The organism is Nodosilinea sp. AN01ver1, assembly GCF_050565655.1.
Classification (GTDB): Bacteria; Cyanobacteriota; Cyanobacteriia; order Phormidesmidales; family Phormidesmidaceae; genus Nodosilinea.
In genome coordinates this window covers 1-57671 of sequence record NZ_JBNXVS010000026.1, presented here as the reverse complement: position 1 = coordinate 57671, position 57671 = coordinate 1, and the positions used below count along the sequence as shown (strand labels likewise).

General features: G+C 56.2%; 47 protein-coding genes and 1 tRNA gene (1 of these 48 running past the window's edge). 29 read left to right on the top strand and 19 right to left on the bottom strand.

The window, feature by feature from the left end:
- Nucleotides 1-138 carry the final stretch of a guanylate kinase gene (gene gmk / locus ACQ4N7_RS18860; protein WP_430713032.1) on the top strand. 483 nt of this gene lie to the left of the window's left edge, so only the last 138 of its 621 coding nucleotides appear in the window; its start codon lies off the left edge, out of view; the stop codon is at nucleotides 136-138.
- Nucleotides 139-181: 43 nt separating this feature from the next.
- Here gmk and ACQ4N7_RS18855 read toward each other — a convergent pair whose 3' ends face one another.
- Nucleotides 182-580 (bottom strand): DUF1499 domain-containing protein, encoded by a 399-nt coding sequence (locus ACQ4N7_RS18855; RefSeq protein WP_430713056.1) that lies wholly within the window; start codon nucleotides 578-580, stop codon nucleotides 182-184.
- 211 nt (nucleotides 581-791) lie between these two features.
- On the opposite strand from ACQ4N7_RS18855, the gene ACQ4N7_RS18850 reads away from it, so the two are divergent.
- From ACQ4N7_RS18850 to ACQ4N7_RS18840, 3 genes are all read left to right on the top strand, one after another.
- A complete protein-coding gene (locus ACQ4N7_RS18850) occupies nucleotides 792-2180 on the top strand; it encodes an aldehyde dehydrogenase (RefSeq protein ID WP_430713031.1) in 1389 nt (462 codons plus the stop codon).
- A gap of 121 nt (nucleotides 2181-2301) precedes the next feature.
- Entirely contained in the window at nucleotides 2302-3660 is a 1359-nt protein-coding gene (locus ACQ4N7_RS18845) for an 8-oxoguanine deaminase (RefSeq protein ID WP_430713030.1), read from the top strand.
- A 70-nt stretch (nucleotides 3661-3730) separates the two neighbouring features.
- Entirely contained in the window at nucleotides 3731-5017 is a 1287-nt protein-coding gene (locus tag ACQ4N7_RS18840) for a GUN4 domain-containing protein (protein WP_430713029.1), read from the top strand.
- Here the strand turns inward: ACQ4N7_RS18840 and ACQ4N7_RS18835 are convergent.
- Nucleotides 4998-5771, bottom strand: a complete 774-nt coding sequence (locus ACQ4N7_RS18835; protein ID WP_430713055.1) for a phytochelatin synthase family protein — start codon at nucleotides 5769-5771, stop codon at nucleotides 4998-5000. The two genes, ACQ4N7_RS18840 and ACQ4N7_RS18835, sit on opposite strands and share 20 nt — an antisense overlap.
- Nucleotides 5771-6457: a Uma2 family endonuclease gene (locus tag ACQ4N7_RS18830; RefSeq protein ID WP_430713028.1), complete on the bottom strand. Its 687-nt coding sequence runs from the start codon at nucleotides 6455-6457 to the stop codon at nucleotides 5771-5773. Before ACQ4N7_RS18830 ends, ACQ4N7_RS18835 begins: the two co-directional genes overlap by 1 nt.
- A 118-nt stretch (nucleotides 6458-6575) precedes the next feature.
- On the opposite strand from ACQ4N7_RS18830, the gene ACQ4N7_RS18825 reads away from it, so the two are divergent.
- Nucleotides 6576-7469, top strand: coding sequence for a pirin family protein (locus ACQ4N7_RS18825; protein WP_430713054.1), 894 nt, complete (start codon nucleotides 6576-6578; stop codon nucleotides 7467-7469).
- A 12-nt stretch (nucleotides 7470-7481) separates the two neighbouring features.
- Here ACQ4N7_RS18825 and bioA read toward each other — a convergent pair whose 3' ends face one another.
- The 5 genes from bioA to tig form a co-directional block, all read right to left on the bottom strand.
- On the bottom strand, nucleotides 7482-8774 hold the full coding sequence (gene bioA, locus ACQ4N7_RS18820; protein ID WP_430713053.1) for an adenosylmethionine--8-amino-7-oxononanoate transaminase: 1293 nt from the start codon (nucleotides 8772-8774) through the stop codon (nucleotides 7482-7484).
- A 63-nt stretch (nucleotides 8775-8837) separates the two neighbouring features.
- Nucleotides 8838-9692, bottom strand: coding sequence for an alpha/beta fold hydrolase (locus ACQ4N7_RS18815; RefSeq protein WP_430713027.1), 855 nt, complete (start codon nucleotides 9690-9692; stop codon nucleotides 8838-8840).
- A 2-nt stretch (nucleotides 9693-9694) separates the two neighbouring features.
- A complete protein-coding gene (clpX, locus tag ACQ4N7_RS18810; RefSeq protein WP_430713026.1) occupies nucleotides 9695-11035 on the bottom strand; it encodes an ATP-dependent protease ATP-binding subunit ClpX in 1341 nt (446 codons plus the stop codon).
- 11 nt (nucleotides 11036-11046) lie between these two features.
- Nucleotides 11047-11730, bottom strand: a complete 684-nt coding sequence (gene clpP / locus ACQ4N7_RS18805) for an ATP-dependent Clp endopeptidase proteolytic subunit ClpP (RefSeq protein WP_430713025.1) — start codon at nucleotides 11728-11730, stop codon at nucleotides 11047-11049.
- 227 nt (nucleotides 11731-11957) lie between these two features.
- The gene (tig, locus tag ACQ4N7_RS18800) at nucleotides 11958-13475 is read right to left on the bottom strand and encodes a trigger factor (protein ID WP_430713024.1); all 1518 of its coding nucleotides are present in this window, start codon (nucleotides 13473-13475) and stop codon (nucleotides 11958-11960) included.
- 296 nt (nucleotides 13476-13771) lie between these two features.
- Between tig and ACQ4N7_RS18795 the strand changes: the two genes are divergently transcribed.
- The 5 genes from ACQ4N7_RS18795 to ACQ4N7_RS18775 all read left to right on the top strand — a co-directional run bounded on the left by ACQ4N7_RS18795 (nucleotide 13772) and on the right by ACQ4N7_RS18775 (nucleotide 21441).
- Nucleotides 13772-14800, top strand: coding sequence for an aspartate-semialdehyde dehydrogenase (locus ACQ4N7_RS18795; RefSeq protein WP_430713023.1), 1029 nt, complete (start codon nucleotides 13772-13774; stop codon nucleotides 14798-14800).
- A 95-nt stretch (nucleotides 14801-14895) separates the two neighbouring features.
- A complete protein-coding gene (dapA, locus tag ACQ4N7_RS18790) occupies nucleotides 14896-15801 on the top strand; it encodes a 4-hydroxy-tetrahydrodipicolinate synthase (protein ID WP_430713022.1) in 906 nt (301 codons plus the stop codon).
- 428 nt (nucleotides 15802-16229) lie between these two features.
- The gene (locus tag ACQ4N7_RS18785) at nucleotides 16230-18107 is read left to right on the top strand and encodes an RNase J family beta-CASP ribonuclease (protein ID WP_430713021.1); all 1878 of its coding nucleotides are present in this window, start codon (nucleotides 16230-16232) and stop codon (nucleotides 18105-18107) included.
- A 551-nt stretch (nucleotides 18108-18658) separates the two neighbouring features.
- Nucleotides 18659-20836 (top strand): Rne/Rng family ribonuclease, encoded by a 2178-nt coding sequence (locus tag ACQ4N7_RS18780; RefSeq protein ID WP_430713020.1) that lies wholly within the window; start codon nucleotides 18659-18661, stop codon nucleotides 20834-20836.
- A gap of 17 nt (nucleotides 20837-20853) precedes the next feature.
- Entirely contained in the window at nucleotides 20854-21441 is a 588-nt protein-coding gene (locus ACQ4N7_RS18775; protein WP_430713018.1) for a ribonuclease HII, read from the top strand.
- Here the strand turns inward: ACQ4N7_RS18775 and ACQ4N7_RS18770 are convergent.
- Nucleotides 21438-22196 carry a hypothetical protein gene (locus ACQ4N7_RS18770; protein WP_430713017.1) on the bottom strand — a complete coding sequence of 253 codons (759 nt, stop codon included), beginning with the start codon at nucleotides 22194-22196 and terminating at the stop codon, nucleotides 21438-21440. The two genes, ACQ4N7_RS18775 and ACQ4N7_RS18770, sit on opposite strands and share 4 nt — an antisense overlap.
- Before the next feature lie 1082 nt (nucleotides 22197-23278).
- Here ACQ4N7_RS18770 and ACQ4N7_RS18765 point away from each other — a divergent pair.
- Nucleotides 23279-23360 (top strand) — tRNA-Leu (locus ACQ4N7_RS18765).
- A gap of 299 nt (nucleotides 23361-23659) precedes the next feature.
- Here the strand turns inward: ACQ4N7_RS18765 and ACQ4N7_RS18760 are convergent.
- From ACQ4N7_RS18760 to ACQ4N7_RS18745, 4 genes are all read right to left on the bottom strand, one after another.
- Nucleotides 23660-24376, bottom strand: a complete 717-nt coding sequence (locus ACQ4N7_RS18760; protein ID WP_430713016.1) for a hypothetical protein — start codon at nucleotides 24374-24376, stop codon at nucleotides 23660-23662.
- Between the two features lie 780 nt (nucleotides 24377-25156).
- Nucleotides 25157-25429: a DUF3143 domain-containing protein gene (locus tag ACQ4N7_RS18755; RefSeq protein ID WP_430713015.1), complete on the bottom strand. Its 273-nt coding sequence runs from the start codon at nucleotides 25427-25429 to the stop codon at nucleotides 25157-25159.
- A 52-nt stretch (nucleotides 25430-25481) separates the two neighbouring features.
- Nucleotides 25482-26111 (bottom strand): J domain-containing protein, encoded by a 630-nt coding sequence (locus ACQ4N7_RS18750; RefSeq protein ID WP_430713014.1) that lies wholly within the window; start codon nucleotides 26109-26111, stop codon nucleotides 25482-25484.
- Nucleotides 26112-26159: 48 nt separating this feature from the next.
- Complete coding sequence (locus ACQ4N7_RS18745) at nucleotides 26160-27026, bottom strand: YaaW family protein (RefSeq protein WP_430713013.1); 867 nt, start codon at nucleotides 27024-27026, stop codon at nucleotides 26160-26162.
- 99 nt (nucleotides 27027-27125) lie between these two features.
- On the opposite strand from ACQ4N7_RS18745, the gene ACQ4N7_RS18740 reads away from it, so the two are divergent.
- Entirely contained in the window at nucleotides 27126-28199 is a 1074-nt protein-coding gene (locus ACQ4N7_RS18740; RefSeq protein ID WP_430713012.1) for an NAD(P)/FAD-dependent oxidoreductase, read from the top strand.
- A gap of 16 nt (nucleotides 28200-28215) precedes the next feature.
- Here ACQ4N7_RS18740 and ACQ4N7_RS18735 read toward each other — a convergent pair whose 3' ends face one another.
- Together ACQ4N7_RS18735 and gltB are read right to left on the bottom strand one after the other, a co-directional pair.
- Nucleotides 28216-28395, bottom strand: a complete 180-nt coding sequence (locus tag ACQ4N7_RS18735; protein WP_106870486.1) for a hypothetical protein — start codon at nucleotides 28393-28395, stop codon at nucleotides 28216-28218.
- 336 nt (nucleotides 28396-28731) lie between these two features.
- Complete coding sequence (gene gltB, locus ACQ4N7_RS18730) at nucleotides 28732-33414, bottom strand: glutamate synthase large subunit (RefSeq protein ID WP_430713011.1); 4683 nt, start codon at nucleotides 33412-33414, stop codon at nucleotides 28732-28734.
- Nucleotides 33415-33930: 516 nt separating this feature from the next.
- On the opposite strand from gltB, the gene ACQ4N7_RS18725 reads away from it, so the two are divergent.
- The 9 genes from ACQ4N7_RS18725 (at nucleotide 33931) to ACQ4N7_RS18685 (ending at nucleotide 42941) form a co-directional block, all read left to right on the top strand.
- The gene (locus tag ACQ4N7_RS18725) at nucleotides 33931-35736 is read left to right on the top strand and encodes a phosphodiester glycosidase family protein (RefSeq protein WP_430713010.1); all 1806 of its coding nucleotides are present in this window, start codon (nucleotides 33931-33933) and stop codon (nucleotides 35734-35736) included.
- A 384-nt stretch (nucleotides 35737-36120) separates the two neighbouring features.
- Nucleotides 36121-36540, top strand: a complete 420-nt coding sequence (locus tag ACQ4N7_RS18720; protein ID WP_430713009.1) for a cupin domain-containing protein — start codon at nucleotides 36121-36123, stop codon at nucleotides 36538-36540.
- 109 nt (nucleotides 36541-36649) lie between these two features.
- On the top strand, nucleotides 36650-37042 hold the full coding sequence (locus ACQ4N7_RS18715) for a HesB/IscA family protein (protein ID WP_430713008.1): 393 nt from the start codon (nucleotides 36650-36652) through the stop codon (nucleotides 37040-37042).
- Nucleotides 37043-37153: 111 nt separating this feature from the next.
- The gene (gene rpsL / locus ACQ4N7_RS18710) at nucleotides 37154-37534 is read left to right on the top strand and encodes a 30S ribosomal protein S12 (protein WP_430713007.1); all 381 of its coding nucleotides are present in this window, start codon (nucleotides 37154-37156) and stop codon (nucleotides 37532-37534) included.
- A 219-nt stretch (nucleotides 37535-37753) separates the two neighbouring features.
- Nucleotides 37754-38224: a 30S ribosomal protein S7 gene (gene rpsG, locus ACQ4N7_RS18705; RefSeq protein WP_194055282.1), complete on the top strand. Its 471-nt coding sequence runs from the start codon at nucleotides 37754-37756 to the stop codon at nucleotides 38222-38224.
- 120 nt (nucleotides 38225-38344) lie between these two features.
- Nucleotides 38345-40420, top strand: coding sequence for an elongation factor G (fusA, locus tag ACQ4N7_RS18700; RefSeq protein WP_430713006.1), 2076 nt, complete (start codon nucleotides 38345-38347; stop codon nucleotides 40418-40420).
- Nucleotides 40421-40443: 23 nt separating this feature from the next.
- Nucleotides 40444-41673, top strand: a complete 1230-nt coding sequence (gene tuf / locus ACQ4N7_RS18695) for an elongation factor Tu (protein ID WP_430713005.1) — start codon at nucleotides 40444-40446, stop codon at nucleotides 41671-41673.
- 113 nt (nucleotides 41674-41786) lie between these two features.
- Nucleotides 41787-42104 (top strand): 30S ribosomal protein S10, encoded by a 318-nt coding sequence (gene rpsJ, locus ACQ4N7_RS18690; protein ID WP_017300626.1) that lies wholly within the window; start codon nucleotides 41787-41789, stop codon nucleotides 42102-42104.
- Between the two features lie 195 nt (nucleotides 42105-42299).
- Nucleotides 42300-42941, top strand: a complete 642-nt coding sequence (locus ACQ4N7_RS18685) for an LON peptidase substrate-binding domain-containing protein (RefSeq protein WP_430713004.1) — start codon at nucleotides 42300-42302, stop codon at nucleotides 42939-42941.
- On the opposite strand, the gene pheA is transcribed toward ACQ4N7_RS18685, so the two are convergent.
- Nucleotides 42922-43827: a prephenate dehydratase gene (gene pheA, locus ACQ4N7_RS18680; protein WP_430713003.1), complete on the bottom strand. Its 906-nt coding sequence runs from the start codon at nucleotides 43825-43827 to the stop codon at nucleotides 42922-42924. The two genes, ACQ4N7_RS18685 and pheA, sit on opposite strands and share 20 nt — an antisense overlap.
- Nucleotides 43828-44119: 292 nt before the next feature.
- Here pheA and ACQ4N7_RS18675 point away from each other — a divergent pair, with 292 nt between their 5' ends.
- Nucleotides 44120-45934 (top strand): polysaccharide deacetylase family protein, encoded by a 1815-nt coding sequence (locus ACQ4N7_RS18675; RefSeq protein ID WP_430713002.1) that lies wholly within the window; start codon nucleotides 44120-44122, stop codon nucleotides 45932-45934.
- A gap of 55 nt (nucleotides 45935-45989) precedes the next feature.
- Here the strand turns inward: ACQ4N7_RS18675 and psb32 are convergent, their stop codons facing one another.
- Nucleotides 45990-46730 carry a photosystem II repair protein Psb32 gene (psb32, locus tag ACQ4N7_RS18670; RefSeq protein ID WP_430713001.1) on the bottom strand — a complete coding sequence of 247 codons (741 nt, stop codon included), beginning with the start codon at nucleotides 46728-46730 and terminating at the stop codon, nucleotides 45990-45992.
- A gap of 157 nt (nucleotides 46731-46887) precedes the next feature.
- Complete coding sequence (locus ACQ4N7_RS18665) at nucleotides 46888-47160, bottom strand: Npun_R1517 family heterocyst differentiation transcriptional regulator (RefSeq protein ID WP_430713000.1); 273 nt, start codon at nucleotides 47158-47160, stop codon at nucleotides 46888-46890.
- Nucleotides 47161-47806: 646 nt separating this feature from the next.
- Here ACQ4N7_RS18665 and ACQ4N7_RS18660 point away from each other — a divergent pair.
- The 7 genes from ACQ4N7_RS18660 to ACQ4N7_RS18630 all read left to right on the top strand — a co-directional run bounded on the left by ACQ4N7_RS18660 (nucleotide 47807) and on the right by ACQ4N7_RS18630 (nucleotide 56504).
- Nucleotides 47807-48850, top strand: a complete 1044-nt coding sequence (locus tag ACQ4N7_RS18660) for an AEC family transporter (RefSeq protein ID WP_430712999.1) — start codon at nucleotides 47807-47809, stop codon at nucleotides 48848-48850.
- 224 nt (nucleotides 48851-49074) lie between these two features.
- Nucleotides 49075-50730, top strand: a complete 1656-nt coding sequence (locus tag ACQ4N7_RS18655; RefSeq protein WP_430712998.1) for an alpha-amylase — start codon at nucleotides 49075-49077, stop codon at nucleotides 50728-50730.
- Between the two features lie 293 nt (nucleotides 50731-51023).
- Nucleotides 51024-52103 (top strand): fatty acid desaturase, encoded by a 1080-nt coding sequence (locus tag ACQ4N7_RS18650; protein ID WP_430712997.1) that lies wholly within the window; start codon nucleotides 51024-51026, stop codon nucleotides 52101-52103.
- Between the two features lie 166 nt (nucleotides 52104-52269).
- On the top strand, nucleotides 52270-53202 hold the full coding sequence (locus ACQ4N7_RS18645) for a glycosyltransferase family 2 protein (protein ID WP_430712996.1): 933 nt from the start codon (nucleotides 52270-52272) through the stop codon (nucleotides 53200-53202).
- 75 nt (nucleotides 53203-53277) lie between these two features.
- Entirely contained in the window at nucleotides 53278-54240 is a 963-nt protein-coding gene (locus ACQ4N7_RS18640) for a glycosyltransferase family 2 protein (protein WP_430712995.1), read from the top strand.
- 35 nt (nucleotides 54241-54275) lie between these two features.
- Nucleotides 54276-54962 (top strand): hormogonium polysaccharide biosynthesis acetyltransferase HpsU, encoded by a 687-nt coding sequence (gene hpsU, locus ACQ4N7_RS18635; protein WP_430712994.1) that lies wholly within the window; start codon nucleotides 54276-54278, stop codon nucleotides 54960-54962.
- Nucleotides 54963-55385: 423 nt separating this feature from the next.
- Nucleotides 55386-56504, top strand: a complete 1119-nt coding sequence (locus ACQ4N7_RS18630; RefSeq protein ID WP_430712993.1) for a DUF7482 domain-containing protein — start codon at nucleotides 55386-55388, stop codon at nucleotides 56502-56504.
- 171 nt (nucleotides 56505-56675) lie between these two features.
- Here the strand turns inward: ACQ4N7_RS18630 and surE are convergent, their stop codons facing one another.
- Entirely contained in the window at nucleotides 56676-57410 is a 735-nt protein-coding gene (gene surE / locus ACQ4N7_RS18625) for a 5'/3'-nucleotidase SurE (RefSeq protein ID WP_430712992.1), read from the bottom strand.
- Nucleotides 57411-57671 lie beyond the last annotated feature (261 nt).

Below are 57671 nucleotides of genomic sequence, written 5' to 3'. Positions count from 1 at the left end.
GCTGACGATGCCATTGAGCGCCGCCTGCAGCGGGCCCGAGTAGAGATTGACGCCGCCTCAGAATTTGACGAGCAAATCGTCAACGACGACCTCGAAGTGGCCCTTGAGCACCTCGAGAACGCCATCTTCAAAGACTGATAACTTCAAGGACTGATACAGTAGATTTCGCTTTTGTCGGCTGTTATGAACTCTGCATCGCCTGGCGAATAGCCTCGACCCGCTGGCGGTTGACACCCAGGTCAGACTGGCCCAGGCGCGAGGCCGATCGCACCTGAATTACCGACTCCGTTGGGTCGAGGTAAAACTCGACATCGTCCACAAAGCCCATCAGCTTGCTGGCAAACTCGGCGTAGAGGTAGTTGTCGCTAGAATCGACAATTGTCGTGCGGGGCATGGCCTGTACAATCGCCGTCAGCTGAGCCATCGCCTGGGCCGGGTCACCGCTGTAGGTGAGGGGCGCGATCGCATGTTCGGCATCGGTGTCGCCCTGGCTGACCACGCAGTTAGGGGAACTGGGGCAGGGGGCGAGCTTGCCTGCTTTAACGCCTAAGTTAGTGGGGCGATCGCCAGCCAGATTAATAAACGGAAGTGCGCCCATAGGACTAAAACCCAAAGAAACAGCAGCGCTGGGGCTAGCATTGCCCAGCAGCGTGAGCATAACCAGAGCAACCCCAAACAAATGTCGAAAAACTGATTTCAGCATAATGACAACGATCCAACCATCAGGTAGCTCTCCTGTAGGATAGAGCAAATGGATTAGATCCAAACCCTCCCCCTCGCCAGAGGTTACCATGTCTACCCTTGCCGCCGCCGCCCCCGTTGCCGATTTATTGCGCCGCCAGCGGACCTACTGGGCCACTGGGGCGACCCGTAGCCTCGATTTTCGCCTCGACCAGCTCAGGGCCCTGCGAGCGGCGATCGTCAAGTATCAGGCTGAGATTATTGACGCGGCAAAGCACGATCTGGGCCGTCCTGAGTTTGAGGGCTATATCGAAGTCGCGGTCATCGGCGAGCTTGACTATGCAATTAAGCACCTACGCCGCTGGGCCAAACCGCGCCGCGCCGCTCTAGCCCTCAGCCAAAGGCCTGGCTCAGCCTGGGTGCAGCCCGAGCCCCTGGGGGTGGCCTTAATTATTGGCCCGTGGAACTACCCGTTTCAGCTGATTATTTCGCCGCTGATGGGGGCGATCGCGGCGGGTAACTGCGCTATTCTCAAACCTTCTGAGCTGGCTCCAGCCACCTCTGCGGTGCTGGCCCGGCTGATCGCAGAAACTTTTGACCCCGCCTATATAGCCCTGGTCGAAGGCGGGGTAGACACCGCCCAGGCCCTGCTGGCCGAAAAATTTGACCACATTCTGTTTACCGGCGGCGAGCGGGTCGGCAAAATCGTCATGCAGGCGGCGGCCCAGCATCTCACCCCGGTCACGCTGGAGCTGGGCGGTAAAAGTCCCTGCATTGTCGATGTCGATGTGAATGTGGAAATCGCGGCCCGGCGCATTGTGTGGGGCAAATTTCTCAATGCGGGGCAAACCTGCATTGCGCCTGACTACCTGCTGGTCGACGAGCGCGTCAAAGCCGACCTGGTGACGGCGCTGAAGCAGAGAATGGCCGATTGCTACGGCGAGAACCCCGCTAACAGCCCCGACTTCTCTCGTGTGGTCAACGAGCGCCAGTTTGACCGCCTGGTGGGTCTGCTCAGCCAGGGCAACATTGTAGTGGGCGGCGACCACAACCGCAGCGATCGCTACATTGCTCCTACACTCATCGACGGCGTCAGCTGGGACGCCCCGGTTATGCAGGAGGAGATTTTTGGCCCTATTTTGCCGATTCTCACCTACCGCAGCCTGGATGAGGCGATCGCCAGCCTCAGCCAGCGGCCCAAACCCCTGGCGCTGTACGTGTTTTCGCGCGATCGCCAGGTGCAGACCCAGGTGCTCGATCGCACAACCGCCGGGTCGGTTTGCATTAACGACGTCATCCTGCAGGTCGCTGTTTGGGATCTGCCCTTCGGCGGCGTGGGCAGCAGCGGCATGGGTCGCTACCACGGCCAGTACAGCTTTGACACCTTCTCGAATCTCAAAAGCGTGTTCAAAAAACCCTTCTGGCTCGATATGGACTGGCGCTACCCTCCCTACGAGAGCAAGATCAAGCTATTTCAGAAAATGATGGGGCTGTCTTAAAGAACCGGCTGACCATCGCTCTGCAAACTCACTCTGCTAATTTTGCGTAGGCGAAAACATCAGCCCTGGCGAGCAACCTGGTATAGTCCCAGGAAAATGTTCGCTGCGGGGATGCCCCACTGTGACAACTCTTCTAGTCAAAAATATTCACACCCTGGTCACGATGGATGACGAGCGGCGTGAAATTCGATCTGGGGCGCTCTTCATTCGCGATCACGTGATTGAGCAGGTTGGGACCACCGCCGACCTGCCCACCGAGGCCGACCGGGTGCTGGACTTGAGCGATCGCCATCTGGTGCTCCCCGGCCTGGTCAACACCCACCACCACTTCTATCAAACCCTCACCCGCGTGGTGCCGGGGGCGCAGAACTCGGCCCTGTTCAACTGGCTCAGCTCGCTCTATCCGCTGTGGCAGCGGTTCACCCCCGACGCCATTCGCCTCAGCGCCCAGGTCGCCGCTGCTGAGCTAATTTTCTCGGGCTGCACCACCGCCAGCGACCACCTCTACCTGTTCCCCAACGGCTGCACCCTGGACGACGAAATCGAGGCCGTGGCCCAAACCGGGCTGCGCTTCCACGCCAGCCGGGGCAGCATGAGCGTGGGCGAAAGCAAGGGCGGCCTGCCCCCCGACTCCATCGTTGAGGCCGAGACCGACATTCTCAAAGACTCCCAGCGGCTGATCGAGCAGTACCACGACAATGACCCCTACGCCCTGGTGCGCATTACCCTGGCCCCCTGTTCGCCCTTCAGCGTCTCCACCGACCTGATGCGCGAGTCGGCGGCACTGGCCCGCAGCTACCCCGGCGTGCGGCTGCACACCCACCTGGCCGAGAACAACTCCGACGTCACCTACAGTCTCGATACCTTTGGCCTCACCCCTGGCGACTATGCCGCCTCCGTCGGCTGGCTGGGCGACGACGTGTGGCATGCCCACTGCGTCAAACTCGACGACAGAGCCATTTGCAGCTTTGGGCAAACGGGCACCGGGGTAGCCCACTGCCCCTGTAGCAATATGCGCCTGGCCAGCGGTATGGCCCCGATCCGCAAAATGCTGGACCATAACGTACCCGTGGGTCTGGGGGTAGATGGGTCGGCCTCCAACGACGGCAGCCACCTGTTGGCCGAGGCCCGCCAGGCCTTTTTGATGGCCCGCGTGCGCGAAGAAGACCCCGCCGCCCTCACCGCCCGCGAAGCTCTGGAGATTGCCACTCGTGGCGGGGCAAAGGTGCTAGGCCGCACTGATATTGGCCACCTAGCTCCTGGTATGGCCGCAGATTTTATCACGGTGAATCTCGATCGCCTCGCCCTCTCCGGCACCGCCTACGATCCGGTAGCCGCCCTGATCTTTTGCATGGTCGATCGCGTGGACTACAGCTTTATCCACGGCAGAGAGGTGCTGAACCCCGAGGGTCTGCTAACGCTGGATTTGCCGGTGGTGCTGGAGCAGCACGGGGCGGTGGCGCGATCGCTTGCTGCCTAGTCTCGCTGAAAGGCTCAATCTGGCTTTTAATTAAGAAAACGTCCAAGAGCACCGCCGATCCGGCCCAGGGATGCCTTCTATATTTATTTCCTACCGCCGCAGCGATAGTCACGCCGATGTTGGCCGCATTTACGATCGCCTAGCCGCCCACTTCGGCAAAGCCGCCGTATTTAAGGATGTGGATGACATTCCGCCTGGTGTCGACTTCCGCGACTACCTCAACCGCACCCTCAATCAGTGCGCCGTGTTGCTGGTAGTCATTGGGCCTAGCTGGCTCACCGCTACCGACGCCCAAGGGCGTCGCCGCCTCGATAATCCTGCCGACTGGGTACGGGTTGAAATTGAAGAATCTCTGCGCCGGGACGATGTCCTGGTAGTACCGCTGCTAGTCAGCCATGCGACCCTGCCCCAACCCGACGACCTGCCCACAAGTTTGCAAGACTTGGCCTACCGTAACTACCGCGAAGCCCGACCCGACCCAGACTTTCACAAAGACATGGGGCGGCTGATCGACGGATTGGAGCCATATTTTGGCAGGTCGCCACGATCGTTCAGATCAGCGCTGCGCTCCCCTGCGGAACCACGATCGAAAACTAGCTCACAACGTTCTGCCTCTGCGCCAATGACCCGCCATCAGTTTTTGCGCTGGGCTGTACCCGGTAGTGTTGGGCTGTTGGGAGTCTTCGGTTTGCGTCAGCTTCTGAATCAGTCGTTCTCTTTTCAACCATCAGCAGGATCAGCAGGGGACACCAGGGCATCCGGCTGGGGAACTAACGCTGCCGAAAACGGCACGAGCGGATGGGGCACCTCCCAAACTGCACCCCATAGCCCCTCAGGAACCAGCCCCTGGGGAACAAAGGATTTACCGGCATGGGCAGGAGATTTTAGCGACCTGGAGGCGATGTTGGCCGCTGAACGTTGGCAAGAGGCCGACCAGGAAACTGCACGAATCATGTTTGAATCTGTAGGCCTAGACCCTAGAAATGATTTCTTTAGCGTTGACAATATTCAAACGTTTCCTTGCGATACGCTACAGGCTCTTGACGAGTTGTGGGTGAGCGCCAGCGACAACAGGTTTGGTTTTAGCGTGCAGCGGAAAATTTATGTCGAAGCCTGCCGTGGTTCTACTAATGAGGGCTCGAACGAAGCTGCCTTTGGGTGTTTCGTTGAGCAAGTCGGATGGCCCAGCGTCTGGGAAAGAGAACCCCAGCCCTCTCAGGTGACCTACAGCACAGCGTCACCGCCGGGCCATCTGCCGTGGCATTTCATGTGTGGCTTGAGTTATTGCGATGGCTCTAGAAATGAGTTGGAACTATTTGCCGGGTTGGTCGCTAAACTCACGAGCTGCGATCGCTAGGTAGCGCCTCAATCAGCAAAAAGCCCCGCGTCTTACCTGACACCGAATCTGTTGTATTGATCGCCTCCCACAGGGTTTCGGTCTGCACCCACACGGGCGGATACTTGTAGCGCGACACATCCAAAATTAAAAACTGGTCGGTGTCGGCATCGTAGGCCGCCAGGGGCGAAATGTGGCCGCCCCGCTCCTGACCGATCGCGCGGCGCAGGTAGTTGATCAGCACGTAGTTGCCAGACGTTTCCAGATTGGTGCGAACCAGGTCGCGAAATTCTTCTAGACTCACATCGCTGCCGTAGTGGATCTCGGCGCTGACGGGATAGGTTTCGAGGATGCCTGCCAGTTCTGCCAGGGTGAGGCCCTGACGGGCGATCGCCGCCTGGCCAATAATCGCCTCCGTCTGCTCATTAAACAGATTCTCTTGGGTGAAATACCCTCGCTCCCACTGCGGGGCCAGCGGGGCCGGAACCCCCAGCGCGTTGAGCACCATCGCCATACTCGCCACCCCGCAGAAGGCCTGGTTAATCTGCGTCACAAACTGAGCCGTCAGCGGTACGTAGTCGGCCAACGCCTCACTATCGCGCAGCAGCACCTGCCCCTCTGTCGAGGTCAATGGAACCAGGTGGTCAGGCAGAGGCAGCGTTTGAGAAGCCAGCGGTCGGGCGCTGCTGGCAACTCCAAGGGTCGCCAGCAGCAAAACAATGAATTTAGACGGGCGAAAAACCGTTAGAGACCGACCCGATAGAACGAATTTCATCATGGCTGCTCCTGGCCCAGGGTTGTCATTTGCTGGCTGAGCCATGCCGCCGCGCTGGTATTGGTGCCCTGAGCCAGCTTTTGCAGGGTTTCATCCAGTAGGGCGATGGGCAAACCAGTTAGCGCCTGAGCAGTTTCGCAGGCCAAATACTCACCATTCTCCTGAAGTAAAAACGCAAATACTCGCTGCCCCCGTACATCAACTACCCAGTATTCAGGAATGCCGAGGGCGGCGTAGAGGTGCTTTTTCTCATCCAGATCGCTGGCCAAAGTGGTGTCAGAGATTTCGCCGACCAGGTCGGGCACTCGGGTTTGGTTCAAATCAATTCGGCGGGGCTCGCCTGGTTGCCACTGGGGGTAGTCAGGCCCAACGTAGAGCACCAGGTCGGGCGCACTGGCCCGCACCTCCGCCCGCTCCAGCAGGCACCGCCCCAGAGAACTAAAGCTTTGATCGGGATGCTGTGCGGCCCAAAAGCCCAAAATAATGATGAATAAATCGCTCACTGCCGCGTGGCTAATTCCTTCTGCGCCCATCGTGACCCACAGCCATCCTTCATTAAAGGCTAGTTTCAAATGTTCTCGGCTCGGGTCGTCTCGCAGTGCCGCATAGTCAGCCCAGCTAGCCCGATGCCACTGGTGCTGAAGCAGCGTAGACGTAATGGTCTTTGTAGGGGATGTGGTCGTCATGGCAGTATCCCAATCCGTAGTAAACACTGTAAGCGATCGCACTCTTCGCGGCGGCATCAACACGTTAAGAGTCGCTACAGTAGAAGAGCGATCGCACGTTTTCCCGATAGCTATTCCTATGCCGACCCTCAACCAGCCCAGCGCCACCAAAACCCTACTCAGCATCCAGCGATCCCAGGGTCGCCACTGGGTGGGCGACGGTTTCCCAGTGCGAACGCTGATGGCCTACAACAGTCTGGGGCAAACCATCAGCCCCTTTTTGCTGCTCGACTACGCCGGGCCAGCGAATTTTTCGCCGACTACGGCGCGGCGCGGTGTGGGTGAGCACCCCCACCGAGGTTTTGAGACCGTCACCATTGTCTACGACGGCGAGGTTGAGCACCGCGACTCCGCTGGCGGCGGCGGCATCATTGGCCCCGGCGATGTGCAGTGGATGACGGCGGCGGCGGGGCTGGTGCACGAAGAATTCCACGGGCCAAACTTTGCCCAAACCGGCGGCCCTTTTGAGATGGTGCAGCTGTGGGTCAATTTGCCCGCCAAAGACAAAATGGCCTCGCCCCGCTACCAGGGTATTACCGCTGCGCAAATTCCTGTCGTCGATCTGCCCAATGGCCAGGGCAGCCTGCGGGTGATCGCTGGCGACTTTGACGGTGCCCAGGGGCCAGCCCAAACCTTTACACCAATCAATATGTGGGATTTGCGTTTGCAGACGGGCCAATCAGTCGATCTAGCCGTGCCGCAGGGCCACACCACTCTGCTGGTAGTACTCCGGGGAGCCGTCAAGGCTGGCGGTTCGGAGGCGATCGCGGAAGCTGAAATCGGCATTTTTGACCCCGCTGGCACCACCCTCACGCTCTACACCCAGCAAGACACCACCGCCCTGCTGCTCTCTGGCGAACCCATCGACGAACCGATAGTTGGCCACGGCCCCTTTGTGATGAATACTACGGCAGAAATCTACCAGGCTGCAGCCGATTACCAGAGCGGCAAAATGGGGGCTCTGGTTCGATAGACGCGATCGCCGCTAATCCAGCTCAGCCACAACGCTGTAAATAGATTCAGTAATCTGCCTGAGCTGCGCTGGCTCAATAATGTATGGCGGCATAGTGTAGATCAAGCGGCCAAAGGGACGCAGCCACACCCCCTGGCTCACAAACTGGGGTTGCACCACCGCCATATCCACCGGGTCGTGTAGTTCGACCACGCCGATCGCCCCCAGCACCCGCACATCCTTTACCGCTGGCAGATTGCGGCAGGGGGCTAGCCCCTGCTTTAGCTGCGCTTCAATGGCGGCTACCCTGGCGGCCCAGTCGTAGCTTTCCAGCAAGTTCAGGTTCTCCAGCGCCACTGCGCAGGCCAGCGGGTTGCCCATAAATGTGGGGCCGTGCATAAACACCCCGGCCTCTCCCTGGGCAAAGGTTTCGCTAATGTGGCTGGTGGTCAGGGTAGCCGCCAGCGACATAAAGCCCCCAGTCAGGGCTTTGCCCACGCACGTAATGTCTGGGGCTACACCAGCGTATTCGCAGGCAAACAGCTTGCCGGTGCGGCCAAAGCCGGTGGCAATTTCGTCAAGAATGAGCAGCACGTTGTAGCGATCGCACAGTTCCCGCGCCCGCCGCACGTACTGAGGGCTGTAGAATCGCATGCCTCCCGCCCCCTGCACCACCGGCTCAAAGATGGCGGCGGCGATCTCCCCGTGGTAGCGCTCTAAGATGGCCTCAAAACTAGCGATATCGCTCTCTTCCCACACGCCCTCAAAGGGAATTTGAGGCGCATCGGCAAAGTACTGCTCCACCAGGCTGCGGCGAAACAGGTGGTGCATACCGTTGACCGGGTCGCACACCGACATCGCCGCAAAGGTGTCGCCGTGGTAGCCATTTCGCAGGGTGAGAAAATGCTGCTTTTGGGGCTCGCCCCGGTTGTGCCAGTACTGGATCGCCAGCTTCATGGCTACTTCTACCGATACCGACCCCGAATCGCAGAAAAACACGTGCTGCAAGGGTTCCGGCGTCATCTGTACCAGCTTGTAGGCGAGCTGCACCGCTGGCTGGTGGGTCAGCCCACCAAACATGACGTGGCTCATGTGCCCCATCTGTTCCTGGGCCGCCCGGTTCAGTCGAGGGTGATTGTAGCCGTGAATGCAGGTCCACCACGACGACATGCCATCGACTAGCGGCTCCCCAGTCTCTAGTTCAAGGTAGACCCCCTGGGCCGACTTGACTGAAAATACTGGCCCTGTGCCCGGCATCGCCGCATAGGGATGCCACACGTGGCGGCGATCGAGCGCCATCAGTTCATCAATCGGCAGCGGATCCATAACCGTAGGGTGCACAGCACTAGGCGCGGCTTTGCCAACGCGAAGCAGTGTACCATAAAGAATTTAGGCCAGAAATTCATCGACGTACTTTAAATACGTTGCCGGATCCTCCAGCATAGGAAAATGCCCTGTGTTTTTCACCAGGGCGTACTCAATTTTAGGATTCAGATCTGCCGCCGTTCGGCCCATGTCGGCCGGAGTAATTTTGTCAAATTCACCTGCTACCAGCAGCGTTGGCACGCTAATTTTGGCAAACTCGGCAGGCATTACTTCCGTGGCTTTTTTGCTCACCGACGTAAAAATAGTGCCCAGGGCAGTATCGTAGTCGGCATTCAAGAAATCTTCCAAAAACGCCACCTTCTCTGCATTAGGGATAGGGCGCTTGAGAAATCGGGCCATAAAAAAGCGCGGGGCCAGCGGTATATTCGCCAGCCATTTAGGGCGAAAAGCCACAACATAGCCGCCAAATTTATAAAACGCCTCAAAAGCGGCTTTGTCGTACTCAAAAATGCCGTTGCAGGTGAGAATTGCCCGATCCACCAGGTGCGGATACTGGTTCAAAAAATACACCGCTACCGATGCCCCCATCGAGTGAGCATTGATAGAAACCTTGGGCAGATTTAACGCCTTCAAAAGCTCAGCTAAATCGTCGGCGTAGGTGTCTAGCTCGTAGCCCCTCGCCGCCATCGCCGCCTGTTGGTCGGGGGCAATGGTCGATCGCCCAAACCCGCGCATGTCGTAAAGCAGGCAGTCGTAGCGATCGCTCATCGCCGCTGCCGTGCTCTGCCAGTAGCGAGCCGACCCAGCCCAGCCGTGGATAAACACCATAACGGGCCTCGAAGAGGCTGGATTGCGCGGGGTCTCGGTACCCACCCACTCGTAGTAGTGGTTGACCTGGTTAACTTCAACGTAGGGCATAGTTAAGCAGACTCGGGCTTAGGCATCGACGAGGGATGCAGCAGTAGATCGGCGGTAGAGCGCTGCTCGACCATTTCGCGGGTAATGGTGCAGCGCTTTAGATCTTTGCGAGAGGGCAACTCATACATGATGTCGAGCATCAGCTCTTCAATGATGCCGCGCAGGGCGCGAGCGCCAGTCTTGCGGCGGTAGGCCTCACGGGCGATCGCCCGCAGGGCATCCGACTTAAACTCTAGCTGCACGTTGTCCATCCGCATCAGTTTTTGGAACTGCTTCACCAGCGCGTTCTTCGGTTCGGTCAAAATCGCCATTAGCGATTCTTCATCAAGCGGATCCACTACCGATGTAGCTGGAATGCGGCCAATGAACTCGGGAATCAGGCCGAACTTGACCAAATCGTCAGGTTCTAAGTGACGCAGTACATCGGCAGTACGCTTCTCGCGCGAAAACTGACCTTCACCGGGCTGCACAAAGCCGATCGATTTTTTGCCAATCCGCTGCTCAACAATTTTCTCTAGGCCGACAAAGGCACCGCCGCAGATAAACAGAATATTGCTGGTGTCGATCTGAATGCAGTCCTGGTAGGGGTGCTTGCGGCCACCCTGAGGCGGCACGTTGGCCACGGTGCCTTCCAGCATTTTCAACAGCGCCTGCTGAACGCCCTCGCCCGATACGTCGCGGGTAATCGAGGGGTTCTCGCTCTTGCGGGCAATTTTGTCAATTTCGTCAATGTAAATGATGCCGCGCTGGGCCTCTTCGACATCTAGATCAGCTACCTGCAGCAGCCGCAGCAGAATGTTTTCGACATCTTCGCCTACGTAGCCAGCTTCGGTGAGGGTGGTGGCATCGGCGACTGCAAAGGGCACTTCGAGAATGCGGGCCAGAGTTTGAGCCAGCAGGGTTTTGCCGCAGCCTGTGGGACCAATCAGCAGAATGTTCGACTTTTGCAGCTCAATTAGGTCTTCGGGCGCTTCGCCCTCAACCCCCTGCAGGTAGCTGAGGCGCTTGTAATGGTTGTACACCGCTACAGAAAGCACTTTCTTGGCCTCGTTCTGGCCAATTACGTGCTCGTCGAGGTAGTTCTTAATTTCCCGAGGCTTAGGAATCTGGCTGAGGGATATAGCCGGAGTAGTTCGGGGGCGATCGGCGGCGGGGGTATCGCGGCGGGGCACCGGCTGGGCGATCGCGGTGCCCGAATCAAACAGCTCTTCGTCTAAAATCTCGTTGCACAGATCAACGCACTCGTCACAGATGTAGACCCCCGGCCCCGCAATTAGCTTGCGCACCTGCTCCTGAGACTTACCGCAAAACGAGCACTTTAAATGGGAGTCGTACTTAGACATAAATAATGACCCTAGTTGAGTGCAGTCATAGCGGCCGAGAGCGTTTGTCTCTCTACAACATCATCAATGATGCCGTAGTCTTTGGCCTCGGCGGCAGACATGTAGAAGTCGCGCTCGGTGTCGGCCTCAATACGATCGATGGGCTGCCCGGTGTGATGAGCGATTAGCTCATTGAGGCGAGTCTTGTGGTAAAGAATTTCCCGCGCCTGAATTTCAATGTCTACCGCCTGACCTTGGGCACCACCCAGAGGTTGGTGAATCATGATTCGAGAGCTGGGCAGCGATAGGCGCTTGCCCTTGGCCCCGGCACAGAGCAGAAACGCCCCCATGCTAGCCGCCAAACCAAAGCAAATCGTTACCACGTCAGGGCGAATTTGCTGCATGGTGTCGTAGATGGCCATACCAGCCGTCACCGACCCGCCGGGAGAATTGATGTATAACTGCACATCTTTCTCGGGCTCTTCGGCATCTAGATAAAGCAGCTGCGCCACAATTGAATCAGCGACTTCGTCGGTAACCGGGGTGCCCAGGAATACAATGCGCTCCCGCAGCAAGCGAGAGTAAATATCAAAGGCCCGCTCACCCCGCCCCGATTGCTCTACAACAACGGGCAGCATGCTGCGAACCTGGCTGGTGTTCAGGGCAGACTGGCTCAAGCTCAAGATCGGGCTACTCAAAGGGTTCGATGCAATCATAGTGGGTTTGGGCGAGATTTCAAGGGTTTAAGGATATTGCTTTACAGCAGCGCCAAGATTTGGCCTTGGGCTAGACCAACCAGGCGCGACTCGCTTAACGAACGACTGGTAGGCCTAATCGACATTATGCCCCAAATTTTTGGGTTCACGGGGGTGGGTTCTCCCCAGTCGGCCCTACAGCTAGCTTCACGAGCAACCCACCCTCAGTAATCCCAGCAACTTGATCCCTAGCTGTCTTTGCCAGACTTCTTGCCTTTAGACGCTTTTTTTGCCGGTTCTTCGGCGTCTTCGCTGGCTTCGTCTTCGGTATCTTCGCTGGCTTCGGTGGCCGCGACATCTATGGTTGCAGTTCCAGCGGCCTCGGTTTCCTCAGCGTCAGGGGCTTCGACCTGTTCAGCTTCAGCTTCCCCAGCAGTTTCGGCTTGCAGGCTGCCTTCGGGCACCAGCTCAACGGTATTGTTTTCCTCAAGCCAGAGCAGAATTTTTTCCTGCAGCAGCTCTTCGGTGAGCACCTGCTTGAGGCGATCGGGATCGATTTGGCTAGGGTCTTCTACCGTAGCCATGGCCTCTTTAATCTTTTCCTTCAGGGCCTCCTCTTCAATTTGAATGCCCTCCTGCTTGGCGACTTCACCCAGTGCCAGGGTGCGGTTCAGGCGATCGATCGCCTCAGGGCGAGTGCGCTGGCGCATGCCATCAACCAGCTCACGGGTCAGCATTTTGTTGACATCAATGCCCTGGCGGCTAAGCTGCATGATGGTTTGCGTGAGCAGAAAGTCCACCTCTTTCTGCACCAGGGTATTGGGGATTTCGGCCTCCAGGTGCTCAACTAGGGCCTCGATCAGAGCTGCGTCTTTGTTGGCTTTGGTTTTCTCCGCCGCTTCTTCCTCGTAGCGCTCGGTCAGCGATGTCCGCAGGGCTTCGATGGTTTCAAATTCGCTAATTTCCTGGGCAAAGTCGTCGTCAAGCTCGGGCAGCTCTTTTTCTTTAATTTCCTTCAAAGTGATGGAAAATACAGCAGGCTTGCCCGCCAGTTCTGTCTGCGAATAGTCGTCAGGGAAGGGAACTTCGACGTCTTTTGATTCCTCTAGGGCCATCCCGATAATGCCCTCGACGAACCCAGGAATAAAGCGCCCTTCCTCTAGCTCGACCTGGAAGTCAGTGCCTGAACCGCCCTGAAACTCCTCAAACTCACCGCTGTCGTTTTGAACCTTGCCCACAAAGTCGATAACAGCCACATCCCCAGACTGAGCGGGTCGATCTTCGATGGGTACTAGAGTGGCCAGGTTGTTTTGGTACTGGCTCAGGGTGGCATCAACTCGTTCAGGGTCAGGCAAAATCTCTTCGGCCTGCACCGATAGCCCCTTGTACTGCTTCAGAGTGACGCGGGGCGGTACATCTACCGAGGCCTGAATGGTGATCGGCTGACCCGGTTCGTAGGAGCCAACGAGTTCTTCAAAGGAGGTTTTGAGCTGGTAGTTGCCGATCGCATCGATTTCTTCCTGGGCGATCGCCTTATCGACAGCGTTTTGCACCAGTTCTTCTAGCACCGCCGCCTTAAACTGAGGCACCCCTACCCGCTGCAAAAAGACCTGCTTGGGCACCTTGCCCTTGCGAAAGCCCGGTACGTTGACCGTCCGCATCATCTTACTCAACACCTGATCGTAGGTTTTTTGAGACAGATCGGCGGGAACTTCAATTTCTAGTCCTACCTGGCTGTCGGGCAGTACTTCCTGGGTAACTTTCATGGGGCCTTTTGCTAACTAGACGGCGACTGCGCACGCTCCAAAGTGGCCTGGAGAACTTTTGACGCAATTTATAAGCATACTCTATCGCTATGACCTGAGGAACATTCCTTGGTTTTAGTCCACAATCCTAGGCTGACAGCCCCCTAGCGGTAGGGGTACGGGTACTGGACGGTACTGGCCCGAACGTTTTGTTTTTCCTTATATTTCACCTGGAGCGCGGGGCTATTGGGGGAGCCAAGCCAAAGTGCTAATATCGGCTGATGTCAATGTGTTTTGAAGATTGATGAGGTAGCGCTGTGTCGAACGGGTTAAGAGTCGCGGTTTTAGGGGCCACGGGGGCTGTAGGGGCAGAACTGCTGGCGCTGCTAGAGCAGCGATCGTTCCCGCTCAAAGACCTGACTCTGCTGGCCTCGCCGCGATCGGCGGGCACCACGCTGACCTTCAAGGGCGAGCAAATTCCCGTTCAGGCACTGGGCGAAAATGCTTTCGACGGCATCGATTTGGTGCTGGCGTCGGCGGGCGGCTCGGTTTCCCAGGAGTGGCTGCCCAAAGCGGTAGCAGCCGGGGCCATTTGCATTGACAACTCCAGCGCCCACCGAATGGATCCTACGGTTCCCCTGGTTGTGCCTGAGGTCAACCCCAAGGCGGCCCAGACCCACCAGGGCATTATCGCCAACCCCAACTGCACTACCATTCTGATGGCTCTGGCCGTGTGGCCGCTGCACCAGGTGCAGCCCGTGCGGCGGCTGGTGGTGGCTACTTATCAGTCGGCCAGTGGTGCGGGTGCCCGAGCGATGGAGGAGGTCAAGCAGCAGGCCCGCGCCATTTTGGCTGGCGAAGAGCCGGTGACAGAGGCGTTTCCCTACCCCCTGGCGTTCAACCTGTTTCCTCACAACTCGCCGCTTAACGAGCAGGGCTACTGCCAGGAAGAAATGAAGATGGTGAACGAAACCCGCAAGATTTTTGGCGCTGCCGACCTCAAGATTTCGGCCACCTGTGTGAGGGTTCCCGTACTGCGGGCTCACTCTGAAGCGGTTAACATTGAGTTTGATGCACCTTTTGCGCCCCAGGATGCCAAGGCGTTACTGACCAAAGCTCCGGGAGTGAAGGTAGTCGAAGACTGGGGTCGCAACTACTTCCCCATGCCTCTGGAAGCCAGCGGTCAAGACGACGTGCTGGTGGGCCGCATCCGCCAGGATATCTCTAACCCCAACGCGCTAGAGCTTTGGCTTAGCGGCGACCAAATTCGCAAGGGGGCAGCCCTCAACGCCGTTCAAATTGCGGAACTGCTGCTGGTCCCCCAAACCGTAGGGGCGAGCCACTAATCTTTCCCTAGTTCAGCCCTACTGGAGCGAACTTGGTATAATCTCAAGGACGTTGGGCTTAGCAACATTAGATTTTGTAGGACGTAAGGCATTCGGTGACGTATTTTGGCAAAGTGCTAACGGCAATGGTGACGCCATTTTCTGAAGATGGCTCCGTCAACTATGCCGTGGCCGAGCGCCTGGCTGACTACTTGGTAAGTAACGGCAGCGATGGGCTAGTGGTGTGTGGCACCACGGGTGAATCGCCCACTTTGAGCTGGCAAGAAGAGTACCAGCTGTATAAGGTAGTTAGAGAGGCTGTAGGGGGTCGCGCCCAGGTAATTGCGGGCACTGGCTCCAATTCTACCTCCGAAGCCATTGAGGCCACTCGCCACGCGGCTGAGCTAGGGGTAGATGGCTCGCTCCAGGTTGTGCCTTACTACAACAAGCCCTCTCAGGAGGGGCTTTACCAGCACTTCAGCCAGATTGCGGCAGCGGTTCCCGATTTGCCCATCATGCTGTACAACATTCCGGGACGCACCGGTTGTGCCCTGGCGGTGGAAACGACTGCCCGATTAGCCGAAATATCGAATATAGTGGCGATTAAGGAGGCCAGTGGAAGTTTAGATTACGCTAGTCAGGTTCGTTATCATACCCCTGCTGAGTTTGGCATCTACTCGGGGGACGACTCATTGACGCTGCCGATGCTTGCTGTTGGCGGCTGTGGAGTGGTGAGTGTGGCTAGTCATCTGGTTGGCCCTCAACTTCAAGCTATGGTGCAGGCCCACGAAGCGGGAAAAACCCGTTTGGCCACTGAAATTCACTTGCAGCTGTTGCCTTTGTTTAAGGTATTGTTTTTGACCACTAACCCGGTACCGCTTAAGGTAGCGTTGGCTCAGCAGGGATGGCCGGTAGGCGCGGTGCGATCGCCTCTGTGCATGCCCGACGAGTCTGTAAGTATTGCGATCGCAGAGGTGCTGCAGCAGCTCTCTGCCCAGGGTATTCTCGTTAAAAACCTCTAGGTTGGGCGACGACTGACTCGCTCTAGCATGGACTGCTCGTCTCTACAGCGCTACTTCAAGCAGCCGACTCTAAAAAGCTCTTGAGCCAGGCCTGCAAGGGCGATCGCTCGATTCCTTCTAGCTTTCAACAACTGAATAATCTGTTTGTTCTCTCTACCTGTGTAACCTTAATCTATGGATTCATCCGTACTGTCTATGGCCCTCGCTGCTCTATCTGTCGATGTTGCGACATCGACTTGGGCCTCAACGGTTTCTATCGCTGCTACTACCAATACCTAGTGCCTTAATCGCGCGGTCTATCGACGAAATAGCGGTCACACCCAGCAGGGTGTTGCGCCCTCGCCGAATGCCGTGCGCGAATTAGCTTTAGCTCCATTTGTTACTTTTTCCAAATCTTTCACAACGATTGTTTACTGACGAGATTGTTTATGACTTCAAATTCTGCCAATAACGCCCTGAAAATCATTCCCCTGGGGGGGCTGCACGAGATCGGCAAAAACACCTGCGTCTTCGAGATCAACGACGAAATTATGCTGCTCGATGCAGGGCTAGCCTTCCCCACCGACGGAATGCACGGGGTCAATATTGTGCTGCCCGACGTGACCTACCTGCGGGAAAATCGTCACAAGATCAAGGGCATGATTGTCACCCACGGTCACGAAGATCACATCGGTGGCATTGCCTTTCACCTCAAGCAGTTTGATATTCCAGTGATCTACGGCCCCCGTCTGGCGATGGCGCTGCTGGAGGGCAAGCTTGAGGAAGCAGGCATGAGCGATCGCACCGAGCTGCGGCAGGTGCGCCCCCGCGAAACCGTGCGGGTAGGCAACTCCTTCCTGGTTGAGTACATTCGCAACACCCACTCCATTGCCGACAGCTGCTCGGTGATCATTCACACCCCCGTGGGCATCGTGATTCACACGGGCGATTTCAAGTTTGACCACACCCCGGTTGACGGAGAAACCTTTGACATTCAAAAGCTGGCAGAGGCTGGCGAAAAGGGCGTGCTGTGTCTGGTCAGCGACTCCACCAACTCCGAGGTGCCCGGCCATACGCCTTCCGAGCGATCGGTGTTTCCCAACCTCGATCGCGAGTTTGGCAAGGCCGACGGACGGCTAATTGTCACCACCTTTTCGTCGTCGGTGCATCGGGTCAATATGATTTTGGAGCTGGCCCAAAAGCACAACCGCAAGGTGTTTGTGGTGGGCCGCTCGATGCTCAACGTGATCGCCCATGCCCGCGACCTGGGCTATATCAAATGCCCCGAGAGCCTGTTTTTGCCGCTCAAATCGCTGGGTCATACCGCCGACGAGAACGTGCTGATTTTGACCACCGGCTCCCAGGGCGAGCCAATGGCGGCCCTCACTCGCATCGCCGATGACTCCCACCGCCAGATCAAGGTCAAGAAAGGTGACACTGTCGTGTTCTCCGCCAACCCCATTCCCGGCAATACCATCTCGGTGGTTAACACCATCGACAAGCTGATGATGCGCGGGGCCAAGGTGGTCTACGGCAAAGACAAGGGCATTCACGTCTCCGGCCACGGGGCTCAGGAAGACCAAAAGCTGATGCTGGCCCTCACCCGGCCCAAGTATTTTCTGCCGGTGCACGGGGAGCACCGCATGCTGGTCAAGCATTCTGAGACCGCTCAGAGCATGGGTGTACCCGCCGAAAACATGGTGATTATCAACAATGGCGACATTGTTGAAGTCAACCCAGCGGGCATTCGCATTGCCGGTCAGGTGCCCTCGGGCATTGAACTGGTTGATGCCTCTCGCGTTGGGGTTGTGGGCCGCGACGTGCTCAAGGAGCGGCAGCAGCTAGCGGAAGATGGCGTCGTTACCATCGCCGCCACCATAGGCAGCAACGGCAAGCTGGTGGCCGACCCCATTGTGCAGATTCGAGGGGTTGCCCAGTCGATATCCCAGGAGCGCTTCCAGGGTCAGGTGAAGCAAATTATTGCCCAGGTACTATCTAACCGTGGTGCTGAGCTGGTGGTGTCTAACGGCAACGGCAAAGCGGCCCTTGACCTGGATGCTCTCAAGGCTGCCCTCGATCAAGATCTGCGCCGCCTGGTCCGCCGTGAGCTAGACAAGCGTGACCCAATGCTGATTCTGCTGATTCAGGGCGCTGGTGTGGAAGGCTCAGTGCAGTCGCAGCCCCAGGCCGAGCCCAAGCCCAAGGCCCAGTCGAAGCCTAAGGCTGAACCAAAGCCCAAAGCGGAACCCGAGCCCAAAGCAGAGCCTGAGGTTGTGGTGCCCGAGCGCCGCACTCGCACCCGGGCCACGGCGGCTTCGGCCTCTTAAGACAATTTAGGGTTTAATCAGGGAGGGGCGATCGCAGCTGCGATCGCCCCTCCCTTTTGCTTAATGGGGCGATCGCCTGCGCCATATAGACCAACATTGCAGGTGCAGATTTTGCATACTTGTGGTAAAAAGGTACGCAACATCATGTTGCTGCTTCTGCTTGACGCTATAATGCACTCAGCAGGAGCTGATGTACCTGAGCAAAGGTGCATAGCAAGTGTCTTAAGCAGCTACACATCCTTAGCGCTCAAGGCTTCTGTCAGAATTTTTGTTCAGCTTGTGCGGTTTACCCAAGCAGATCTAGCGCAAACGAGATCCAGTACGAACAAGAATTCCCAGAGTCGCCCAGCGAGTTAGGTGATCTGTGCATGCCCTTAGGAAGCAAAAGTTCATTGCGGTGTCGCAATGGTCTTGATTGCAAAGCCTTTGCAAACGAGTTTTCCGACGACCCGGTGGCGGTGTTGACGTGGCAGGTGAATGGCCAAATCACCCACTCAGGGCAGGAAAAGCAGACTTTATTCGCCCCGGTGAGCGTTGTATGAGGAATTTGAATGCCGAAGCAGATTGTTATTGCTGAGCAAAACCGAATCGCTGCGGTTTTTTCTGAAGATCAGATCCAAGAGCTGATTGTGGCCACAGGTAGCCACCAGGTTAGCGACATTTATTTAGGCACGGTAGAAAACGTGCTGCCTGGTATTGATGCCGCCTTCGTTAATATTGGCGACAGCGAGCGCAACGGCTTCATGCACGTTACCGACCTGGGCCCCCTGAAGCTCAAGCGCAGCGCTGGCTCCATTACCGAACTCGTGGTGCCCCAGCAAAAAGTGCTGGTGCAAATCATGAAAGAGCCTACGGGCAACAAAGGGCCTCGCCTGACGGGCAACATCAGTCTGCCGGGGCGCTACCTGGTGCTCATGCCCTCGGGACGAGGGGTCAATCTGTCACGGCGCATTCGCAGCGAGAGCGAGCGCAACCGCCTGCGGGCACTGGCCATTTTAGTGAAGCCTGCCGGTATGGGGCTGCTGGTGCGCACCGAGGCCGAGGGCATTAGCGAAAACGCCATTATTGAAGATTTAGAAACGCTGCAAAAACAGTGGGAGAGCATTCAGCAGCAGGCCCTAGCCACTCGGCCGCCTGCTCTGCTCAACCGCGATGATGATTTTATTCAGCGGGTGCTGCGCGACGCCTACAATGCCGATGTCAATCGCATTGTAACTGACTCCAGCACCGGCATGAAGCGAGTCAAGCAGCATCTGGCCAACTGGAGCGATGGCCAGGTTCCGGCTGGGGTACTGATTGATCACCACCGTGAGCGCATCCCCATTCTGGAATACTTCCGGGTTAATGCGGCCATTCGCGAGGCCCTTAAGCCCAGAGTAGATCTGCCTTCTGGCGGCTACATTATTATCGAGCGCACTGAGGCGCTGACGGTTATTGACGTTAACTCTGGCTCCTTTACGCGCTCGGCCACCGCTCGCGAAACGGTGCTGTGGACCAACTGCGAAGCGGCGGCTGAAATTGCTCGACAGCTGCGTCTGCGCAACATTGCCGGGGTCATTGTGGTTGACTTCATCGACATGGACTCGCGGCGCGACAAGCTACAGGTGCTAGAGCACTTTACCAAAGCTTTGCGCTCCGACAAGGCCCGGCCTCAAATTTCGCAGCTGTCTGAACTCGGACTCGTTGAACTGACCCGTAAGCGCCAGGGCCAAAATATCTACGAATTGTTTGGTCGCCCCTGTCCTACCTGTGGTGGGCTAGGCCATTTGGTTCACCTGCCCGGCGAGGCGCTGGCCGACGGCGGTCAAGAGATGCCGCGCGCGGGGGTTTCTAGCGGTGGGGCTGCTCCTCAACTGGCACCACCCCTGGGGGACACAGATAGCTTAGATGGTCGCCCCGATCTACAGGAGCTCGATCTGGTCAACCACCCTAGCTACCAAGATCGCTCTGGGCGAGGCAACAACCGCCGCCGTCGTCGTCGTGACCCTCTACCCACCACTCGCACTAACGGTAGAGATGCACCCGTGGCTAAAGAGGCAGGCCCATTAGAGCCGAGTCTCGATGTAAAGGAGCCTGCTGAGCCGGCAGCACCGGTGATTATCAGTAAGACTGAGGACGATAAAGTAGCGCCTCGGAGCCGAGGGCGAAACGGGGGACGAAGTGATGCCCAAAGCGATTTATCCCGAAATCGTAAACCCGCTACCTCACCCCAGGTAGTGACTGTAGAAATGACTCCCGACGAGCAGCGCATCTACGCCATGATGGGGATTTCGCCGATGGTGCTATCGACCCAGGAGGTGCCTGATCCCCGTAATGTAGTGGTATCAGTGGTGCTACCGGGTCAAGCCCCTCCAGAGACGGTTTTGCCTTCTAGAGAAGCGGTAGTCTCAATGGCGGCTCCAGTCACCCCAGCAGAGGTATCGACAGTGGCGATCGCAGATTCCGCCACATCGTCCAAACCATCTCCCAGCCGTACAGTGCGTACCCGGGCGGCTCGTGCTAAAGCCCAGGAAGCCGACGCCTTCGACAGTGGTACCGCACTGCCAGATGCACAGCCAGAAGCGATCGCAGGCATTCCCGAGCCAGCTACTGAGGCCCCAGCGACGGTCGAACCCAGCCCTATCGAAGCGGCACCAGAGTCAGAGGCCGAAGCGGCCAGTAACGTGCGCCGCCGCCGCCGCCGTCGGTCTTCCGCTGCCGATGGTGGCGATGACGGTGGCGACGAGTAGGCCCGGGGTAATGGTTTGTGGAACTCAACCATAATTCGACGACCACAGCAGCCGGGGTGGACGAGGTGGGTCGGGGATGCTTGTTCGGCCCCGTGGTGGCAGCCGCGGTCGTGCTGCTGCCCAGCGCCTGTGAACAACTTCAGTCGCTGGGGGTAACTGACAGCAAGCGGCTCAGTCCAGCTCGCCGCGAGAGCTTGGTGGCACCGATTCAAGCTCTGGCTACAGACTATGCCCTGGGTTTAGCCACTGTCTACGACATTGAGCGCCTGAACATTCTCCACGCCAGTCTTCTAGCGATGACTCGGGCGCTGCGTCGCCTGAGCGTGCGGCCCGACCTCTGCTTAATAGACGGTAATCAAGCCATTCCTAATCTGGGCCTGCCTCAGCAAACGGTGGTGCAGGGCGATCGTCTACATATCGAAATTGCAGCCGCCAGCATTTTGGCTAAGGTTTGGCGCGATCGCCTGATCGTTCGTCTCGACCGCCGCTACCCCGGCTATCATCTAGCCCGCAACAAAGGCTACGGTAGCGCCGCCCATCGACTAGCTCTGCAAACCCTGGGGCCAACCCCCCAGCACCGACGATCCTTTAAAGGCTGTAGTTAACGCAGCGCCGGAGTAACCAGAGCGGCCTGTTCGGTAAATGTACTGGCCCGATCAAACCCTTCAATTGCAATGCGCACGTAGGCCGAAAGCCACCGAAAGCGGTTGGCTGTTTCTAGAGGAATGGTGACCTTACTAAACAAAATCACCGCAAATAGCTCCCCAGTCGGTGTTAAACCACCAAAGCCTAGCACCGACTCCACCCCGTAGGGCTTTACAAACTGCTTCTGGGCCGGAATGTAGGGACTACCTAACGCCGTAGGCACGTAGAACACGTTAAAAGCCCTGTGAGGTGTTTCGGTAATCAGGGTTGGTACGGTTTCAATCACTTTGCTTACCTCCAAGCCAAACTGCTGGATTAGCTGCAGAATCATCGGAGCTCGATGCACAAAGTCTTGGTCGATCAGCGGAATGCCCTGATGACCGGTAGAGCCTTGGCGTTGGTTCCACTGGGGCTCGTCGCCAGCGGTGGCCAGTAGGGTCAGGCACTTGGTGGCCGAGGGTACATACTGCCCCTGCAAAACGCCCCGAGCTGATTCTTGCACCGCCGCCGGCAAAAAGCCAAAGGGGTGGGTGACAAAGAAACGGGCTAGAGCGCAGGCAGGCTTGCCAGTGCGGGAATCGACAAAGTTCTCATATAGATAGCGCACCACCCGATCAGCGGTTTCTTCCATACTCTGCGATCGCTCGTCCATGTTGCGCAGCGTCACCGCACATTGACACATATCGGCTTTAGAGAATTGCTCGAAGTTATACATTGCTCCCCCCATGATGGAACCAGTCTATGGGTTAATCATGGAATGGGCACCAGGGTATTGGTGTTCGTGAAAAACACTTTTATTGAATTAGCAATAATTTCAAGCTATCTTGGCTGAAGCTTCACAGCATAAAGATATCAAGATGATTCTTGATATCTTCCGGATTTTCTTGGAGGCCTTAGCACGACCTTAAAACCACTAAAAATAGCTTCAAAGAGACAAAAGTGTTAGGCAAATTGGCTTTAGCAAAAAATCAACGATGTAGAATATTCTTTCATTTGTCTGCGACAAGCGAGGCGCTTAACCTAGAGAGATTGTAGCTTATTAGGTTTTCTCCGTTTAAAGTGCTATTTTGCTGGAGTTGGTCAACAATGGCAATAGCTAAAAATAACCTTCAAAGCACTTGTGTTAGTCTATCTACAGGTCAAATACAGATAGATCATATTAAGAAAGCTTTAGAGGCGTTTGAAAAGTGATTTGACATAGCTTTAGGTCACCTGCTGGTTCCCCTTGCGCCCTTAAAAAGGGTAACAAGGGGGATCTTCACTTTTGCTACAAGAGGTAAGACTTTTCAAACATCCTCTCAAAAGAGCTGTAATGACTTGAGTTAATATGTCAAGGCATCACCTGCGCAGGCAAGGCGTCCGCCTATGCAGTTCCACAGTTTATGCGGGACTGCTAAATTAGGTTTGCTATTTCCAGCGATTTGTTTTCGCTTTTAGGGATTGGTAGCAATGCCCAGTGATGGCCTGTAGCCCAAATGGAGTGTTAGCAGCGGGTAGGTCCACCACATGCCGCCTAACCTAAGGGGCTGAGCCACTTACCTTTTCGTTGCGGCTCCAAAAGCTAGGGCAGGAGGTGTGCCGTACTTGAGTCCCGGCGCTAGATAAACTGCAAGTATGGAAGATGCGAACTATCCATGCCGGGCTGGCGCAATGCCGACAGTGCTTTACAGCTACCTCGCTGCCCCTGTTAGGTCAGCCAATTGTCAAAGCGGATGAATCCCGTAACTGCCCATTTAGCAAAATTTGAAAAATAGGTTCCCACGCCCCCCGGTTGTTTGCTATGCTAAAGAGCCAAACGCGGATGTGGCGGAATTGGTAGACGCGCTAGATTTAGGTTCTAGTGTCTTCGGACGTGAAGGTTCAAGTCCTTTCATCCGCATTTAATACTAATTGCCAAGAGCGCAGAGCAACGGCCTGCTCTACTTGACTGTAGCGTTTGCTTGCTTTGCGTTTACGACGCTTAGGTAGTAATTGGTAGGGGCATAGCATGCTATGCCCCTACGGGGTTCCTGATTGTGAACCGAGGTTTAGCAAACCGGAGATCGCATCACTTAGCTCCAGTTCAAAATAAAAACATGCTCTAAAGGTAAATCGTGCGATCGAGCCTCAACTTATTAGCGCTAGGTTGACATCCTAAACCGCAATGTGAGCACTAAATAGAAGGGTGTTGACTCCACCCTAGGCGTCGCACTTGATGACAGCATTTGACTTAAGCCCTATGGAGTTATAAAGCGCAAAAGGAATCCAGGCAAAGGAAAGCAGGAACTCACCGATTTCGTCAAGGACAAAGGTGTTTGGTAAGTTTATGGCTCGTGGCACTATCATGAATAGTAAAGACAGCAGTACCAACCACATTGTATTAAAGGGAAACATCGGTATTCCCCAGCGTGAGTAGAAACGTTGCAGCGACTCACTCAATCGATTTGTGACAGGAATTAGGAAACAAAAAAAGCTGATAAACGCAACACCTGCTAAACGCACGTGCTGGTGAATGCCATCAATATTGTGAATATTGAACTCGTCTTGAACATTTACAGTGCTCAGTGACTCAGGTGTCGCAATACCAAATAAACGCTGACCCCAGCTAATTTCTTCTCCCCCAACCAAAAACATCAAAACTGCAAAAAACAGACACCAAAATCGCAGTGGAGCTGGCCTACCTTTAAAACCAAAGGCAAAAATACCCGCTGCTACAAAGTAGAAAATTGCGCTTAGACTCTCTAGTACGCTATCTTCATAAAAGATAAAGCTCAAGTCAGTACTACTATGACTGACAACGTAGATGCTCACTAGGTTAGTAACCAGTAGCGTCACCAAAAAGTTGAGCCAGATCGCATATTTTCGCTGATCGTTTTTCTGACGATCTCTAGATCGAGGCGAATCAATGACAGTCACGGCTCCTCCTTTAGTAAGTCTTAAAAAGGCATTGCAGTAGAGATAGATGTTGGGTAGTCAGCCTGTAGGCATCGTGTTGCTTAAAAACAGTGCTGGTAGACAAAAGAAGACATACCTTAGCTGCGTCCTGAGATGACAGTTCGAATACTCATGTTGCAGAAGGCTGTCGGTTCTCAGATCCGAAATGGCCGACTAAGGAAAAGAGCGCTGTATTAAACCAGTGGCAACAACTTTTTATAGCTTCAACATCAACTTACCTTTACCTTTGGTTAATCTCAATTTAATCCTAAAAGAGAGGTGCTTCGCAAAGTTTTGATAAAGAAACCGTAAAGAAATGATTGGCTACCGTGAAAGTACCCAGAAATAGAGCTTTTGTCTAAGTGAAAATACTGAATTCAACGTTGCTCTGACGGTTTTCAGAAAGCAACAGCATCACGGGTGGGTAAGGCTTAGGCGTCTAGGCAAGGCCCGAGACGTCTTGTTGACGGCTAGAAGAGTCTCTTGGTTTGACTAATGACAAATCTTGGCATTTTGGCTATTTCTAGCGTGATGCATTGCTTTGTATAGGCGCAGCCAAAGCTTGAATCTGTTACCGTACTGTGGCCAAAAGCTAGCCTGACGTTCACTATCGGGGCTTAAACCACCTGGTCAGAGGAGAAGATGTATCACTCTTAGCCACCTGACATCATCCAAGGCCGCATCGTTGAACACTAAGCAATAGAGCGAAATCGCGGCGATCGCCCGCTAAAGCCTTCGTTAGAGCAGAGTCAATAGTGGTGGCTAAGGGCCAGAGAAGATAGCTTCTTCTAGGTCTTGGCGACTGAGAGAATATTTGAACACCCGCTGGATGTCTTTTTCATCGGCCCCAGCGCTGATGTAGCGCACCACGATGCAGTCTGTTTCAAGCACAATTTCAGCTTCCCATCGGGGACGTACTACATGCCAACTGTGCAGTTCGTCGCTGTCTTGGGTGCAACCCTGCTGGCGTAGCCATATTTCAATATCGGGCAAAGGGTGATTGTAGAGGGGTGTAGCTGCCGAAGGAAGGGCCATAGGATGTGGGGAAGGGGGACGAAGCTGATGAGATCAGGTAAACAACAATGGTCTACAACCACTTTGGTGGTGAGGCGACCGAGGGACTTGTATAACTCGGATCAGCAGGAAGGACAGGGGCTACTTTGAGGAAGGACTCTGGATAGCTGGTCTGGGGAGTGGTAGGCACTTCGACCTCAGAAAGGGCTTGCTCAACTGGTGTTTCTACATTCGAGCTTAAGTCCGGCCCCGCTAGCTTGGCTGCATACTCGCCTCGGGTAAGACTAACGGTAACGACCAGAGCCAGACAAGCCACAAAGGTGAGCCCCAAAATAAAGAGGGCAAAAATTTCTCCTGCCGAGAGGGGGCGATCGGTGGGGTCAAGGTACATGTTGGCGGGCTCACGCCGCTGGGGGGTAGCCGGAGTCTGCCGCAGCGACTCTAGGGGCTGCATCACCGAAACGCGGGAGTAGCCCACCTGCTGATCGTAGGCCCAGCGGCGATCGGGGCTGCTGAGAATGGCGTAGGCATCGTTAAGCTGCTGAAATTTTGCGGTGGCTTCGGCGGCAGGTAGTTCAGTGGTATCGGGATGGTAAAGCTTGCTCAGGTCGCGAAAAGCGCGTCGAATTTGCTGGGGGCTAGCGGTTGGCTTGACCCCCAACTGGTCGTAGTGGGTTTTGGGCTTTGAGTTCAAATTAGGCATAGCATCCCACTGGCAGGGCGGTTGGCAAGAGACAAGGGCTAGGAACCATTACCCTGGGGCCAGTCCCCAAGTTTCAGATGACTGAGCTTCAAAGGATCGGGTCAGGCGAATTTGGGCCAGAGTAAACACCACCGGAATCACTCGGCTGTAGTTGGTAGCCACGGCCCGCCAGCCCAGATCAGCCAAAAACCAGCCCCACAGGGCCGGTCCTAGCACCGAAAAAACGGCTCGGGTGGCTCCATAGCGGGCGGCACTAGCGGCTACCCCCCGAGATGCCATCCGCAGGGCCAACTGCTGGTGAATTTGAGCGATGACTGTACCGCCCCCCTTCACCATCGCTTGACGAGCAACTTCGTAGCGAGCCAGCTGAAAAGCCATTTGCCGGGCAATTTGCTGCAGGAGCCAGGGACGTAGCACAGCGCTGACGGCTACAGCACTGCTGCCCTTGGCCAGCAAGCCCAGCGGATTTGCCTGCAGGGCAAGCGGTAAAGCCTCAAACTGAGCCGAACCGGTTAAAGACTGCTTCAAAGACTGTTGAAGGCGATCGCGCTCAACCTGAGGCAGCTTCTTCCAGTTGCTGCGCAGCAGATGGAGAAAAACCTCTGCCTCTAGATCATCGGTAGACCAGGCCTTGGCGTAGGGCAGCTTGAGGTAGTGGCAGACCTGAACTAGCGCTTGACGGTAGGTCACTCGCTGGCTGCGGCCGTTAATAACCGTCAGGCCATCGGCGGCCAGAAACCGAAAGCGCTGCTCCAGACGGTCGAGCCACTGCTGTCGAGTCCCGCTCTGAACGGTTAGCGGGTCGGCATTTTGCAAGTAATCTAGCGGGTTAAACCGTGGCCGAAACAGCATGTCTGTCAGGGCCAAGAGTTCGTCATCTGTCGCTAGCTCCAGGGCAGATCGCAGCTCATCCACCGGGCGTCACCGTTTAAAAACTGTCTTACATTTTTACACAATTCCCCAAGATAGGATGTGGGGCAACGGCGACACGACAAAATTCTAGGAGAAACCGATATGGAAGATGTGGTAGTAATTGGGGCGGGGTTAAGCGGGCTGATAGCGGCCCAGGCACTGCACCAGGCAGGCTACCGGGTCGTGGTGGTCGATAAGTCGCGGGGGCTAGGGGGGCGGCTAGCAACCCGCCGGATTGGCAGTACGGCCATAGACCACGGCTGTCGCTACCTGCAGCCCTTTGAAGACTCAAGTCATACTTCCAATCATCACTCAAACCTTAGCCTTATCTCTGACCTGGTAGCAGCAGGCATTCTTCAGCCCTGGCAGCCAGAGCGTTTTGAACTTGGAGCCGATGGAGAACTGAAAGCTACGGCAACAGCTACGCTCTACGCCGCTCCTCAGGGGATGAGTTCAATTGCTAAAGCCCTGGCTCCAGGGCTGACTATTCATCGGCAGTGGCGAGCTACTGCCATAACCCCGCTACCTCAGGGATGGCAGGTTGAGGGGGAGTTTTTGGGAGCAGTCGGACAGCCCAAAGCATTCACAGCCAGGGGTCTGGTCGTGGCTATTCCTGCACCTCAGGCGGCGGCGTTAATGCACAGGGCCGCCCAGGCCAGTGAAGAGGTGCAAGCGCTGCTGGGTCAGCTTTCATCGGTTGTTTACGACGCTGTAATCACGGTTATGGCAGGCTACGGCCCTGGAGAATCGGCTCGTTTGCCTGGGCAAACTGGCTCAAGCGGCTGGATGGTTTCTAGTGATACCCACCCAACCTGGCGGTGGCTAGCCTTAGACAGCAGCAAACGCACCGATCCACAGGAACCGGTGGTTGTGCTTCACAGTAGCCCGACGTTCGCGGCTAATTCTCTAGATCAAAGCGACCTTGAGCCTTTAGGCCGAGCGCTGCTATCAAAGGCGGCATCCTTAGCGGCCTGGATGCTTTCCCCTGAGTGGATGCAAGTTCATAGATGGCGCTACGGGTTTGTGCGTCAAGCATTAGGTGCCCCACTCTTGAGCAATCCCGCATTGCCAAACCTGGTGGGATGCGGCGACTGGTGTAACGGAGGAAATGTAGAGGGGGCGATCGCCTCCGGTCATGCCGCCGCCGCCGCCTTGGCCAAAACCCTAAGCTCGTAAAAGCTCTGGAGTTGGCTTAGTTGTTGTTGCTGGAATAATCACTGCTCTCTTTATCTTCGCTACTCTCTTCATCAGTAGCGCCAGAGTTGTTGCGGCGGAAGAAGCGCTGATTACCGGAACGCTTCTTGCGAAACTTGCGGGCGTAGGCCTGGTTACGCAGGGCTTTTTCTTTTTTAGGATTGCGACGCTTAGACATTCAATAACCTCAGACAACAGGGCAGATGTGATCAGCAAACAAAGAATGGCAGTTACATGAGGGGGTTCCCCACGTTGGGAGGCGCTATCTGCGCGAAACAAATCAGCAGATATGGCGGCACTTGCCCACCAGACACTCTGCCCGCACTGGCATCGCCATTGACGACGTGCCATGACCAAAGATTAACTGTAACACATGAAGATACCAGGGCCGAGACCAAAGGAGGGCTTGAATTTGAGAAAGGAAGCTATTCCTCCTGCCATTCTCGCCCCATCCTCTTATGCTTTTGTGCCTACTTAGCTAGCTTTGAGCCTGACCCGACATAGCCTGGAGTGGCTACGACTGACTAGAGCTGAGAATCTTCTCGACGCTGGCCGTGTCGGGGTTGGCTTCTGGCGTATCGGCCTCAGAAGGAGGCACTACCTGCCAGAACTTGGGCAGGTACTCGCTCCAGTGGGTCAGTATCTGCTGGGCTTTAGGGCTACCGGTGTGGGCCAGGTGGGCCTCGATTAGCGCCTTCAGCTGGGCTTCTCCAGTGGGGGTAATCACCCGCTGAACCTTGACGATTTCGGGGTTGACCCGCACCGGGAACCGACCGTCTTCATCGAGGAAATAGCCGAGGCCGCCGGTCATACCAGCGCCCACGTTCCGCCCTACCGGCCCCAGCACCACGACTACGCCGCCAGTCATATACTCGCAGCAGTGATCCCCGGCTCCTTCGATCACAGCCTGGCCCTTGGAGTTGCGGACGGCAAACCGCTCTCCAGCAGTGCCCAGCGCGTAAAGGGTGCCGCCGGTTGCCCCATAGAGGCAGGTGTTGCCCACAATGACGTTGGTCGAAGGGTTGTAGGTAATGCCTGCCGGGGGCTTAACTACGATTTCGCCACCGTGCATGCCTTTACCCACGTAGTCGTTTGATTCGCCAATGAGGGTTAGGGCCATGCCGGGGAGGTTAAAGGCCCCAAAGCTTTGACCAGCGCTACCCTCAAAGGTGAGGTTGAGCTGCCCTTCAAAGCCTGCGTTGCCGTACTTTTCGGCGATCGCCCCAGCAACGCGAGCGCCAATCGTGCGATCGGTATTGACTACAGCGTAGGTTTTGGTGGCGCTGCCCTGGGTTTGAATGGCCTGCTGAATGTCAGCATCAGCCAGTATTTCATCGTCGAGCACAGGGCCATTGCTGTGGATGGCCTCGTGCTTGAGCCAGGCGCGATCGCCGCGCCCATCGGGCAGCGCCATCAGGGTAGTTAGATCTAGCCCGCTAGTCTTGACCAGTGCAACTCCAGCGCGGGGCTTGAGCAAATCGGCTCGACCCACGATATCGAGCAGCGAGGTATAACCCAGGCGGGCCAGCAGCGATCGCACCTCTTCGGCAATGTAATAGAAGAAATTGACCACGTGCTCAGGCACGCCGGTAAACCGCTGGCGCAGCTCTTCTTTTTGGGTGGCGACGCCTACCGGGCAGTTGTTGGTGTGGCAGACCCGGGCCATAATGCAGCCCTCGGCGATCATGGCGATGGAGCCAAAGCCAAACTCCTCGGCCCCCATCAGCGCGCCCATGACCACGTCCCAGCCGGTTTTGAGGCCGCCGTCAACGCGCAGGGTAACGCGATCGCGCAGCTCGTTGTCCATCAGCACCTTATGCACCTCGGTCAGACCCAGTTCCCAGGGCACCCCAGCATGCTTGATCGAACTGAGCGGCGAGGCTCCGGTACCGCCGTCGTGGCCCGACACCTGAATTACATCGGCGTTGGCTTTGGCCACCCCGGCGGCGATCGTGCCAATGCCAACTTCCGACACCAGCTTCACCGATACCCCCGCCCTCGGGTTGATCTGGTGCAGGTCGAAGATCAGCTGAGCCAGGTCTTCGATGGAGTAGATGTCGTGGTGAGGCGGCGGCGAGATCAGGGCCACACCGGGCTTCGAGCGGCGCAGCATGGCGATGTAGGGGCTGACCTTCTTGCCGGGCAGCTGGCCGCCTTCTCCAGGCTTAGCGCCCTGAGCCAGCTTGATTTCGATTTGGTCAGCGTGCATCAGGTACTCAGGGGTGACCCCAAAGCGGCCCGAGGCCACCTGCTTGATGGCCGAACTGGCGGTATCGCCGTTTCTCAGCCCGTGCAGGTGAGGAAACGTAGACGAGTTGCCGTCGCCATCAACGTCGGAGAGCACCTTAAAGCGCACCGGGTCTTCACCCCCCTCGCCAGAGTTCGACTTGCCGCCGATCCGGTTCATGGCGATCGCTAGCACTTCGTGGGCTTCGCGCGACAGCGCCCCCAGCGACATGCCCCCGGTGCAGAAGCGACGCATGATTGTCTCTACCGGCTCAACCTCGTCTATAGAAATAGGCTCGCGATCGCTCTCAAAGTCGAGCAGATCCCGCAGAGCGGTGATCGGGCGATTTTCGAGCTGGGCGCGGTACAGCTCGTAGTGGTCGTACTGGCGATCGGCCACCGCCTTGTGCAGCAGCTTCGACATGGCGGGGTTGTTCATGTGGTACTCGCCGCTGGGCCGCGACTGCACGAAGCCCATATTTTGCAGCCGCTTGGCCGACAGCTCAGGGAACGCCCGCTGGTGGAAGCGAATGGTTTCCTGGGCTAGATCGCTCAGGGAAATGCCGCCTAAGCGCGAAGTGGTGCCCCGAAACGCGAGATCGAGCAGGTCGGAGCCAATGCCGATCGCCTCAAAGATCTGGGCTCCCCGGTAGCTGGTAATCAGCGAGATCCCCATTTTAGAGAGAATTTTCAGCAGGCCCGCATCTACGGCCTTGCGGTAGTTGTCCTGGGCTCCGTTGAGGGTAGTTACAGGCAGCTTGCCCGTCTCCATCAGCTTTTGGGTGCGGCTGTCATTCCACCAGTGGCGCACTGACTCCAGGGCTAAGTAGGGGCACACGGCGCTGGCCCCGTAGCCGATCAGACAGGCAAAATGGTGGGTGCTCCAGCACTGGGCCGTCTCCAGCACCAGGGAGGTGCGCATGCGCAGCCCGTTGCGAATCAAGTGGTGGTGTACGGCTCCCACCGCCAGCAGCGGGGGAATGTAGCTGGTTTCGGCGGAGAGGGGCGCGGGGTTGCCCTGGTCGTCAACGCGATCGCTGAGCACCAGAATAGTCTTACCCGCCTTGACCGCCTCATCGGCACGATTGCACAGAGCCTCCACTGCTTTTCTTAGCCCGGCTGGGCCGTCGGCAATCGAGTACAGCGTCGACAGCGTTGCCGTTGCAAAGCCCGAGTTATGGATCTGCTCCAGCTCAACTTCATTGATCACCGGGCTTTCTAGCTTTAGCAGCCGGGCATACTCAGGCTGCTCATCGAGCAAATTACCCTGGGCCCCGAGCTGCGTGTCGAGCGACATCACCAGCCGCTCCCGCAGGGGATCGATCGCCGGGTTCGTCACCTGGGCAAAGCGCTGCTTGAAATAGTCGTAAAGCAGGTGCGGCTTCTCTGACAGCACCGCGTGAGGCGTGTCGTCGCCCATGCAGAAGGTGGGCTCTTTGCCCTGAGCCGCCATATCCTGAATGATCATGTCGACGTCTTCGAGCGTGTAGCCAAAGGCGCTCTGCTGCCGCAGCAGGTCATCGGGGGGATAGAGTGTAGCTTCTCTAAACAGCTGGGGCTGAAGCTCGGCTCGGTTCGCCTTTAGCCACTGGCCATAGGGGTGCCGGGTCGCCACTCGCTGCTTGATCGCCCAGTTTTTGAGAATTTCCTGGCTGTGCAGGTCGACGGCAATCATCTGGCCGGGGCCCAGCCGCCCTTTTTCGAGAATGTCTTCGGGGGCAACATTCAGCACCCCGGCCTCCGACGACACCATCAGCAAATCGTCTTTGGTAACCACGTAGCGGGCCGGGCGCAGACCGTTGCGATCGAGCGTTGCCCCCACCTGGGTACCGTCGCTAAAGACGACCAGCGCTGGGCCATCCCAGGGCTCCTGTAGACCGCTGTAGTACTCGTAGAAGTCAGTAATTTCGGGGTAGGCGTCCAGTTCAGGCTGGTTGTTGTAGGCCTCAGGCACCATCATCATCAGCGCTTCCTGGGGAGAACGCCCCGATCGCACCAGCAGCTCCATCACGTTGTCGAGGTTGGCTGAGTCGCTGTTATCGGCGTTAACAATCGGTTTCAGCAGCTCAAAGCGATCGCCCCAGACCGGATGGTACAGATCGGCCTGTCGCGCCACCATCCAGTTGATATTGCCCACCAGCGTATTGATTTCGCCGTTGTGGCCCAGCAGCCGCATCGGGTGCGCCAGGGGCCACTTGGGCATGGTGTTGGTGCTGAAGCGGCGATGATACACCGCAAAGGAGCTGACGTAATCGGGGTCGCGCAGGTCGGTATAGAACATCGCCAGCACCGCCGATCGCACCATACCCTTGTACACAATGGTGCGGCACGAGCACGAGCAGACGTAGAACTCCTGAAGCCCGGCCCCCAGATCTGCCTCTAAGGTACCGGGGTTAGCCACGGCATTCGCCACCAGGTGCAGCACCTGGCGACGTATTAGATATAGACGCCGCTCCAGGTCGGCCCCGGTTTCGGTCGCCGCCGTCATAATAAGCTGCTCAATTCGAGGCTGGTACTGCTTCGCCAGCGCCCCCAGCACCTCGGGCCGCACGGGCACGACACGCCAGCCAATGGCCTTCAGACCTTCTGCTTCAACAACCTGGTTAAAGGTATCTCGCACAAAGGCCGCAGCCCCCTCGTGGTTGGGCAGAAACATCATCGCTACCCCAGTGCGCTCGCTCTCCAGCGACCCGTGCCCCTGGGCCTCTGCCCAGCGGTTGAGCACCGCCCACGGAATCGCCGTCATCACCCCAGCTCCGTCGCCCGAGTCCTGGTCGGCGCAGCGTCCCCCCCGATGCTCCATGCAGTCGAGGGCGGCTAGCGCCCTCAACACCAGGTCGTGGCTGGAACGATTCTGCCGATCGGCTAAAAAGCCTACACCGCAAGCATCCCGTTCTTCGACCAGTGACTTGGGTCCCCAGTTAGGCCATTCAGAACGGGTATGCTGCCGGGGTTGATAGGGTTGATTCACAGGGGTACGTCCTACGGAAGAGCAAAACTAATTTATTGAGTAGCGAACAAAAAACTGTATCCGGGGGCTAGCAGCATCGCCCTACAGCAGCGACGCACCAGGGGTTGAACTAGGGGCTAGGGGCCAAAGAACCCGGCCAGAAAAACTAACTGACCTGAACTTGTTTTGAGCATGATGGGAGCTATCCAGTCTGGGCCTGGGGCAGTGCCTGCATCTGGCCCGGCTCGCCATACCCTGAGTCGTGTTCCAATTGAGGGAGCTGAAAACAGCAGCCGCTGACTGAGAGAACTAGCCGAGAAAGCATTAGCGCATGCTGCGCTTTATCTGTAATTTACAGACTTTATCAGTAGTTTACAAACCTTAGGCTCAGCATTTAGTCACAGCTTCTTAGAATTAAGCAATCGCAACGGTAACCATTGTTTCAAAATCGCCTGCAATCGTTTCTAAACGGCTTGGGGCACAGCCAGCTATCTTCATAATACTCAGACATTCACGAGCTATTTACACAAATTTCCCATGGTTAAACTGCCAGGCTTAGCTTTGTTTCCAAACCTTACCCGCCGAGGCGGTCGCTGGGCCGTGGGAGGGTGGGTTTCACTGAGCCTGCTGGGGGCGATCGCCCCGATCGCCGCCACGGCTGCAGCGCCTAGCCCGATACCTGAGGCAACCCTGGCTGAAGCAGTCCCAGCCAGTCCCACGGCCCAGGGCCAAGTTCTAATCGTCAACGGCACTCAGGCCGCCGTTCCCTGGATGATCACCAACGGTCAGATCGGCCTTGCCGACTATGGCGTTACCGATCACATGGGAGCTACTCTGCTCAGCAGCAACCAGCCCGACCGTCAGCCGGTACAGTGGTTTACCGAGCCAGGTGGCGCGGTAGAACTGTCCGCCTGGGTGCACGGCGGTTACCGATATTTGGACATTGCCCCCCTGGCCCAGCGCCACGGCTGGCAGGTGCAGCCCCAGGGCAATGTCCTGCAAATTACTGCGCCCCCGGCCCAGGTCGTCGCCGTGCGTCGGGAGGCTCTGTCTGGTGGTGAGCGCTTAACCCTAGACCTATCTGGCCCGGTGCCCATCACCCTGAGCGATAGCGCCGACACGCTCACTCTGACGCTGGGGGCTACCGCCGCCGATCGCGTGCTGAGAGAGGCGATCGCCGCCCCCGCCGGAGCTTACCTGGGCTCACTCACGGTCACCCCCGTAGCGGGTGCCCTGCGATTCCAGGCCAGCACCAGCCAGCCGCCTCGCCTGTCTACTCGTGCCAACCAGATTGTGGTCGATATTCGGGCCGATACTCTCCAGCCCCACAGCATTGCCTGGGCACCCGGCGTTCGCTGGCAGCAGCGGTATGTCTCTGTGGCCGGGCAGCCATTTCCGGTTTACTGGCTGCAATTGGACCCAGACCAGGTTAACCTCCGCCCCATCTGGACAGACCCCACCACGGCCACAGGCACGGCTCCCCTGACCACCATTGCCCAGCGCTGGCAGGCCGCCGCCGCCATCAATGCCGGCTTCTTTAACCGCAACAATCAGTACCCTCTGGGGGCCGTACGCGCTAACAACGACTGGGTCTCCGGGCCCATTCTGAGCCGTGGCGTCGTAGGCTGGAACGACCAGGGCCAGATACGCATGGAGCGTCTGGTGCTTAACCAAACCCTCACTACCGGCAGTGGGCAAACGTTTCCGGTGCAGGCGATCAACAGCGGCTACGTGCAGGCCGGCATTGGGCTATATACGCCCACCTGGGGGCCGACCTACCGCCCTGTCCTAGACGGCGAAACCATCGTTACGGTCGTAGATGGCGTGGTCGTCAACCAGCGGGCCGCCAACACCTTGGGGGCAGCGGGGCTGCCGATCCCCACCAACGGCTATCTTCTGGCTCTGCGCTCCTATGCCACAGCGGCTCAAGCGTTGCCCCCTGGGCAACAGGTTTCTCTATCATCCGAGCTGTTGCCCGCGACCCTAGCCCCTTTCCCCAACCTGATTGGCGGTGGACCGCTGCTGCTGCGCGATCGCGCCCTCGTCCTCGACGCTGGTCTCGAGCAGTTCAGTCAGGCCTTTGCCACCCAGGCCGCACCTCGCAGCGCCATTGGCACTACCCCCAACGGTGAAATTTTGCTGGTCGCTGTCCACAACAGCCCGGCAGGTCCTGGCCCCACGCTCAGCCAGCTGGCCCAGATCATGCTTCAGCTCGGCACTACTGATGCCCTCAATCTAGACGGCGGCAGTTCGGCTAGCCTCTACCTCGGTGGACGCTTAATTAACCGTTCTCCCCGCACCGCCGCCCGAGTCAACAACGGCATCGGCCTCTTTCTCCCATAGCCTTCACCGCGTGATCAGTAGCGCCCACAGCACGATACAAACTCACTCCGCCCTCTATGAATTGCCGTTGCTTGTTCCTTCCCGAGCATTGGGCAGCGATATCGCCTAAACGTTCTCTCACTTCCTTAACATGTCAAAGCAGGGTGTAAAGACTTCGTATGGTTGCTCCTCTGAACCGCCGAAATCCCCTGGTCAATCAGTTGCCCTTGCTAAACTGTTGGCTGAGAAACGTGGCCCAATCCTTTGGGCCAGTCAAACACGACCTTGCGAAACCTTTGAGTTCAATTGACAGTCTCACAGGGATGGGCACCCTAAAGAAATGCGGCCCAGCGTCGCCGTTCCTGGCGCAGTCTTAACCTTTAGGTTCTAGGAGAACTATTCACTATGCCAAAACTGGAAGAGTCAATTCAGCCTTCGGCCTTGGCCCTAGCCACCAACAACGGCAAAGAAATTGCTGAAACAGGCCTGCGTCCCTGGGGTTGTTATACAGTGCTCGAAGAAGGCCGTGGCTACAAAATTAAGCGTATAGAAGTAAAACCCGGCCATCGTCTCAGCCTACAGATGCATCATCATCGCAGCGAGCACTGGATTGTCGTCTCTGGCACCGCCAAAGTCGTCTGTGGCGACGACGAAATTTTGCTCTCCAGCAATCAATCCACCTATGTGCCTCCCTGCACACAGCACCGGCTTGAGAACGTGGGTGTCATTCCCCTGGTGCTGATTGAGGTACAGAACGGCGAATATTTAGGCGAAGACGATATTGTTCGCTTTCAAGACGACTACTCTCGGGTCGAAACAGCCTAGGCTCTGGCCAGTCCGATCGCCTAGTTCTAAGCCAGTTAAACAACCTATAAATAGTCTGCGGCGATAGTGCTAAGCTCAGCACTATCGCCGTTTTTTGTCGCTATCGTCCATGATTCACATTCGCCCCGCCGCCGCCCAGGAAATCAAGCGGTTGCTAGCTCGGCAGGTGACTAGCAGCACCCAGCAGCCACCTCAGGCTTGCCTTACGCTGGAGCCGGGCGGCTGCGCTGAATGGACTTACCGCCTCACGGCTGAAACTATGTGCCCCGATGCCGACACAGCAAAAACCATAGACTGTAACGGCATCAGCCTATCGGTGCCATTAGGCGATCTAGACCTCCTGCAAGATCTTACGATTGACTATGCCGAAGACCTAATGGGCGGGGGCTTTCGCTTTGTTAACCCCCTAGCTCAGCGCACCTGCGGCTGCGGAAATGCCTTCTCGCTCAACGCTAACGCTCCCGTTAGCCAGGACTGCACTGGCGGGCTGCCAACCGGCTAGCCACGGCAGCTCAAACCCAAAGTCATCGCATTTGACCAAAGCCAATTCACAGTGCTAGCATTAGATCTTGTGAAAACTTGAGTCCACCCGCCGTAGCACAACAAGCATCCTATGCCCACGATTCAGCAACTCATCCGGAGCGAGCGCCAAAAAGCCGACAAGAAAACCAAATCCCCTGCCTTGAAGAGCTGTCCTCAGCGTCGGGGGGTTTGCACCCGTGTTTATACCACTACGCCTAAAAAGCCGAACTCGGCTCTGCGGAAGGTAGCTCGGGTTCGTTTGACTTCTGGCTTTGAGGTTACGGCCTACATCCCTGGTATTGGCCACAACCTCCAGGAGCACTCCGTAGTCATGATTCGTGGCGGTCGGGTTAAAGATTTGCCTGGAGTTCGTTACCACATTATTCGCGGCACCCTTGATACTGCCGGTGTAAAAGACCGTCGCCAGGGACGCTCTAAGTACGGGGCCAAACGACCCAAGCAAGCATCGTAAAAAAAGCCTGTTCTGAAGAAAGCCGTTGGGCAGAAAACCAGGATCGAGTCGCTGAGCAGCCCGCTCGCTTCGGGTGTATCAGTTACTCTAGCGTCCTAGCTTCTATCTTGGTTGGATCTTCTATCTTGGTTGGATACTGTAGGGCTTAGCCAAGCCTGTCTTTGTTAGGTAATTTTGTTAATTCAGCTACGCAGCCTTATCGCTACTGGAATTTAGATCATGTCTCGCCGTACCGTTGTTCAAAAGCGTCCGATTCCGCCTGATTCTGTCTACAACAGCCGTCTCATCACCATGATGAGCCGTCGCCTGATGACTAGCGGCAAAAAGTCTCTGGCTGACAAGATTATCTACAACTCCTTCACCATCATCAAGGAGCGCAGCGGCGGTGATCCTCTAGATGTATTTGAACGGGCCGTGCGCAATGCTTCACCCCTGGTTGAGGTTAAGGCTCGTCGGGTCGGCGGTGCTACCTATCAGGTGCCGATGGAAGTGCGATCAGAGCGTAGCGTAGCCCTGGCCCTGCGCTGGCTGACTCAGTTTGCCCGCCAGCGTCCTGGTAAATCGATGGCAATCAGGTTGGCTAACGAGCTGATGGATGCTGCCAACGAAACTGGCGGTGCCGTTCGCAAGCGTGAAGAAACCCACCGTATGGCAGAGGCCAACAAGGCGTTCGCCCACTACCGTTACTAGGCTCGCCCGGTTTTGCAGGGCCATAGCGCCGGGTTCGTTGGCGATCGCTGTTTCTGCTTCCTAGAATAAATTTGTTCCGGTATCCGAAACGGCCAGCCATAGAATGACGAGGAGGTAACTGTGGCAAGGACAACACCCCTAGAGCGGGTTAGAAATATTGGTATTGCCGCTCACATTGATGCTGGCAAAACCACAACCACAGAGCGAATTCTGTTCTACTCAGGCATCGTCCACAAAATTGGTGAGGTGCACGAGGGCACGGCCGTTACTGACTGGATGGAGCAGGAGCGCGAGCGCGGCATCACAATCACGGCAGCGGCTATTACCACCAACTGGCGTGATAATCAAATCAACATCATTGACACCCCTGGTCACGTTGACTTCACCATTGAAGTCGAACGTTCTATGCGCGTTTTGGACGGGGTGATTGCGGTATTTGATTCGGTAGGGGGTGTGCAACCTCAGTCGGAAACCGTTTGGCGTCAGGCCAATCGCTACCAGGTTCCTCGCATTGCCTTCGTCAACAAGATGGACCGCACTGGAGCAGACTTCTTTAAAGTTTGCGGTCAGCTGCGCGATCGCCTGGGCGCAAACGCAGTACCGATTCAGGTTCCCGTCGGAGCTGAGGGAGGCTTTCAGGGCGTTGTTGACTTGGTCGCCATGCGGGCCCGTATCTACCATGATGACCTGGGTCAAAACTTTGAAGACACAGAGATACCGACCGATGTCCAGGATGTGGCAGAGGAGTATCGAGCCAAGCTAGTTGAAGCGGTGGCTGAAACCGACGATCTCCTTATGGAGAAGTATTTTGAAGGGCAACCGCTGTCCTCCGACGAAATCGCGGCTGCCCTCCGCAAAGGCACAATCCAAGGCACGATTGTGCCAGTTCTCTGTGGGTCTGCCTTCAAAAACAAAGGGGTACAGCTGCTTCTAGATGCGGTTGTTGACTATCTTCCTTCCCCTGTCGAAGTGCCACCGATTCAAGGGCACCTGCCCAATGGTGAGATCGCTGAGCGCCCTGCCGATGACGATGCACCTTTGGCCGCTTTAGCCTTCAAGATTATGGCTGATCCCTACGGTCGGCTAACCTTTGTTCGAGTTTACTCTGGGGTGCTCAAAAAGGGCAGTTATATCTACAACGCTACCAAAGACAAAAAGGAACGTATTTCTCGGCTGATTGTGCTTAAGGCCGACGATCGCATTGAGGTCGACGAACTGCGGGCCGGGGATTTGGGAGCCGCCATTGGCCTTAAAGATACATTTACCGGCGACACCATTTGTGATCCTGCCGATCCCATCGTCTTAGAATCCCTGTTTGTGCCGGAGCCCGTGATCTCTGTAGCGGTGGAGCCAAAGACAAAGCAGGACATGGACAAGCTGGCTAAGGCTTTGCAATCGCTGTCGGAAGAGGACCCTACGTTCCGAGTTAGCACTAATCCTGAAACCAATCAAACGGTGATTGCAGGTATGGGGGAGCTACACCTGGACATTCTCGTCGATCGCATGCTCCGGGAGTTTAAGGTGGAGGCCAACATTGGCGCTCCTCAGGTCGCTTACCGTGAAACAATCCGCAAAGCTACTACTGCTGAAGGCAAATTCATTCGCCAGAGCGGTGGCAAGGGGCAGTACGGCCACGTCGTGGTCGAGGTAGAGCCCGCTGAGGAAAGTAGCGGATTTGAGTTCGTGTCTAAAATCGTTGGGGGTACAATTCCAAAAGAATATATTGCTCCCGCTGAACAGGGCATGAAAGAGGCCTGCGAATCTGGTATCCTATCTGGGTATCCGGTAATTGATTTAAAGGTTACTCTGGTCGATGGGTCGTATCACGATGTAGACTCATCAGAGATGGCCTTCAAAATTGCTGGGTCAATGGCGATGAAGGAAGCCGTCCTGAAGGCGTCTCCTGTCCTTCTAGAGCCGATCATGAAGGTCGAGGTTGAAGTTCCAGAAGATTTTCTGGGTGACGTCATGGGAGATTTGAACTCCCGCCGGGGCCAGATCGAGGGTATGGGAACAGAAGTTGGCGTTGCAAAAGTTACAGCCCATGTTCCCCTAGCTGAGATGTTTGGTTATGCTACCGACATCCGCTCAAAAACGCAGGGTCGGGGCATTTTTTCGATGGAATTCAGCCATTATGGTGAAGTTCCTCGAAACGTGGCTGAGGCCATTATCTCTAAAAACACTGGGAACGCTTAGAAAGGAAAGGACAAGTAACGTAAATGGCACGCGAAAAGTTTACACGCAACAAACCCCACGTCAACATCGGCACCATTGGTCACGTTGACCACGGTAAAACCACTCTGACAGCCGCTATTACCATGACGCTGGCAGCGGCTGGTGGCGCTAAGGCTCGTAAGTACGACGAGATCGATGCGGCCCCCGAAGAGAAGGCTCGTGGTATTACCATCAACACGGCCCACGTGGAGTATGAGACCGAAAATCGCCACTATGCCCACGTTGATTGCCCTGGCCATGCTGACTATGTGAAAAACATGATCACCGGTGCAGCTCAAATGGACGGTGCCATTCTGGTGTGTTCGGCTGCCGATGGCCCCATGCCCCAGACCCGGGAGCACATCCTCTTGGCTAAGCAGGTAGGCGTACCGAGCATTGTTGTCTTCTTGAACAAGCAAGATCAGGTTGACGATGAAGAGCTGCTGGAGCTGGTAGAACTGGAAGTCCGTGAGCTGCTCAGCTCTTACGATTTTCCTGGTGACGATATTCCGATCACCTCTGGCTCTGCTCTGCTGGCCGTAGAGGCGCTGACTGCGACCCCGGCTATCAGCCGTGGCGACAACCAGTGGGTTGACAAGATTCTGGCGCTGATGGATAGCGTTGACGACTACATCCCCACGCCCGAGCGTGATGTCGACAAGCCCTTCCTGATGGCCGTTGAGGACGTATTCTCGATTACCGGTCGGGGTACGGTAGCCACCGGGCGAATTGAGCGCGGCAAGGTTAAGGTTGGCGAAACTGTAGAGCTTGTCGGTATTCGTGACACCCGCAACACCACCGTAACCGGTGTTGAGATGTTCCAGAAGACCCTAGACGAAGGGATGGCTGGAGACAACGTTGGTCTGCTGCTGCGCGGTGTGCAGAAAGAAGACATTGAGCGCGGTATGGTGCTGGCTAAGCCCGGCAGCATCACACCTCATACTCAGTTTGAGTCTGAGGTTTACATCCTCAAAAAAGAAGAGGGTGGCCGTCACACTCCTTTCTTCCCTGGCTACAAGCCTCAGTTCTATGTGCGCACCACCGACGTGACCGGTAGCATCGTTGCTTTCACCGCTGACGATGGTAGCGATGCTGAGATGGTGATGCCCGGCGATCGTATCAAGATGACCGTAGAACTCATCAACCCCATTGCTATCGAGCAGGGAATGCGATTCGCTATCCGTGAGGGTGGCCGCACCGTGGGCGCTGGTGTGGTTTCTAAAATCCTGAAGTAGTCTAGCGCTAGCTTCAAAAGGCAGGAGTGATCACGACTAGGTTCACTCCTGCCTTTTGTCTCTAATGATTTCGGTTTCGGTTTGCACCTCGACAACTTATTTTTCTCAGACCTATGGCTACCATCCAGCAACAAAAGATTCGGATTCGCTTGAAAGCTTTTGACCGCAGACTGCTTGACACCTCCTGCGAAAAGATTGTTGACACCGCCAATCGCACCAACGCCACGGCAATTGGCCCTATTCCTCTGCCAACCAAGCGCCGCATCTATTGCGTACTGCGCTCTCCCCACGTAGACAAAGACTCCCGTGAGCACTTTGAGAGCCGTACTCACCGCAGAATTATTGATATCTACCAGCCTTCATCCAAAACGATCGACGCTCTGATGAAGCTGGATTTACCCGCTGGGGTCGATATTGAAGTGAAGCTTTAGAGCAATTTTGTTTTACCCGCTAAGTAGGTGTATTTAGCGGGTTCTTTTGGGTCTGTCGTAGGGATTAAGCTGGGTGAGTAACGCCTTGAGGCCCGGCATTTAGCTAGGGAGTTGGGTTAGAATACTCCTATGTAAACAAGTGTTACGGCCTGCCTTGCCCTGGCACGGCGTGCTTGAAACCTGCAAGAGGCGACAATGGCATTCTCCGAGTCCATATCTGTGCGAGAACTCCCACTTTTTCCATTACCTGAGCTGGTTCTGTTTCCGGGGAGGCACCTGCCGCTTCATGTGTTCGAGCCCCGCTACCGAATTATGATGAACACAATACTCCAAAGCGATCGCCGGTTTGGAGTATTGATGCTTGACCCGACTACGGGGCAGCCTGCTCAAGTTGGCTGCTGCGCTGAGATTCTTCATTATCAGCGGCTGCCCGACGACCGCTTGAAGATTCTCACCATTGGTCAGCAGCGGTTCCGAGTGCTGAGCTACGTACGCGAAAAGCCCTACCGAGTTGGCCTGGTGGAATGGGTAGAAGATAAGCCCACCAGTCAAGACCTGAATCCCCTTGCCTCCGATGTTGATCGTCTGCTGCGTGATGTAGTTCATCTGTCAGCTAAGCTCACTAACCAAGATATTGACCTGCCCGACAATATCCCTGACATTCCCATTGAGCTGTCCTATTGGGTGGCGAGCAATTTACATGGAGTGGCTCTAGAACAGCAGGCCCTGCTCGAAATGGATGACACCAGCGTTCGGCTAGAGCGCGAAGCCGAAATCCTGACGTCTACCCGAAACCATTTAGCGGCCCGCACGGCTCTTAAGGAAGTACTTGAGTAGATTGTGCCTTAGCTTTGGTAGCCGCTAGGCTGGGATCTACGGCAACTAAGCAGTAGGTACCGAAGTTGATTAGGGTTTCCGTGCAGTCTAGAAGTTCTTTAATGGCCTGCTGTCCGGTAGGGGTATTGCCGCTAGTTTCTAGGTCTACAAAAAAGAGGTACTCGCCCAGCGATCGCTTGGTAGGGCGAGACTCGATGCGGCTGAGGTTGATGTCATAGCGGGCAAACACCTCCAGGGCTTTGAGCAGAGCGCCGGGACCGTTTACGGGTAGGCTAAACGCTAGGGACGTGTACTGACCGCTAGAACTTTGCTGCTCAAGGTCGCTGCCCTTGAGCACCCAGAATTTAGTGCAGTTGTCGGATTGGTCGTTAATGTTGTGGGCCAAGATTGGCAAATTGTATAGCTGAGCCGCCCACTCCGAAGAAATTGCGGCTACTGCTGCATTGTCAGCCAGGTGCTCAAGAGCTTCTGTGGTAGAACGAGTCGCCACCAGTTTGGCCTGGGGTAGGGTGCCCTCGAGCCAGAACTGGCATTGAGAAAGCGCCTGGGGATGAGAGTAAACCATCTTGATCACCGTCGGATCCTGGGCATAAGACAGTAGCGCATGGCGAATGGGCATGACCATCGCGTGGTGAATGTTGAGCTGCTGAAGCCGCCAGAGGGTATCGAGGGTGGTCGTGACGCCGCCTTCAGTGGAGTTTTCAACCGGTACGATGGTGAGATTGGTTAACCCCTCGGCGGTTGCCTGCATAGCCTTTGGAATGCTGGGCATAGCCCGCAGTTCTACAGGCTGGCCTGTACGCTGTTCTAAGTCGAGACTATAGGCTAGAGCGGCCAGTTGGGAGTAGGTGCCCTCAGGCCCCAGGTAGGCAATGGTGAGCGTCATAGCGAAGAGCGATCGCGCAATGGGTTTGTTTCATACTATGTCCTAGTCTGGGGTCAGGAACGGCTTCGTCTACCAGGTTGGAATTAACGGTTCCTTAACCAAAAACTGGGCCACTTTAGGCGGACAAAGACAGCGTTCCCCAGTAATATGTAATGGGTTTTGGCCGGGGCTGTGGCTCTGGTGGGGGGAGCTAGAGATGGGCAAGAGCGCTAAGACAGTATCCGGTACAAAGCCATCCAAGGCAAGGACACTGCTGACAATGGGGTCAGCCGCATTTTTGTTAGGAGCTGCTGTGCCTCTGGCCGGAGCGTTGAGCACTGGGGCGATCACAATGGGCGATGTGGTTAGTGCAGCCCCAGGCTCTGCCGATCAGCCCCGGGCGTTAAATACGCAGCTGTTTGCCCTGATCGATGCGCCTGGGGTCGATGCCTTTCCCACCACGGTTAGCAGCGAGCGGCTGTGCAGCCGTCCGCTGGGGCTAGTCGAAGCAGAGGCCGCTGGCGATCGCAGCGAAAAACTGTTTCAGGGGGCTAGGCTAGGGGCCGCCTCGAAAACCCTGGGAACCGAGGCGATCGCGCAGCTGGGAGCAGCGCCCTGGCCCAGCATTCATCCCCAAGCCGCAGAGGCACGGGTGCCCGTCTTGATGTACCACGACGTGCTCGAACCACCGGAGGTCTTTTTTGACCTCACCCCCGCTGACTTCGAAGCTCACCTGCAAACCATTCTGGACAAGGGGCTGACGCCAATCAGTCCCGATCAGCTTGTGCAGCACCTGCGTACCGGTGCCCCACTGCCCGAAAAGCCGGTGCTGATTACCTTTGATGACGGTTACGTGGGCCACTACGAGCATGTCTATCCGCTCTTGCAGAAGTATCAGGTGCCCGCTACGTTTTTTGTTTTTCCGGGCAAGGTAGACGGTGACGTAGCTGGGCGATCGACCCTGACCTGGGACCAACTCAAGACCATGACCGCCGATCCTCTGATTACCATCGGGTCCCACAGCGTCACGCATCCAGCCGACCTCCGCGCGCTCAGCGACGATGACTTAGTCTATGAAGTGGTGGAGTCGAAGCGGCGGCTCGAGAGCGAACTGGGCGTACCCATGCGCTACTTTAGCTATCCCACCGGCTACTACGACGAGCGGGTAGCCCAGGCGGTGGCCGATGCGGGCTACCTGGCTGCGTTCACAATGCGTGAGCAAGATGAGCAGTTTGCCGGGGCCTCAGAGTCGCTGCTAGCGATCGAGCGCTTCGGTCAGTCCAGTCTTGACGCCCTAGTGGATGTGGCCTGGGGTGGCTCCCCTACTCCCAGCGCTGCGCCAGTTGCGGTGGCCGACTCAGAGTTTAACTTTACTGCTCCTGTAGAAGTCCAAGAAATAGACCTGGAGGACCAGTCACTCTCAATCATCACAGGTGGTCAGCCAGTGACCATCCACGCCAACAGTCGCTACCAGCTGACAGACATTATGGCGGGGACCAATCTTGCTGGAGCGGTTGACGGTGGATTTTTCTCCCTGGAGTATCTGGACTCCAACGTCATGATTGGCCCAGTTTTGAGTCAAAGCACTCGGCAGTTTGTGCCTGGCTATGGTGGAGAGACCCCCAGGCTGAACGGGCGTCCCCTGGTGCTGATTGCGCCCGACCGAGTACTGTTTGTGCCCTTTGAGGCCGATCGCCACAATGCTCTGGCTGGGCTAGCTCGCGAGTTGCCCGGCGTAACCGACGCCTTTGTGGCCGCCGCCTGGCTTGTTAAAGATGGGTTGCCCCAGCCCGCCAGCAGTTTTGGCAGCCTGTTTGATTACGATGCCCGCCGCCATCGCGCGTTTTGGGGCATTAATACGGCTGGGCAGCCGGTGGTAGGGGTGACCCACACAATGGTGGACTCGGTACAGCTAGGTGAAATGCTGCACCAGGCCGGTCTGCGCGATGCGGTAATGCTCGATTCAGGAGCCAGTACGTCTCTCGCCTATCAAGGAGATTCTCTAGTGGGGTATATTCCCCGTCCGGTGCCTCATATTGTTGGCCTGGTGCCCCCCGATGCCAACAACGGCAGCCCGTGCCCTCTAGTTGTTGACGAAGAGCAAAATACGACGACCGTTAAGCGCTAGTGCTGCTTCGAGAGGCTAGCGCTGATCCAGAGCCAGAACAGTTCAGGACGCGGGTTTAGTTGCCAAAGCCTGCGTACCAGAAATACGTTGCCATAGGAATAACCGTGGCCAATACCAGCAGCACCACCAGAACGATGGTGCTGTTGCCGCGATTTTCGGCGGTTTCTTCGGCGCTGGCAAAGGTGCTTTCGCTGTCAAAGGAGTCGTCGAAGGCCGGTGGACCTGGGTCTTCTTGGCCGCTGAGTACGGCCACTAAGCGATCGCTGGCCGCCAGAAACGACTGATTGTATTTGTCGCCCTCTAGCAGCGGGTAAAGCACGGTTTCTTGAGCAACGCTGTTGGCAATGTCTGGGTCTAGTCGCGCGGCTGACTGCTCGCCCACGCGAATGCCTACGGTCTTTGTGACCTCATCTAGCACGAGCAGGGTTTGATTGGCCTGGTCTACCGGAGTGGGGTACCAGCGTTCAAACAGCTTGTCGGTAAAGGTTTGAATCGTTTCGCCGTAGTCAAAATGGTGAATGGTCACCAGGCGAACTTCATTACCTGTGGCGGTTGCCAGTTCGCCAAAGCGGCTCGAAATTTTGTTCTCATTGATGCGGCTGATGATGCCAGCCTCGTCGACAATCCAGGTGGAGTCGCCAGCGGCTACGGTCGGGATCTGAAAAACAGCCACTGCCTCAGCGGCAGAAACCCCCAGCCCCAGCACTAAACACAACGGCAACACGAGGCCTAAAAAGCTCCGCCAGCCCAGCTGAACTGAGCGAGCAAGCATCCGTTGGGGCAGGTGACTGTTCATGGGCTTAGGCTACAGAGACTACGAGGGCTTAGGGACTACCGAGCTTCGCCTAAAACCCTACTAATAAATATACGGGCCTAAGAGCTTTGAGGGAACCAGATGGATCAGGTTCCTGCAAACAGGCGCGAAGCTATAGCACTGCTAGCCCAGCGGTTGCTTAGGCCGCAGGCAAATTGCGGAGCCGGATCAGCTGCCGTCGCATCAGCGGTGAAGCGGCCATTGCCGATACCTCGTTCACCTCTACCTGGGACTCTAGCTGCTCGACAAATTCATCGCTGCCGTAAGAATAGGCGTCAATCAGCAGCTCCAGTAGATGGTCGCGATTGGCAATGACGCCATTTTCTTCTAGGATTCGAAACTTGAGAGTGACAGTGCACTCGTAGACGCCAACCTGAGCCTCAGCGGACGGATGGGGTGCAGACGTAGCCATGGTCGAAGGTATACTCCCTAGCTAAATATGGAAGGAGTCATCAGAGGAGACTGGGGGCTAGAGAATGGATCCTGCTGGAGGCTAGCAGGGCATCAGGTAATGGTGTGGCGCTGGGCTAGATCCATAACGGTGATGCAACCTCTATGATGACGGTGATTGAGGTTACTCAGGCGCTTGAAATGCTGCACATGGGCGATGGGCAGCACGATAGGCCTAGGTATCTAATGCCATCAAATCAAAAAAAACCAGCTAGAGCTAGATTTTGGCGATCGCTTTTACAGGATTGATACAGTTTTGTGAGGCCATGATTAATGGCCCAAAATTCTGTAGGTATTATCCCAAGCTAGCTCGATCTTTTTATACTTGGCGTTCGTTTGGAACTAAAGATTGGGTTGGTTTTAGAGACCACTTGAAATTTAATATTGCTTCGAAAACCCATGTGCTAAGGGCTAAATAGGGTTAGGTAAAGGTTTGAGGGTTAAGATTACAGCCAGCAAAATGGCTGAATTAAGGCCGTGTCTTTCTACCGTTGTTGGCAGTCGAAAGTGTTCTAGGAGTAAGTCCTGCGATCGCAATCACCTAGTGCTTTATTCATAAAACCTCCGTAGAATACTGACTAGGTTAGGTGCTATAGCGAACGATAAAAATGCGCGATTCTCTCATTCAAGCCTACTTGCCGCTGGTGATCTGGACGGGACTGGGCATGGTGTTGGGCCAGTTTGCACCCGTAGCTCTACCGCGATGGCTGGGGCGATCGCTGTACTGGGTTGGTATTCCCCTAGAGATTTTTGCGCTGGCCCGTCAGACCCACTTTGCCCAAGATACCGATTTAGCTCCGCTGTACACCGTGGTTGCTCTGGGGCTGGGGCTGGGGCTTGCCCTGGCTGGGTTGGCCCTAGTGCGCTGGGTAGCGTCTACACCCGATACTGCAGCAGTTCTAGACAGCGATGGCCTGGTGCAGGGTGTCGCTCTAGCACCGCCTATTTCTGAAGCCGCTACTTTGCAGACCCAGGGGTTCTCATCAGCTATGACCTGGGCCGATAAACCGCGCCAGGGCAGCTTTGTACTGGCTTCTATGCTCGGCAATACGGGGTTTGTGGGGTTAGCGATCGTGCCTACCCTGGTCACTGGCCCTTATCTGGGCTGGGCCGTATTCTACAGCGTGACGCAGAACGTAGTCGGCACCTACGGACTGGGGGTGTATCTGGCTAGCTGGTTTGGGCGCGGCACCCATGCGCAGTCGCGCTGGCAGCAGCTGCGCGATGTCGTTACGGTGCCATCTCTGTGGGCCTTTGGGTTGGGGACAGTCTCTCAACGGTGGCTTTGGCCATCGCCAGTAGAGGATGCGCTGCATCAGTCGGTATGGCTGGTCATTCCGGTGGCCCTGGTGCTGATGGGGCTGCGGCTGAGCCATCTGCAGGGGTGGAGCAGCCTGAAACTGGCGCTGGTGCCTGCAACCCTCAAGGTGCTGGTGCTGCCTGCGGTGATAGGAACCATCGCGTTAAGGGCAGGGCTGCCCAAAGACGCCGTGCTGGTGCTGGTGCTGATGTCGGGTATGCCGAGCGCTTTTGCGGGGTTAATTTTGGCGGAAGAGTATGAGCTGGACCCGGAGCTTGCCGCCGCCAGCATTGCCCTATCTACTGGAGGGCTGCTGCTGACCATCCCCCTATGGCTAATCGTTTTTGGCTAAGTTTTCAGCTTAAAAACACCGCGAAATAGGGAGCCGCTCTACCTGATTGCCCAAACAACGCTTGCCTTGGACTAAGCTTGCCTTGACTGGGGAATAGCACTACTGAAATTGACTGTTGAGGTGTGGCCGGGAGCCGAGAACTATGTGCCGAAGAATGGCCAACCTTTACCTAAGTCTTAAGGTTTACATTTATTCTGAGGAGAACATCATCCTCGGTGGTTGCCATGTCTACTCCTTTTCAGCAGCTGAAGGACCAGTTCAAGGCGCTAGGGCCTACTCCTACAACGGATGCAAAGGCAACCGCCAAGGCTTCTCTGCAAAAATGGCTGGAGGCTAATGCCGAGTTTCTGCAAGGTAAACACCGACAGGGGGAGTTTAACGGCACGATGATGCAGTACTTCCACTGGTATAGCCCCGCCGACGGCAGCCACTGGAATCGGGTTAAAGCAGAGGCTCAGGCTTTGGCCGATGCGGGCATTACCGCCCTGTGGCTACCCCCAGCCTACAAGGGAATTGGCGGTGGCTGCGATGTGGGCTATGGCGTTTACGATCTGTTTGACCTGGGGGAGTTTGACCAGCAGAACTCCGTGCGCACCAAGTACGGCACCAAAGACGAGTATGTAGCGGCCGTAAAAGCCTGTCGTGAGGTAGGGATTAATATCTACGCCGACGTAGTGTTTAACCACAAGATGGCGGCGGATTGTGAGGAAGAGTTTAACGCGACCCCAATGGACCCGAGCGATCGCCGCCGACCCCTGGGCAACATACGCAAGATTAAGTCTTGGACAGGCTTTAACTTTCCGGGACGCGGCGACAAATACTCAAGCATGAAGTGGCACTGGTACCACTTCGATGCCGTTGACTACAACAGTTGGGAGCCCGACTATAAAGCCGTCTGGCTAATTGAGGGTAAAACCTTTGAAGACAAGGTGAGCTTGGAGTTGGGTGGCTTTGACTACCTGATGGGCTGCGATCTCGATATTGACCACCCAGAGGTGAGCGGCGAGCTGAAATACTGGGGCGAGTGGATGCTCGACCACGTTGGGGTCGACGGCTTTCGGCTGGATGCCATCAAGCACATTTGCGGCGACTTTTTTGTTGACTGGCTGGCCCATCTGGAGCACTATGCTCAGCGGAGTTTGTTCTGTGTGGGCGAATACTGGACCTATGACCTCGGGTCACTGAGCTGGTACGCCGGTAACTCTGGCGGTCGGCTCGACCTCTTTGATGCGCCGCTGCACCACAACTTTCACAAGGCGAGCAAAGCGGGCAGCAGCTACGATCTGCGCACTATTTTTGACAACACGGTCGTCAAAGAAATGCCGCTGCTGGCGGTCACCCTGGTCGAAAATCACGACACGCAGCCGCTGCAGGCGCTGGAGTCGGTAGTAGAGGCCTGGTTTAAGCCGTTGGCCTACGCCATGATTTTGCTGCGAGCCGATGGCTATCCCTGCATTTTCTACTGCGACTACTACGGAGCCCACTATGTCGATAAAGGCCGCGACGGCAACGATTACGAGATCTGGATGGACTCGCACCGGGAAATTTTGGACCGGCTGCTGATCGGGCGCAAGCATTTTGCCTACGGTCCTCAATACGACTACTTTGATCACCCCAACGTGGTGGGCTGGACGCGTCTGGGCCAGGGCGATCGCTGCCGGGCGATGGCGGTGCTGTTAAGCAACGGGGCCGAGGGCACCAAGTGGATGGAGGTGGGGCGGCCTAACACCACGTTCTACGATCTGACCGGGAATATTGCCCACACGATTACCACCAATGTCGATGGCTGGGCGGAGTTTCGCTGCAACGGCGGCTCGGTGTCGGTTTGGGTGGAAGATCATCCTGCGCTGGGATCGGTTCTGGAAAAGCTGCCAGGTTAGGGAACGCTGGAATGTAGCGTTGGCCAATGCGCCTAGGACAGTAGTAACTAACCGTAGCTAAGCCTGGGACAGCGAGCTGGGTATAGCCATCGCCATACGAGTCTTGTGGGCGATGGCTATACCGGAGGTAAACCCTGCGATCGCACCCTATTACCCAAGCGATTATTCTGTCCTTGCCCACCGCTCATCTCCCGCAGGATAGAATTTTATGCCGCGAAAAGTTAAGCTGTGTAACGCCCACTCATTTTGTTGAAGCAGTGGGCGTTCGTTTCTATGGTTAAATTGGTACTTTCGTGCAAGTAGATCGCGTTCCTTTAGGGGCTACGGGTGCAGAACTTTCAGCCTATGTGCGCTCAGCCCAGGAGCTAGACTTTACCCTTCAAGACCTCAAGGCGGCTATTCCAGCCCGTTGTTTTCAGCCTTCTGTCGTTAGGTCGTTAGCCTATTTCTGGTTAGATATTGGGATTATTGCAGCGCTGTATGCTGTAGCCCATGCGCTCAACTCTTGGCTATTTTTCCCTCTCTTTTGGCTGGCCCAGGGCACCATGTTCTGGGCTCTGTTTGTGGTGGGCCACGACTGCGGCCACGGGTCGTTTTCTCGTTACAAATGGCTCAATAACCTGGTTGGTCATCTGACTCACACGCCCATTTTGGTGCCTTACCACGGCTGGCGGATTAGCCATCGCACCCACCACGCCAACACCGGCAACATCGACACCGATGAGAGCTGGTACCCAATCAGTGAGTCAACCTATCGGGCCATGCCATGGCCCCAAAAACTAGTGCGATTCTATGGATTGCTGTTTGCCTACCCGTTTTATCTATTTTTTAGATCGTCGGGGCGCAGCGGCTCTCACTTTGTGCCCAGTAGCGATCTGTTTCGCCCTTCAGAGCGGCGCGATGTGCTGGTCAGTACCCTGTGTTGGTCAGCCATGATCGGGTTTTTGGTGTGGTTAGGCATTACCCACGGGCTGCTGTTTTTGGCGACCTACTATGTGGCACCCTACCTGGTATTTGTCGTATGGCTTGATTTGGTGACGTTTTTGCACCATAGTGAGCCCGATATTCCCTGGTACCGGGGTGACGAATGGTACTTTCTCAAGGGGGCGCTGTCGACTATCGATCGCGACTACGGTTTTATCAACCCCATTCACCACAACATCGGCACCCATGTGGCCCACCACATTTTCTCTAACATGCCCCACTACCACCTGAAGACGGCTACCGAAGCGATTAAACCAATTTTGGGTGACTACTACCGTCGCTCTGAAGAGCCGGTGTGGAAGAGTTTTGCCCGCTCGTTTTGGGCCTGCCACTACGTAGCCGACCAGGGCGCTAAGGTTTACTACCAGCCCCACCCCGATCGCCGCTAGGCCTTAACGTTTTCAAAATAGTCCTATACCGATGCTATTTCGGTAGTCTAAGGGATGAAGTGGGCAGTTTAGAGTCAGTGCGGTTCTAGGCTGCCCGCTTTAATTTAAGTTGGCGTTTGAATTTGGCGTTTGGAGTTCGTATAGGTTCTTTTTGCAGCGCTCTGAAATGATCCAGCCTTTGATTTCAGCTATCATTTGCACCCACAACCGGGCCAGCTATTTGGGGGCCGCGATCGCCAGTCTGCTGGGCCAAACCTACAGCGCCTACGAAATTATTGTGGTGGACAACGCCTCGACCGACAATACGAAAGCTGTGGTCGAGGCCTACCTGCCCCACCCACAGCTAACCTACGTGTATGAAAGCACTCTGGGGCTATCGGCGGCGCGCAACCGGGGAGCCGCGATCGCCCGAGGCAGCATTCTCGCCTACCTCGACGACGACGCTGAGGCCTCGCCCCACTGGCTGGTGGCGCTGGCTGAGGCGTTTGCAGCGCGTGACAAAGCGGCGATCGCGGGCGGGGCGGTGAGCCTAATCTGGCCGCCGGGTACCACCCCGCCCCCCTGGCTGTCGCCCACCCTCGCGCACAGCCTGGGGGCCTACGATTTGGGCGCTGCACTGCAACCCATCACTGACCCTGGCCAAACCCCTCGGGGCCTTAACTACGCGGTCAAAAAAAGCTTTTTAGAATCGGTGGGCGGGTTTGATCCCCAGCTGGGCCGGGTGGGCAAAAACCTGCTCTCCAATGAAGAACTGCATCTGACCCAGCAGGCGCTATCGGCTGGCTTTGAGGTGCTGTTTGTGCCCCAGGCCCAGGTGGCCCACAACGTCGCCCCCGAGCGCCTGCACCGCCGCTGGTTTTTGCGCCGCAGCTGGTGGCAGGGCATTAGCGAGTGCTACCGCGAGCACCTGAGCCACACCCTGACCCGGCAGCGGCTGCGGGTGCGGGGGCTGTGCCTGCTGCGGGGGCTGGTTAAGGCCCTCAAAAGCTGGTCAGACCCGGCCCTGCGCTTTGAGAACCTGGTCTACGCCTACGGGCAGTTGGGCTACGTGTTTAGCGGGTTGCGCCATTTGGCACCCGGGCCTAGGGCCTGCCCTTAATCTGTCAGGGCTACAGTCTTTCCACGGCTTGCTGAGCTGAATTTGCAGTTAACCACGATTCAAAGGGAATCCACCATGGTGACTACGACCCCCAAAGTACCTATTTCTGTGCTGATTCCGGCTAAGGATGAGGAGCAAAACCTGCCCGCCTGTTTGACCAGCCTGGAGCGGGCAGCAGAAATTTTTGTGGTGGATTCGCACAGCAGCGATCGCAGCGTCGAGATTGCTGCTGCTGCCGGGGCCAAGGTGGTGCAGTTTGAGTTCAACGGCCACTGGCCCAAAAAGAAAAACTGGGCCCTAGACAACCTGCCCTTTAGCCACGAGTGGGTGCTAATTGTCGACTGCGACGAGCGCATTACCCCCGCGCTGTGGGATGAGATTGCCACCGCCATTCAGCAAAGCGAGTTTGACGGCTACTACCTCAACCGCCGGGTCTTTTTTCTCGGCACCTGGATTCGCCACGGCGGCAAGTACCCCGACTGGAACCTGCGCCTGTTTCGCCACCAAAAGGGCCGCTACGAAAACCTTCAAACCGCCGACATTCCCAACACGGGCGACAACGAAGTGCACGAGCACGTGATGATTGAAGGGGCCGTGGGCTACCTGAAACACGACATGCTCCACGAAGATTTTCGCGACCTGTACCACTGGCTGGCCCGCCACAACCGCTACTCCAACTGGGAGGCGCAGGTCTACTACAACCTGCTCACCGGCATGGGCGATGGCGGCACCATTGGCGCAAATTTATTTGGCGATGCGGTGCAGCGCAAGCGATTTCTAAAGAAAATTTGGGTGCGGCTACCCTTCAAGCCGCTGCTGCGATTTGTGCTGTTTTACGTCGTGCGGCTGGGCTTTTTAGACGGGCGAGCGGGCTATATCTACGGGCGACTGCTGAGTCAGTATGAATATCAGATTGGGGTCAAGCTGTTTGAGCTGCGTCAGTTTGGTGGGCAGCTGAATGTTACTCCCAAAGAAAATACGGCCCTGTCTCAGCCAGCGGTTCAACCGGCGATTGTTTCGGTAGAATCAGCCCCTTAAGACCCCTCGCCAAAATCTCTCGATCGCCGCTGATTATGTCTGCTCCTTCCCCCTATCCGCCCGACAGTTCTTCAGAGCAGGACGGCGCTTCGCGAAGCATAAAGCCTGCGGCATCTCAGAAACGGGAACCGACTCAGATCGAGTATCCCTGCGGGAATCGCCCCTGGGTGCAACTCGATACCTACGACCAGTCGTGGTACAAACCGGGACGCTCTAAGGTAACGATTTTGCTGTGGTGGCTGCTGCAGGCGGTGATTTTTCCGCTCACACCCCACGCCTCCCACGCGCCGAGGTGCTGGCTGCTGCGGCAGTTTGGCGCCACCATCGGCAGAGGTGTAGTAATTCGCCCCACGGCCCGGTTTACCTACCCGTGGCGTGTGACGATTGGCGACCACAGCTGGATTGGCGACAACGTAGTGCTCTACAGCCTGGAGCAGATCACCATTGGCCAGCACTGCGTAATTTCGCAAAAAAGCTATCTCTGCACCGGCAGCCACAATATTTCTGACCCGCACTTTGGCCTGGTGGTAGCGCCCGTGGTGATAGAAAACGGAGCCTGGATCGCTACCGACTGCTTTGTGGCCCCTGGCGTAACGGTGGGGGCAAATTCGGTGGTGGGCGCGCGCAGCAGCGTATTTAAGTCGCTGCCGCCGGGGCAAGTTTGCTACGGTAACCCCTGTCGAGCCGTGGCCCCACGCCAAATGGCGCATGATGAGGGCTAGAATTTGCGATCGCTCAACTCATCTGTGTCCTACAGGAATCTAAGCTAAATCTAAGCCTAGAGTTTTGTCGGCGAGAAATTTTGGCTCCTATAATTATGCTGGGCTAGCGCAACGTGCTGAACTCGATTTATGGGCTGTGGGTGCACAAGCTTTAGCCAATGTGGCCTGATATTGCTGGGTAAGTTTTGAACAATTAAATCCGGCAATTGGCCAACCTATAGATCAGGTAAAACCCTCAACAATTGGCGAGAGCGAGAACTCATCTAGGGTTTAGCAACACGTCGTAGCGACCTATGTAGAGTAGGGAGCAAGCCCCAAATTGAGGAAAAACCTTAAACTATGAACATTGGAAGAAGGGCAGTACTTTTAGTCAGTTTTCTGCTCGCCTTAACGATTTCGATCGCATCAGCTAGTTTTGCAACCATGCCTAACGGAGTGGCTGAAGCAAACGCTATTTTGGCCGCTGCCGCCCGAGAATCGGGCCGACCCGCCTATTCTGAAAGCACCGCCATCAGTTTCAAACCCAGCGATAATGTGTATGTAAAAAGCGCGCTGGCTGTCGACTTTACCCCTAACCGCGCCACCGTAACCCTGCCTTTGTATCGAGGGCTTTCTCCTCAGGGCGAGTCAGTCTATTACATTTTGACTGAGGCTTCTGATTTTAACGTTGCTAAGCAGCTGGGCATTAATTATGCGCCCAAAATGAAGCAGGTCATCGGTACCGCTGGCGCTCAGCCGGTGACTCTGTCGCAAGGAATTATTCAGTTTCGAGGAAACATAGATTTTTCGCCAGAGTATCAGGTTGAACCCGGCAGCCCCAATCCGTTCCCGCCAGCGGTGGCAAATCCGGGGGCGATCGCAGACGCGCAGTATTCGTCGATGGCGGTGTTGCCCAGCAGCGTTGTGCTCAACGCCCAAATTGTTCACAATGCCTCCGGTAGCCACGATCGCTTAGAAGCCATTGACCTGGAAAAAAGGACCGTAACCCTGTCAATTTTGGATGGGTTTCAGGGCGGACGACAGTATTTTTATCACCTGGTCACGGATGTGTCGGCGGCGGTGCCTTCGGTGCTAGAAAAAGGGGTTTTTGCGCCTAAGCTGGCTGATATTCCGGCCTATGGCAAATCGTTGCCCTCCGATCCATCGGCGCTGCTGGGGTTTTCGCCGGTTCTCAACGGCATTAGCGATACCCGAACGGGTCAGCATCAAGGATTTGTGGCTTCGCTCGCCAATAACGGCATTGCCCCAATCAATATCTTTCCCTACGGCCCCGACAACGACAACCCGGCGGCGGATAGCAACTATAGCCCTCTCTGGGATGCCCATGTCAGCATGTGGACTGAAGCGGCGATCGCAGACAATAAGGTGCGACGCATCACCTCTTTTGAAGATTTGCAAGGGTTGATAGAAGCGGGCATGGTCACCAGTGCAGCCATTAGCCCTGAGGGGCCGGGTAATGACTGGCTGTATGGGTTACGACCCACCCAGGCCATTATTAACTGTCCTGTAATTGCCCATCCGGTGCTGTCAAATGAAGTCTAAATCACCCTAAATAAACGCAGGTAGATATATCCATGATCTACCTGCGTTTCGGCAGTTTTAAGAAACCTTAAGTGTCGCGTTTAGGTTAGCTTCAGTCTTGAATTTGCAGTTTTTAAGAGGTTTTGTTTGCCCTCCCAATCCTGAATCTACCCTGGCTGTTAGCTCCAGCGTTTAGTCGCAGGGATGCCTTTCCTGAGCGCGAGCCAGTTCTGCTTCATGGGTCAGATCGAGCCGGAGGGGCGTCATCGAGACGTAGCCCTGCTCTACAGCCCAGCGATCGGTGCCGGGCTCAGGGGACTCCATGGGTACCACGGTAAACCAGAAGTGCTGCCGCCCCATCGGATCCTGGCTGGGCATAACTTGACCGTCGTAGTGCCGCACCGACTGGCGAGTCCAGCGTAGACCGTGGGCGGCCTGGTCGGGAAAGTTGACGTTGACCAAAGCCAGATCTGGATCGGGTAGAAGCAGTTCTAGAACCTGGGCCAGGCAGGGCTTGATCAGGTCGAAGTTGGGCTCGCTCTCGGTTACGGGCGCACTGAAGGCAATGCCGCGCAGCCCCAGCAAAACCGCCTGCTTGGCGGCCGCAAGGGTGCCCGAATGCCACATTGCATTGCCCAAGTTGCTGCCTAAGTTGATGCCTGACAGCACTACATCTACTTTGTCCCAGTGGTAAGCGCCTAGCGCTACGCAGTCGGCGGGGGTGCCGTTGACGCGGTAGGCTTCAAAATCTCGCAGGGGCGTACGTTTGTAGGAGAGAGGGCGTGACGCCGTAACGGAGTGCCCCGCCGCAGACATTTCGACATCGGGCGCAACGATACGCACCTGGCCAAAGGTGGCGGCTACCTCTGCTAGAGCTGCAATACCAGGGCTGTAAATGCCATCGTCGTTAGCAATCAGTATCCGCATTTAAACTTCTTTTCCTCCTTTGGCGTGACCGCGATCTGCCTCTTTGCTGAGGGATGGCAGGGCCACAGGTTCTAAACTGTTCAAATCTTGTGCTTGGGCTGTTTGAGACGTTCTATGAACGTTACGCTGATTCATATAGCGGTTCCTGAATGGGCGAGGTACGATCAAAGTAGAGGAAATACTGCGCACGCTACAGTCTTGGTTTTCCTTTAGGAGAGTGTGATGAAAGCCTACTCACTTGACTTCCGGGAAAAGATCATT

What these genes read in the sequence shown, in the direction of transcription:
- ACQ4N7_RS18850 (WP_430713031.1), top strand. Translation starts at nt 792, where the DNA reads ATGTCTACCCTTGCCGCCGCCGCCCCCGTTGCCGATTTATTGCGCCGC.
- ACQ4N7_RS18840 (WP_430713029.1), top strand. Translation starts at nt 3,731, where the DNA reads ATGCCTTCTATATTTATTTCCTACCGCCGCAGCGATAGTCACGCCGAT.
- ACQ4N7_RS18835 (WP_430713055.1), bottom strand. Translation starts at nt 5,771, where the DNA reads ATGAAATTCGTTCTATCGGGTCGGTCTCTAACGGTTTTTCGCCCGTCT.
- ACQ4N7_RS18830 (WP_430713028.1), bottom strand. Translation starts at nt 6,457, where the DNA reads ATGACGACCACATCCCCTACAAAGACCATTACGTCTACGCTGCTTCAG.
- ACQ4N7_RS18825 (WP_430713054.1), top strand. Translation starts at nt 6,576, where the DNA reads ATGCCGACCCTCAACCAGCCCAGCGCCACCAAAACCCTACTCAGCATC.
- bioA (WP_430713053.1), bottom strand. Translation starts at nt 8,774, where the DNA reads ATGGATCCGCTGCCGATTGATGAACTGATGGCGCTCGATCGCCGCCAC.
- ACQ4N7_RS18815 (WP_430713027.1), bottom strand. Translation starts at nt 9,692, where the DNA reads ATGCCCTACGTTGAAGTTAACCAGGTCAACCACTACTACGAGTGGGTG.
- clpX (WP_430713026.1), bottom strand. Translation starts at nt 11,035, where the DNA reads ATGTCTAAGTACGACTCCCATTTAAAGTGCTCGTTTTGCGGTAAGTCT.
- clpP (WP_430713025.1), bottom strand. Translation starts at nt 11,730, where the DNA reads ATGATTGCATCGAACCCTTTGAGTAGCCCGATCTTGAGCTTGAGCCAG.
- tig (WP_430713024.1), bottom strand. Translation starts at nt 13,475, where the DNA reads ATGAAAGTTACCCAGGAAGTACTGCCCGACAGCCAGGTAGGACTAGAA.
- ACQ4N7_RS18785 (WP_430713021.1), top strand. Translation starts at nt 16,230, where the DNA reads ATGACTTCAAATTCTGCCAATAACGCCCTGAAAATCATTCCCCTGGGG.
- ACQ4N7_RS18780 (WP_430713020.1), top strand. Translation starts at nt 18,659, where the DNA reads ATGCCGAAGCAGATTGTTATTGCTGAGCAAAACCGAATCGCTGCGGTT.
- ACQ4N7_RS18770 (WP_430713017.1), bottom strand. Translation starts at nt 22,196, where the DNA reads ATGTATAACTTCGAGCAATTCTCTAAAGCCGATATGTGTCAATGTGCG.
- ACQ4N7_RS18755 (WP_430713015.1), bottom strand. Translation starts at nt 25,429, where the DNA reads ATGGCCCTTCCTTCGGCAGCTACACCCCTCTACAATCACCCTTTGCCC.
- ACQ4N7_RS18750 (WP_430713014.1), bottom strand. Translation starts at nt 26,111, where the DNA reads ATGCCTAATTTGAACTCAAAGCCCAAAACCCACTACGACCAGTTGGGG.
- ACQ4N7_RS18740 (WP_430713012.1), top strand. Translation starts at nt 27,126, where the DNA reads ATGGAAGATGTGGTAGTAATTGGGGCGGGGTTAAGCGGGCTGATAGCG.
- ACQ4N7_RS18735 (WP_106870486.1), bottom strand. Translation starts at nt 28,395, where the DNA reads ATGTCTAAGCGTCGCAATCCTAAAAAAGAAAAAGCCCTGCGTAACCAG.
- ACQ4N7_RS18725 (WP_430713010.1), top strand. Translation starts at nt 33,931, where the DNA reads ATGGTTAAACTGCCAGGCTTAGCTTTGTTTCCAAACCTTACCCGCCGA.
- ACQ4N7_RS18720 (WP_430713009.1), top strand. Translation starts at nt 36,121, where the DNA reads ATGCCAAAACTGGAAGAGTCAATTCAGCCTTCGGCCTTGGCCCTAGCC.
- ACQ4N7_RS18715 (WP_430713008.1), top strand. Translation starts at nt 36,650, where the DNA reads ATGATTCACATTCGCCCCGCCGCCGCCCAGGAAATCAAGCGGTTGCTA.
- rpsL (WP_430713007.1), top strand. Translation starts at nt 37,154, where the DNA reads ATGCCCACGATTCAGCAACTCATCCGGAGCGAGCGCCAAAAAGCCGAC.
- rpsG (WP_194055282.1), top strand. Translation starts at nt 37,754, where the DNA reads ATGTCTCGCCGTACCGTTGTTCAAAAGCGTCCGATTCCGCCTGATTCT.
- tuf (WP_430713005.1), top strand. Translation starts at nt 40,444, where the DNA reads ATGGCACGCGAAAAGTTTACACGCAACAAACCCCACGTCAACATCGGC.
- rpsJ (WP_017300626.1), top strand. Translation starts at nt 41,787, where the DNA reads ATGGCTACCATCCAGCAACAAAAGATTCGGATTCGCTTGAAAGCTTTT.
- ACQ4N7_RS18685 (WP_430713004.1), top strand. Translation starts at nt 42,300, where the DNA reads ATGGCATTCTCCGAGTCCATATCTGTGCGAGAACTCCCACTTTTTCCA.
- pheA (WP_430713003.1), bottom strand. Translation starts at nt 43,827, where the DNA reads ATGACGCTCACCATTGCCTACCTGGGGCCTGAGGGCACCTACTCCCAA.
- psb32 (WP_430713001.1), bottom strand. Translation starts at nt 46,730, where the DNA reads ATGAACAGTCACCTGCCCCAACGGATGCTTGCTCGCTCAGTTCAGCTG.
- ACQ4N7_RS18665 (WP_430713000.1), bottom strand. Translation starts at nt 47,160, where the DNA reads ATGGCTACGTCTGCACCCCATCCGTCCGCTGAGGCTCAGGTTGGCGTC.
- ACQ4N7_RS18660 (WP_430712999.1), top strand. Translation starts at nt 47,807, where the DNA reads ATGCGCGATTCTCTCATTCAAGCCTACTTGCCGCTGGTGATCTGGACG.
- ACQ4N7_RS18655 (WP_430712998.1), top strand. Translation starts at nt 49,075, where the DNA reads ATGTCTACTCCTTTTCAGCAGCTGAAGGACCAGTTCAAGGCGCTAGGG.
- ACQ4N7_RS18645 (WP_430712996.1), top strand. Translation starts at nt 52,270, where the DNA reads ATGATCCAGCCTTTGATTTCAGCTATCATTTGCACCCACAACCGGGCC.
- ACQ4N7_RS18640 (WP_430712995.1), top strand. Translation starts at nt 53,278, where the DNA reads ATGGTGACTACGACCCCCAAAGTACCTATTTCTGTGCTGATTCCGGCT.
- hpsU (WP_430712994.1), top strand. Translation starts at nt 54,276, where the DNA reads ATGTCTGCTCCTTCCCCCTATCCGCCCGACAGTTCTTCAGAGCAGGAC.
- ACQ4N7_RS18630 (WP_430712993.1), top strand. Translation starts at nt 55,386, where the DNA reads ATGCCTAACGGAGTGGCTGAAGCAAACGCTATTTTGGCCGCTGCCGCC.
- surE (WP_430712992.1), bottom strand. Translation starts at nt 57,410, where the DNA reads ATGCGGATACTGATTGCTAACGACGATGGCATTTACAGCCCTGGTATT.